This window comes from Rhizobium sp. WYCCWR 11128, from assembly GCF_013416305.1.
Lineage (GTDB): Bacteria > Pseudomonadota > Alphaproteobacteria > Rhizobiales > Rhizobiaceae > Rhizobium > Rhizobium indicum.
This window is the reverse complement of sequence record NZ_JACCEZ010000008.1, coordinates 172,229-227,668: the sequence shown is the minus strand read 5'-3', so window position 1 is coordinate 227,668 and position 55,440 is coordinate 172,229. Positions and strand designations below refer to the sequence as shown.

Below are 55,440 nucleotides of genomic sequence, written 5' to 3'. Positions count from 1 at the left end.
CTGCTCGACGATCGCCTTCACGATCTCGTCCTGCATTTCGAAGATGTCGGTGAGGTCGCGGTCGTAACGCGCCGCCCAGACATGGCCGTCGCTGGCTGCTTCGATCAATTCCGCATTGATCCTTACATGATTGCCTGCCTTGCGGACGCTGCCCTCCACGATATAGGCAACGCCGAGTTCTCCGGCGATGCGCTGCAGGTTTTCGTTCCGGCCTTTCCACGTGAAAACTGTGTTGCGGCTCAATACGAATAGGCCTGAAACATTCGATAGGTCCGTGATGAGATCTTCGGTGATGCCGTCGCTGAAAAAATCCTGCTCGGGATCGTTGCTGATGTTGGCGAATGGCAGGATTGCAACGGATGGCTTGTTGACGGGTGCCCGTGTGTGGACACCTGCGGCGGGCGGAACCTCCTCGCTGGAGGCGACATTGCCCCAATCGGCAAAATAGACATGGACCGGACGGGAAATGTTCTTGACGTTCATGGCGCCTTGATCTGCGAAATCGAGACCGAGCTTGTTTGCGACTTCGTGGCGCACTGCCGCCGAACAGGCAATGCCGCCGGGGGCTGCAAGGGCTTGCAGCCGGACCGCCACATTAATGCCGTCCCCATGAAAGTCATCCGCATCGAAGACGATATCGCCCAGATTCAAGCCTATTCGGAACGCAAAGTGCCTGTCCGCTGGAAGCCCCATGTTGCGCTCCAGCATGCCGCGCTGGATTTCGACGGCGCATCGTGCAGCACTGAGCACGCTCCCGAACTCGACCAGGAAACCGTCGCCCATCAGCTTGATTATATGTCCGCCATGGGTCGCGACAGCGGGATCGAAGAGCTCGCGGCGATGCTGACGAAGAGCGTTGAGCGTCTCCTCTTCGTTGGCTTCCAGGAGACGGCTGTAGCCTACTACATCGGCAGCCAGAATAGCCGCCAGTCGACGCTCGACAAGTTCTGCGCACATGCCCGTCTCCCCAACGTGCTGGTGGCAATACTATTCAATTCTAGAAGCCGGCCAGTAATGTTGCCGGACGATTATATTAATGACAACTAAAATATCTCTCTTGCACGCCAAACCGGCAATTAACATCCTCCAGATTCGGCCATCTGGTGACTATCGCCTTCGAAGGGCTACTGGATCGTTCTCCCGACCCTGGTGGACGTGCTGCGGCGATTGAGCTCGGACGGTCGTGGCGCAGTAGAACGATCACGGCTTGCCGGCTCCGTCAGGTCTTTGGAGGAGCGACGCTCTCCCGCAGAATAAGCTTGCTGCGGATGACGGTACGGACCTCCCCCGCTTTTTGCCGCTGGTCAATGGCGTCGAGCAGGAGATCGACCGCCGCGCGTCCCATCTCTTCCACAGGCTGCTCGATTGTCGAGAGCGGCGGGGAGGAGAATTCGCAGACGGGCGAGCCGTCGAAGGAGACGACGGACAGATCACCCGGAATGCTCAAGCCCGCACGCTGGATACGGCTGACAAATGAGATAGCCATGTCATCGCTGGTGGCGATGACTGCCGTCGGCCTTTCCGTCAATGTCGCAAAATCGTCCGCTGCCTGCACTCCGATATCGAAGCCGTGTTGATAATCGAGATGACCGCCCGAGCGACGCACCAGTTCCTCGGACAATCCCGCCGCCTCGAGCGCCTCGAGCACGCCGCCGTAACGCTCGACATCGTGATAATTGCCTTCGGGCCCGGCCAGATAGAAGAACCGCCGGTGACCCAGCCGGATGAGTTCGGCCGTGACGTCGCGCACCGCCTCGCGGTCGTTGGTCACGACGCTCTGCAGGCCGGCATCGCTCATGTCGAGCAGCATCGAAACGATCGGCAGGCCGGAACCGCCAAGTGAGCGTCCATCCACTTCAGGAAGCTTCGACGACAGGATGATGGCGCCACGCACGCTGCCGCCAAAGGCGAGGTCGAGAATATGCCGTTCGGAAATCTCGTCGCGATCGAGGTTGGCGATCATCAGGTTGTAGCCGCCCTGGATCAGCGACTTGTTGATGCTCTGCAGGACCTGCGGAATGATCTGGGAGACCCCGTAATAGAGCGATCCCGGCAGGATGATCATGACGATGTTGGATTTGCCGACCCGGAGACCGCGCGCCATGGCATTCGGCGTGTAGCCGAGCTGCCTCGCTGCAGCATTGATCTTGGTGCGCGTCTTTTCGTTGACCCGCCCGGGATTGGCAAGCGCCCGGCTGACCGTTGAGATCGCCACACCGGCGAGCCGCGCAACATCGGCCATCAAGGCACCCGATTGCTCTTCTCCTGCCACATCCTTGTTTTTATTCACTTTTATTTCTCTCTCCCGGATGCTTCGATTTGCAACTTTAGGGCAGGCGACGATTTATAGCAAACGTTTGCCAAAAATCGCTTGCTTAAAAAACCAGCTTGATTATCATTTGGTCATGGCAAACGATTGCCAATCCTTAATGCTTTGAAAATCCATGGCTTATTGGATGCGGAACACCCTTCCGCACGCGGGTAGGCCATGCCTTGGGAAATGGATAGGTTATGGCTACTGGCGAAAGGCTGCGCTTCGGCATCGATCTCGTGACATTCTTCCATCCCGGCTTCTGGGGCGTCGACAGCCATGAAGCGATTGTCGATCATGCACGCGCCGATCCGCGCGCCTTCTGGGACAAGATCCTCGACAGCGTCCAGGCCTCCGGCGTTACCGGCGTCGAGCTGACCTTTTCTCCCTTCAACTGGCAGGACGCGATCAAGACCTATGGTTCCATCGACGCCTTCGCCGCCGAACTGGCAAGACGCGGCTTGACGCTGTGCAGCGGCTTCTTCGCAGAGCTCGAGGCGGCCGGCGACTTTGCCGATCCCGAAGCCCAGAGCGCGCTGATCGACAAGGCCGAACGCTATGCCGACTTCCTGAAAGCCTGCGGCAGCGACATCATGGTGATCGGCGCGCCGTTGCGCCAGACGCTCGGCACCCAGCCGGTGCAGTTTCATGATTTCGACCGCGCCAAGGTGATCGCCGATTTCCTCAACCGGCTCGGCGCGACCCTCTATGCCAAGGGCGTGCGGCTGGCGCTGCACACCGAGGCGCACTCGATCTTTGCCGCCGCGCGCGATGTCGACCTGATGATGCTTTTGACCGACCCGGCCTATGTGCATATGTGCCCCGACACGGCGCACATCATCGTTGCCGGCTCCGATCCCGTCCAGCTTGTCGATCGCCATCACGAGCGCATGATCATCGCCCACTGGAAGGATGCGATCGGTCCGATGCCCGCCGATACCCCGATCGACAAGCACATCCATGAACGCCACCAGCCCTATTTCTGCGACTTCGGCCTCGGACGGGTCGACTGGCCGGCCTGGATCCGGCTGCTGCGCGACCGGGCCTATGAAGGCTGGGCGATCCTCGAACTCGATGCCGCGCCGGATCCCGTCCGCGACATTGCCAACGGGCTCACGCTCGTCCGGCAGGCGCTCCTGCCGATCTATCGCTGACAGTCACTCCCGAGACAACAAACGCCCCGCAAAGAGGGCATTTTCAAGAGGTGGAACTATGAAGACCATGATGAAGCTTTTTTTTGCCGGCGTGGCATTTGCCGGTCTTTTCGCCTCGGCGCATGCCGAGGACAAACCGACGATCGAGATCATGTCGTCCTGGACATCGGGCGGCGAAGCGGCAGCCCTCAATGTCATTAAAACCGAGTTCGAAAAGCGCGGCGGCGTCTGGAAGGATTCCTCGATTGCCGGCTTCGGCGCGGCCGATGCTGCCTTCCAGAACCGTATCGTCGCCGGTGACGCGCCCGGCGCCAAGCAGGGCGTCATCGGTCTCGCCGCCGCCGATTTCATCAACCAAGGCCTGTTCAATCCGATCGACGACGTGGCCGCTGCGGGCAAATGGGCCGACGCCCTGCCGAAATCGATCCACGATCTCATCTCCTATGACGGCAAGGTCTATCTTGCGCCGACCGGCGCCCATGGTGAAAGCTGGCTCTTCTATTCCAAGGAAGCCTTCGAGAAGGCCGGCATCGCGCAGGAGCCTAAGACCTGGGACGAGCTCTTTGCCGATCTCGACAAGCTGAAGGCTGCCGGCATGGTTCCGGTCGCCTGGGGTGGCCAGCCCTGGCAGCAAACCAAGGTCTTCAACATGATCCTGCTCTCGCAGGTCGGGATCGACGGCTTCCTGAAGATCTATGTCGACAAGGACAAGAGCCCGGCATCCGTCGAGGGCGTGAAGAAGACCCTGGAAATCCTCGGCAAGCTGCGCGGTTATGTCGATGCGGGTGCAGCCGGCCGCAACTGGAATGACGCGACCGCCATGCTGATCACTGCCAAAGCCGGCGTGCAGTTCATGGGCGACTGGGCCAAGGGCGAATTCACCGTTGCCGGCAAGGAGCCGGGCAAGGATTATGGCTGCATGATCGTGCCGGAGTCAAAGGGCATGGTCTATATCGCCGACTCTCTCTGGTTCCCCAAAACCGGCAATGCCGCGACCGACAAGGCGCAGAAACTGCTCGCCGAGGTCGTCATGGATCCAACCGTCCAGGTCGAATTCGCCCTCAAGAAGGGTTCGGTTCCGATGCGCGCCGACGTCGACAAGTCGAAGCTGGACGCCTGCGCCCAGAAGGGTGTCGAGTTGATGGCTGCGGGTGCAATCGTACCGGACCAGGCGATCGTGCTGACGCCCCAGCAGGTCGGCGCACTCGACGACTTCGTAGACGAATACTGGAGCGGCGGCTCGAACGATGCGGGCGCTGCGGCCGAGAATTTCTTCGCCATCTTCGAGTAGGATAGTGCCTGTGGCGTCGGTCTGACCCGACGCCACAGCTGCCGGCCGCCGCCTCGCGCGGGGGCGCGAGCCCTGCTTTCCATTCCGTCAACGAGCTGGCCGATGTCCGTCAAACGCAAGCCCAATCTTTCCGCCACCATCGCGCTGCTGCCGACATGGTTCGTTGCGGTCGTGGTCTTCATCGGCACCATGGCCTGGTCGATCCGGCTGTCCTTTACCAATTCGACGCTTTTTCCGTCCTCGACCTATGTCGGCTTGGCGCAATATTCGAAGCTCTTCTCTTCCGCCAAATGGCTGGCATCGCTGCAAAACGTGTTGATCTTCGGTGTCCTTTACGTCGCAGGCTGTTTGCTGCTCGGCTTCCTCCTGGCGGCGGCGCTGGACCGCAAGATCCGCTTCGAAAGCGCCTTCAGGACCATATTCCTCTATCCCTACGCCATGTCCTTCGTGGTGACCGGGCTGATCTGGCAGTGGATGCTCAATCCGACGCTCGGCATCCAGGCGAGCGTGCGCTCGCTCGGCTGGGAAAGCTTCGTCCTCGACTGGGTGGTCAATCGCGACATGGCGATCTATGCACTGGTGCTTGCCGGCGTATGGCAGGGCGCGGGGCTTGTCATGGTCATTGCGCTTGCCGGCATGCGTGGCATCGAAGCCGAGCAATGGAAGGCGGCGCGGATCGACGGCATTCCCGTCTGGCGGATCTATGTCTCGATCATCCTGCCGCAGCTCGGGCCGGCGCTGGCCGCCGCCGGAATGCTGCTCGCCATGGGCGTAATCAAGACCTATGACATCGTCGTCGCCATGACCAATGGCGGCCCCGGCAATGCGACGGAGGTGCCGGCGAAATTCATCATGGACAATCTGTTCGGGCGCCAGAACCTCGGCCTCGCCACAGCAGGCGCGACGGTGCTTGTCCTCGGGGTGATCGTCGCCGTCGCCCCGTTCCGCTATGCGATGCACATGCGTGACAAAGCAAAGGGGGCTGCGTGATGGCCCGTCCTCATCCGAATGGCCCGAAGCCGGCACAGATCACCGCCGGGCGCATCGGCCTCTATGCCTTCCTTTTCATCGCCGCACTTTTCTTCCTGCTGCCGCTCTATACCATGGTCGTCACCTCCCTGAAGTCCATGGACGAAATCCGGCTCGGGCAAATCTTTGCCTTGCCGACGACGTTCGATTTCTCCGCCTGGGTGACCGCCTGGTCGGGCGCCTGCATGGGAACCGTCTGCGTCGGCATTCGCAGCGGTTTCTGGAATTCGGTGGCGATCACCCTTCCCTCGGTCGCGCTCTCGGTCTTCATCGGCGCCGTCAATGGCTATGCGCTGTCGCTCTGGCGGCCGCGCGGGGCAAACCTGCTTTTCGGCCTGCTGATGGCCGGCGGCCTCATCCCCTACCAGATCTTCCTCTATCCAATGGTCCGGGCGATGGCGAATATCGATCTCTACAATTCGCTGGCCGGTATCATTCTCGTGCATGTCATCTTCGGCCTGCCGCTGGTGACGCTGCTCTTCCGCAATTATTTCGTCAGCGTGCCGGAGGAGCTCTGCAAGGCCGCGCGCGTCGACGGCGCGGGCTTCTGGCGCATCTTTTTCGAGATCATGCTGCCCATTGCCGTGCCGATGGTCGTGGTGGTCTCCATGCTGCAATTCACCGGCATCTGGAACGACTTCCTCCTCGGTCTCGTCTTTGCCGGCCGCGACAACCTGCCGATGACCGTGCAGCTCAACAATATCGTCAACACCACGATGGGCGAGCGGACCTACAACGTGAACATGGCGGCGACGATCCTCACCGCCATCGTTCCGCTTGCCATCTATTTCCTGTCCGGTCGCTGGTTCGTGCGCGGCATCGCGGCCGGCGCAGTCAAGGGGTAATGCTTCCATGCAATCTGCCGTCTCCGTCAAGGACCTGAAGATCGCCTATGGCGATCATACGGTGATCGAGAAGATGTCGATCGACATCGCGCCGCGGGAGTTCCTGGTGCTGCTCGGCCCTTCCGGCTGCGGCAAGTCCACGCTTCTGAATGCCATTGCCGGTCTCCAGGACATTACATCAGGCGAGGTCTGGATCTCGGGCAAGAACGTCAGCTGGGAGGAGCCGAAGGACCGTGGCATCGGCATGGTTTTCCAGTCCTACGCGCTCTATCCGCGTATGTCGGTCCGCAAGAACCTCTCCTTCGGACTTCGCGTCGCACGCCTGCCGAAGGCCGAGATCGAGGCCCGTGTCGCCCGCACCGCCGCCCTCCTTCAGCTCGACAAGCTACTCGACCGGCGTCCTGCCGAGCTTTCCGGCGGTCAGCGCCAGCGCGTCGCCATCGGCCGGGCGCTGGTACGCGAAGTGGATGTCTTCCTGTTCGACGAACCGCTGTCGAACCTCGATGCCAAGCTGCGCAATGAATTGCGCGTCGAAATCAAGAAACTGCACCAGCGCCTCGGCAATACCATGATCTACGTCACCCACGACCAGGTCGAGGCACTGACGCTGGCCGACCGCATCGCCATCATGCGGGACGGCGTGATCCAGCAGCTCGCCTCGCCGTCCGAGATCTACCGCCGTCCGGCCAATCTCTTCGTCGCCGGCTTCATCGGCGCTCCGGCGATGAATTTCGTCGAGGGCAGGATCGGGCGCGGCAACGGCGCGCCGGTCTTCCGGAGCAAGGAGCTCACTGTCGATCTCTCCGGTTATTCCTTTAGAGAAGACGCAGCGGAAGGACCGGCAACACTCGGCTTTCGCCCGGAACACCTTGTGCTCGATGGCGCCACGAGCGGCCTGCCCACCATTCCGGGTCGCGTTTCCGTCGTCGAGCCGATGGGTTCGGACGCGGTTGTCTGGTTCGACTGGGCGGACCAGAGCCTTTCGCTCCGGCTCATGGGCGATGTCACCCTTGAGCCCGGCGATGTTCTGGCTCCCGGGCTCGATATCGCCAAGGCGTCCCTCTTCGGCGCTGACGGATCGCGGCTGTGACGCACCATCCCTTTGTTTTCCCGCAATTCCGGGTGCATTTCGCGCCGTTTTGAGGATTGCTCCAGGACAGGATTTGAAAAAGAAATGTCTGAGATCGTCTATGATGCGCTGGTGATCGGCTCCGGCGCGGCGGGTTCCTTTGCGGTAAAGGAACTGACGGCGCAGGGATTATCGGTGCTGCTGCTCGAGGCCGGTCCCGCCGTCGGGCCGAAGGATTTCGATCCCGCGCGCAAGAAGGCGCCGGCAAGCAGCATCAACATCTGGGAGCGCGCGCGGGCCACTCTCAAGGGCCAGCCGATCCAGGCGCGCGCGGCGTTTTTCACCGAGCGCTTCAGCCATTTCTTCGTCAACGACCGCAAGAACCCCTATACGACGCCGAAGGGCGAGCCTTTCCTCTGGATCCGCGGCCGTCAGGGCGGCGGGCGGCTCCACAGTTTTGGTCGGGTGCTGCTGCGCTGGACCGACGACGACTTCAAGATCCGATCGCGCGCCGGAAAGGGCGTGGACTGGCCGGTCTCCTATGACGAACTGGCGCCTTTCTACGACGAAGTCGAGACCTATCTCGGGCTCTACGGCAATAAGGACAACGTCGCCACGCTGCCGGACGGCGTCTATGCGAAGCCGGCAAGCCTGACGCCCGCCGAACAGATCTTCAAGCAGGCGGTCGAAAGCCGCTGGCCGGAAAGGCACGTCGTCTCCTGGCGTTACATCGCGCCTGACGCCGACCGGATGCCGCGACCGCTGCGAGAAGCAAAGGCGACCGGTGAGCTGACCATCCTCTACGACGCCGTCGTTCGCCGTATCACCACGGATGAGAAGACCGGCCGCGCCACCGGCGCGGAATACATCGATCGCAACACGGGTGCGGTATCGACGGCTCGCGCCGCGACGGTGGTGCTTTCCGCCTCGCCGATAGAGAGCGTGCGGCTGCTGTTGAATTCGGCTTCGGCGAAACATCCGGATGGGCTCGGCAACAGCTCGGGCGCTCTCGGTCGCTATTTCATGGACCAGCTGCCGTGCCTCGCCTTCGGGTCTTTTTCCAAGGCGAAGGGCTGGGCGCCCGACGACTCCGCGCCGACCGACCCATTCTACAATCCGTCGGGCGGGATCTTCATTCCCCGTTTCGGCGAGGGCGACGCCGCCCGCGGCGATTTCGACTACCAGGGAAGCGTCGGCCGCGCGCCGGTCTCCGGGGACACCGATGCGCGTCTCGCCTTCTTCGGTTTCGGCCGCATGCTGCCCTATGCCGACAACCGCATCACGCTCGATCTGAGGCGCAAGGATGCCTGGAATATTCCCGTGCCGCATATCCGCTGCGTCATGCAGGAGGAGGAGCAGGCGCTGCTCAGAAGGCAGGAGGAGACGTTGATCGCCATGATCAAGGAGATTGGCGGCGACCTCGAATTCATCGGCTCGCCCACCGGCCTCAAGGAAATGGGCAAGGGCGCCTTTCCCGAAGCCGATGCCTTCAGCCGCTTCATGTTCCGCAAATGGTTCCGCAAAACCATGTGCATGGGCGCCGCAATCCATGAGACGGGCGGCGCGCGCATGGGCGAAAACCGGCAAGCTTCTGTGCTCAACCCCTACAACCAGGTCTGGGATGCCCCGAACCTCATCGTCACCGACGCCAGCGCCTTCCCCGGCAGCGGCATCGCCGGCACGACGCTCACCGTCATGGCCCTGACGATCCGCGCCTGTCGGAATCTTGTCGACCAATTCAGGACAGGACGGCTATAGCCGCGCTTGGAACGAGGGACCCGGGTAAACCGTTTCAGCCTTCGATCAGTGGTCGTCATATAAACTTCGCACTGACATGCTCCTGTCAACGAAAGCAGGAAGGGAAATCCATGTCTCAGACACATCAGGACCAACTCAGCCGCATAAAGGCCGAGATCGCCGACAGCTTCGATGAAGAGCTGGAAATGCAGATGGAGGAAGACCGGCTAGACGATCTGGTCGCCGAAGGAATGTCGGAGCCGGCGGAGCAGACGCTCGAGCGAAAGACCTACTTCCGCGAGCTCTTCCGGCTGCAGCACGAACTTGTGCGGCTGCAGGACTGGGTTCAGCATAAGAAGCTGAAGGTGGTGGTGCTGTTCGAAGGTCGAGATTCGGCCGGCAAGGGAGGCGCAATCAAGCGGGTGACCCAGCGGCTCAATCCGCGCGTCTGCCGGACGGTCGCGCTGCCCGCCCCTACCGAGCGGGAACGTCATCAATGGTATTTCCAGCGTTATGTCCCGCATCTTCCGACCGCCGGCGAAATGGTGCTCTTCGACCGAAGCTGGTACAATCGTGCCGGTGTCGAGCGCGTCATGGGGTTCTGCACCGAGGAAGAACTCGAGGAGTTCTTCCGCTCCGTGCCTGAATTCGAGCGGATGCTGGTCCGTTCCGGCATCGTGCTGATCAAATACTGGTTTTCGATCACCGATGAGGAGCAGGAGTTCCGCTTCAAGATGCGTATCCACGATCCGCTGAAGCAATGGAAGCTGTCACCGATGGATATGGAAAGCCGTGTCCATTGGGAGGAATACACCAAAGCCAAAGAAGAAATGCTGGAGCGTACGCACAGCCCCGATGCGCCTTGGTGGGTGGTTCAGGCCGTGGACAAGAAACGGGCGCGGTTGAACTGCATTGCCCATCTTCTCGAGCAGATCCCTTACGAGGATGTTCCGAAACCCGAGATCCAGTTGCCGGACCGCATCCGTCACGCCGATTACAACAGGGCGCCGGTTCCACCTGAAATGCTCGTGCCGGAGCGTTATTGAAGGCATAGTTGCAACGGGCGGCGGGCTGCCGCACAATTCCCTAAATCGGAATCGATTTAGGAACTGCTACGCTACGCCGCGCAAGAGCGTGGCGTAGCCTCGGATCGCTGGCGACCTTCAGGCGGCGACATCAGCCATGCGGTTCAATTCCGAGACGGCGTCATCCGGCAGCACGAGCTGGGCGGCGGCGAGGTTCTCCCTGAGATGGCCGACGGAAGAGGTGCCGGGGATCAGCAGGATGTTTTCCGCGCGACGCAGCAGCCAGGCGAGCGCCACCTGCATAGGCGTCGCGTTGAGGCGTGCTGCGACATCGGACAGGGTGGAGGACTGCAGCGGGCTGAACCCGCCGAGCGGGAAGAACGGCACATAGGCAATGCCGTCGCGCGCAAGATCGTCGATCAGGGCATCGTCGGCCCGATGCGTCAGATTGTACTGGTTCTGCACGCAGACGATCTCGGTGATCCCACGCCCCTCAGTGATCTGTTTGGATGTGACGTTGCTCAGCCCGATGTGACGGACCAGGCCTTGCCGCTGGAGATCGGCAAGGACCGTCAGTGGCGCTTCGATCGACCCTTCGGCCGGGCCGTGCACGTCGAACATGACCCTGAGATTGACGACATCAAGCACATCGAGGCCGAGATTGCGGAGGTTGTCATGTACCGCCTTCGTCAGCTCGTCGCGCGAGAAGGCCGGCATCCACGATCCGTCCGTGCCGCGCCGGGCGCCAATCTTGGTGACGATAGTGAGATCGTTGCGATAGGGATGCAGCGCTTCACGAATGATCTGGTTGGTGACGTGCGGGCCATAGAAGTCGCTGGTGTCGATGTGGTTTACGCCGCTCGAGACCGCCTCTCGCAGCACGGCCAGTGCCGCGCCATGATCCTTGGGCGGACCAAACACGCCAGGCCCGGCAAGCTGCATGGCGCCATAGCCAAGCCGCTTCACGCTACGGCCGCCGAGGTTGAACGTGCCGGACTGATCGATAGTTGACATGATCTAATTCCTTTCAAGAGATGACGCCAAGATAGGCCCAAGATAAGCATTGTCGGCGCGCGTGAAAATTGGCTATAATCCGCACGGGCTGTGCGGAGTGGCGAACAATGAAAGCAGATCTGGGCGATCTCAATGCCTTTGTTGCCGTGGCCCGTGCCGGGGGTTTCCGCGAGGGCGCGCGCGTCAGTGGCAGCAGCGCCTCCTTCCTCAGCGAAGCGGTGCGCCGCCTGGAGGCCCAGCTCGGCGTCAGGCTGCTCAACCGGACGACACGCAGCGTCGTCCCAACCGAAGCAGGCAAGGGCCTGCTGGAGCGGCTTGGCCCTGCTTTGAGCGAGGTGGAGTCTGCCCTCGACGTCGTCAACGGATTTCGCGACAGGCCGGCCGGTGCCTTGCGCCTCAATGTGCCGGTCAGCGCGGCGCGGCTGGTGCTGCCCGCCATCGTTCCGCCGTTCCTCGCCGCCTATCCCGATATTCGGCTGGAGGTGGTCACCGACGAGAGCTTTGTCGACGTGATCGCGGCCGGCTGCGACGCCGGCATCCGCTATGACGAGCGGTTGGAGCAGGATATGATCGCGATACCGATCGGGCCACGCGTCCAGCGCTTTGCCATCGCAGCCTCCCCCGACTACCTCGATCGCCGTGGCCGGCCGCAACATCCGAGCGAGCTGCTCGGCCATGCCTGTCTGTTGGGTCGCTTTTCGAGCGGTGCGATGACGGCGCCGTGGGAGTTCGAGCGCGATGGCGAGATCGTGCGGGTCGATCCGACGGGGCCGCTGATCGTGCGGGTCGGCGGAGCGACCGATCTGGCCGTCGATGCAGCGATATCAGGAACAGGGATCGTCTGCCTCTTCGAGGACTGGCTGCGCCCGCATATCGACAGTGGCGTGCTCGAGCCCCTCCTCGAACCGTGGTGGCAACGCTTCTCCGGGCCGTTCCTCTATTATCCCGGACGACGGCTGGTGCCTGCGCCGCTCCGGGCGTTCATCGATTTCGTCAAGGCATCGGCTACCGCATAATTCATTAAGCCGGAATGGATCGAAGGATAAAATGATGCAGCAATTCAGGGTGTTACAGCATCCTTTGCGCGTCTAAAAGATGCGGCGCTGTAAGGGGGTTAGTGGCCGACGATGCGCTAAAGCTTGACCTCGGCATTGTCGCCCATATCAGGTTTGGTGTTCGAGACCGCTGCGGCCGCCATCTTGATATAGCTGATGATCGTGCCCGGGCTGTCCCAATATTCGGCTGAAGCCGGCGTCATCTTGAGGATGCGGATGGAAGGATCGTCGGGATTGTCCCACCACGCCTTTGCCGGCGTCGCCCATAATTCCCTGATTCTCTCCCGGTCGTTTTGCACCTCGGCCGTCCCCGATACGGAAACGTATTTCTGTCCCTTGGTGTCGGCAAAGGCGAGGCAGACGTTTGGCCAGCGAGTGATTTCATCGTCCTTGTGACTGCTGACATCGGTCAGAAAATAGATCGCATTCTCGAGCTGCGCGGTATAGGCGGACATCGGGCGGGCTCGCAGTTCGTCGCCGCTGCGGGTCGTCAGCATGCAAAACCCGATCTTGTCGATCAATTCCCATACCCGTGTCGCATCGTCTTGATTGGTCATCGTCATCTCCATCTATACAAGAGACGAAGTAACCATCTGCCGCGGCCGATGTTCCCAGTCGGCGGGCCTAGTGAGCCCATTCCCAAGATGATCGAGGCACGCAGTCGATCAATGGACGCTTGGGGTTCTCATGACCGTTGCAAAGTCTTCGGCGACCAGTTCGCTGACGGCGATGAGAACTTCCTCCCGGGAAAAGCCCGATGTCAGAGCACGTTGAATCAGATCCTGCAGATCCGGCTCCACGACATCGCGGCAATCCTCGAGGCGTTCTTCCGAAACGGTGAGGCTATTGAGTTCGTCCATTGTCTGTCCTTTCAGGAATGTAACCACCAAAGCCCGGGAAGGCTGGTGAGGATAAAGCCGCTAGCGGGCGGCCACCGCCCGCTTCGGACCGGGCAGCAGGCCTTCACGCTGCATCTGCTTGCGTGCAGCCTTGCGATGTCGGCTGATCGCCTGCGCCTTTTCCCTGACGCGCCGTTCGGACGGTTTCTCATAGGCGCGCCGTTCCTTCATTTCGCGGAACAGCCCTTCGCGCTGCATTTTCTTTTTCAAGACTCTGAGCGCTTGATCGACATTGTTGTCTCTGACGAGTACCTGCATTTCGAGTTCTCCTTGTCTGGGATGGTGGCCCGATCGCCGCTCAGCCGAGCTGCTCGGCGATCAGAGCCTGCAATTCGCGGCGGGTGAGAAGGCAGGGAAACGGCTTCCAGCTCCTGGGAACATTGCGGACAGCCTCGTCATCCTCACGCGGATTCGCCGCCGCAACCGCGGTGGCTGTATGTGTGTTGTTCAAAAAGAAATCCTTTGCCGGCCTTGGCCGACGTTATCGATTGTTTGTGGGATTGCCCATCACGCAGCCTTAAGGCGCGCGCCGATGCATAAGCGTCTCAAGCAGCAGCCGGCAACGGCTTGGATTTCCGCTTGGATCGGGTACATCCAGCAACATAGGGCTCGGCGAGCAGAATTGCAACGGATAGCCCGGATGGCATGGCGCGGGCACCGCTAATCGCCTTCAGATATACTCGGTGCCATTTTATTCAAGTTAGCCGGGTATAGTTTTTGTCGAATTTTCTTCAATTTGGCGCGAGAGCGACATTATTCCGCCAGAATGGAAGCAACGCGAAGATCGCCATCGAAATTAACCTTCTGTTAAATAGGCCATTGACTTGTAGTATTAATAGGTTGTTAAAGGAGCCGCTCGCTGAGGTCGAAATTGACCCGCTAATAAACAATTTGAGGAGAGAGCAATGGCTTCGCCGATACATGCAACTGATGATAGTGCAACATTTCAAGAAACCGACGTTATTTCCGGAAATCTGCTTTCCAACGATTCCTCCGACAACGGCCACCTGTTCCTGCGCGCCTTCGACGGCGCAAGCGTAGGCGCCAAGAGCGGCAACAGCCAGGTTACCCAAATCCAGGGCGATTACGGCACCTTCTTCGTCAAGCCGGACGGCAGCTACACCTATGTCCTGAGCGACGCTGCCAAGATCGGTTTCGCCAACGGCGAATCGTTCCAGGAGAAGGTTTCCTACAAGATCTCCGACGGCAGCGGTCATACCGACGTCGGCCTGTTCACCCTGAACATCCAGGGCGTCACCCAGGTAAAGCCGATCGCTGTTGACGACCACTACAGCTTCAACGAAGGCGACGCCATCGGCGGCAACGTTCTGGACAACGACATTGCCGGCGACAATGGTCACCTCTTCCTCCGCCAGTTCGACGGCACGAATGTCAGCGCTAAGAGCGGCCCCGACGCTGTTACCGACATCGTCGGCGACTATGGCGTCTTCCACGTCAAGCCGAATGGCGAATTCACCTATGAGCTGACGGATGACCTGGCTGCTGGCCAGACCGTCACGGAAACCGTCCAGTATTACAAGATCTCCGATGGCGAAGGCCACACGGATGCTGGCGTTCTGACGCTCAACATCACGGGCACCGACGCTCTCGTTTGATCAGCAGTCATAGATCAGTGAGACATGACGCCCGCCGCGCAATCGGCGGGCGTCTTCGTATATCGGCCTGATTGACGCAAGTCCGCCGGGGGGAGCCAATCATATTCCGATGGTCTGCAAAACGGCATAATTCTTTTTAGCTAGTTCTTATAAATGCCGGCGTGGCGTAGTCTTGATATTCGGAGGACACGCCGTGACCGAACACATCGAACCCAGGCAAGTCGAAACAGACGATCTGACGAAAGTCTGGTCCGTGACGGAGTTCTGCGCTCGTCACCGCATAGATTCCGAGGAACAAGCGCTGCTGCTCAAACTCTTTGGGCCGTTCGCGACCGCCTCCGAATTGCTTCACAATGCCAAGCGCGCGCCAAGGTTCAGATGAGGCCTCCTCCATTTCTTCAACGATCTTCTCACAAATCCCGGCAAGTCATTCGGTGAACGAGACGGCGCAAGATATCGCCTGATCGGGTGACGCTCGCTATTTTGCCTCTCCTTAGACATTTAGGCAGTAATCGAAATGGTGCGATCGTTGCATTTGGCGGAACCATCATCGTGAAAACGAGCGGCGCTGATATGGATCATGTCGATATCGTTGATGCTGTCTATCAGGCGGCGGTCCGTTCAGAACTATGGCCGGATACGCTGTGCGCGATCGTTGATTACGTCGGTGCCGTCGCCGGAAATATTGTCTATCAGGCGCCCGATGGCCGCGGCAGCTTTCTGATCCCCGGCCGTATGCGCGAAGATTTGAATGCGCTCTATCTACAGCATTACACGAGCAACCCCTATGCCCGCGCATTCGAGAAGGTAAAGCCGGGCGAGATTGCAGTCGGCAATAGGTTGATCGATGCAGAGGCCGTAAGGCATTCCGCGTTTTACGCCGATATCTGCAAGCCTCAAAACATCTTCAATCAGCTCTTCCTGCCGCATGCCAGCCTGCACGAGCGGGGAGGTATCGGCGGTGTCGCTCTGTTCCTGTCTCGTCAGCAAGACGAGCACGCCGCGGAAGCGGCAGCACGGTTAGGGCGGCTGAGCCCGCACATGGCGCGGGCGATCGATCTTTCCTTTCAGGTAAACCGGATCGCCCGCGCACCCGAATTGCCGCAACGGCTGATCGATGCAATCGCGGATGCGGCTGTGCTGATCGATGGTCGGGGTGCGGTCCTTCTCTTGAATGCGGCAGCCGAAGCACTGCTCAAGCAGGCCGACGGCATTTTTCTCAGCCGATCCGAGACGCCCTCGCTTGCCGCCCATATTTCGAAGACATCCACCCGCCTAGTGAACGCCATTCGTCAGGCTTTGCTGATAGCCGATGGCGAAGACACGCCTTTCGACGGGGCATTGTCGATCTCCCGGCCATCGGGTTTGCCGCCCTATCTGGTGATGATCACGCCGCTTGCACCGACAGCGGTTTCGATATGGGATGCGGTTGATAGTGGAGCGCGCGTGCTCATTCATATCGTCGATCCGGAAGCGAAGACGCGTCGGCAAGCGCAACAACTGCAACACATCTTTGGCCTGACCGAAGCCGAAACCCGGGTCGCCGCACTGATCGGCAGCGGAATGAATCTGCCCGAGATTGCCCGGGTTCTTGGAATTTCGTCCAACACGGTAAAAACCCACACCGGCCGATGCTTTGGCAAAACGGGGGTGCGATCCCAGGCGGCTCTCGCCAGGCTGATTGCCTCGATCCCGATCGCCGGAAACAGGCCGGCGACGCCGTCCCGCACGAATGGAAAGAGCCGTCCGCGGCAATCGTAAATTCTACTAGGCTATCTTCACGCGATGATCTGGAGAGGCCTGCTGCATGACCTCATAGGTCCGGGTGATTTTCCTGAATTGCTGCTCACTCTCTGCACAAAATCTGCAATCCGGCGCGGCATTCTTCCGCCATGAGCAAGAACGACATCCCCCTCGCGCCACGCCGTCCGGCTTTGCCGGATCGCCTCCGCAATGACGGATGGTGGCTGACGGAGGCGAGCTGGCCTCGAGGGACCGCCTCCGAGGAGACCCCAGCAACCATGCTCATCGTGATCGAAAAGCGGCATCTACGAGAGGAGCACCAATGGACACAACCGACACGCTGACAGAAGCAATGCCGATCAGGCGTGGCAGTGGCCGGATTACCGCGCTGTTTGCACTGGTGGCGCTGTCTGATTTTCTGATCTTTGGTGAGATGCCCGGGATAAATCTTTTCCTGTTTGCACTCGCCGTCTGCACCGGCATTCTACTTTCGGCCGGGAAGATCCGAGCGCCGTCAATGGCTGCTCTCCTGTTTGGTTTTTCGGTTCTGGCCTCGGCACCTCTGCTGGAAGCGCCCTCATTCACCGGCATCGCCCTTTGCTTCAGCGCGCTGATAGTGGTTGCTCTCGTCGGCGGCAGGCTTATGCCTCGCAGTCTGATCGGTCTGCCGCTGGTGTTTCTCCGTTTCACTCTTGTCATTCCCTTGCGGCTTGCCGACGATATTAGGAAATATCTTAAGACGCCGGCCAAACGTTTCTCCTTCACTGTCGTTTGGCAGGGCGTCGGTCTCTGGATCATGCCTCTCGTTCTCGCCGCAATCTTCGTGTTCCTTTTTGCGGCTGCGAACCCGCTGATCGAGATCGCGCTGCGCAGTATCCGTTTTGCCGTTCTGCTGCAGTTTCTCGACCTTTGGCGGATCGGCTTCTGGATGATGATCGCTACTGTGGTCTGGGCGATGTTGCGGCCGCGCCTGAAGCGGCGCGCTGCGAGGTCGCAAGCCAGCAGGGCGTTCGTCATCGTGCCGACCAGAAATGCACCGTTCGGCCAGGCCTCGCTGCTGCGGTCGCTGCTCCTCTTCAACGCGGTCTTTGCGGTGCAGACGCTTCTCGATCTCGTCTATCTCTGGGGCGGCGCAGATCTGCCCGATCACATGAGCCACGCCGAATATGCTCATCGCGGCGCCTATCCGCTGATTGCGACGGCGCTTCTGGCCGCCGGTTTCGTTCTTCTCGCCATGCGGCGCGGCGGCCCCGGCGATCAAAGTTCGCTGATCCGCGGCCTCGTCCATGCCTGGATCGTCCAGAATGTCCTTCTCTGCCTGTCCTCGATGCTGCGGCTCGGGCTTTACGTCGAGGCCTATTCGCTGACGGAACTGCGCGTCGCCGCCGGTCTCTGGATGGGCCTCGTCGCTATCGGCCTTGTCTTGATCCTGCTGCGCATTCTGCTCGACCGATCCAACGAGTGGCTGATCGCCGCGAACCTCGCTTCCCTGATTGCGGTGCTCTACATCAGCGCCTTCATCGATTTCCCTGATGTCATCGCCCGCTTCAACGTCGCCCACAGTCAGGAGATCAGCCACGAAGGCCCGCCGCTCGATATCTATTATCTCTCCACGCTTGGCCCTTCCGCCATTCCGGCCCTCGATCTCCATATCCGCGCGCTGCCGGAATATAGGGCCGACAAGATCAGCGAAGCCCAGCTCATCCGGGGCTCGCTCCTCTGGAAATTCGAGCATCGCCCGCGCGACTGGCGGAGCTGGAGTTTTCGTTCTTCGCGACTGGAGGCCTATCTTCTGTCTCCCGCAGCCATTGCAAGATAGAACGAGAACGATAACAACAGGCACGACAAACCAACGCAGGACCGATGATGGCGCCGCGCATTCTCGTCGTCGACGACGAACCTCACATCCGCGATGTGATCTGCTTTGCCCTCGAGCGCGCCAGCCTCACATCGACGGCAGCCCGCAACGGCGTCGAGGCGATGGCCGTCTTCCGCCGTGGCAACGTCGATCTCATCATTCTCGATATCGGCATGCCCGATATGGACGGTCTGGAAGTCTGCCGCCAGATCCGCAAGACTTCGGGATTGCCGATCCTATTTCTTTCCGCGCGCGACGAGGAGATCGACAGGGTGCTGGGTCTCGAAATCGGCGGAGACGATTATGTCACAAAACCATTCAGCCCGCGCGAACTCGTGGCTAGGGTCAAGGCGATTTTGAAGCGCAGCTGCAATGAAGTGGGGCCTGGACGCCACGCCACCCTTGTCGCCGGTGAACTCAGCCTGGATCGGCGTGGTAGGACGGTCATGTTTGGCGAGAGCACCATCGCAATGACAGCGCTCGAATTCGCAATCCTGGACGCATTGTTGTCACGCCCCGATATGGTCTTCAGCCGCGAACAGCTGATGGAGGCGGCCTATGGCGCCGGAACCTATGTCGCTGACCGGACGATCGACAGCCATATCCGCAACATTAGGGCCAAATTCCTGGTGGCCGGCGGTTCCGCGATCATTGCAACCGTTCACGGGATCGGCTTCAAACTCGGCATCGAAAGCGGGAGGAAGGGCTGATGCCGGCACCGAAAGTCAGGATGAAATGGCGGCCGACGCTGGCGCTGATCGTCTATGTGGTGCTTCTCGCGGTCATGGCGCTGCCGATCCTGATCGTCATCTGGTTTCGTGCCGTGGAGGCGAGTTCGAACCGGATGGCACCGGCGGAGATCGGCGCCCTCGCGGTCGCCTTCCTGCTGACGCTCGGCGTTGCTTATGTGCTGACGCGCACCATCACCGGGCCTATCGACGCTTTGATCGCCCGGACGGAGGAGATCGCCCGCGGCGGCAAGGGAGCAATCCGGCCGCTGGAAAGCTATGGAACGTACGAGATCGCTTTGCTGTCGCAAAGCTTCCTCGATCTTGCCGGAAAACTGGTCGATCGCACCGAATATGTCCGTTCCTTTGCCGCTCATGTCTCCCACGAACTGAAATCGCCGCTGACGGCGATCCGCGGGGCGGCGGAGCTTCTGCGTGACGATGATGCCGAAAGGCCGATGACGAAGGCGCAGCGTTTGCACTTTCTCGACAACATCGTCGCCGATGCAGTCCGGCTCGACGCATTGTTGCAGCGGTTGAGAGAGCTTGCGCAGGCGGAAACGCCCGTGGCCGAGGGCAGAAGCAGCGTCACCGACATCTTATCCTCACTGCGCGGGCAGTTTCCCGCCCTCCATATTTCCGGCGCAGGCGATACGGAAATTTCGGTTGCTCTTCCCCAGGAAGCAGCCGGCATCGCCTTTGCCAACCTTGCCGAAAACGCTCTTCAGCACGGCGCCACGCTGTTGGAACTCAGAGTATCGGCCGATGGCCGAACAGCCGTCATTCTTATCCGTGACGACGGCAGCGGTATCTCCGAGGCAAATCGCCAACGCATCTTTCAGCCGTTCTTCTCAACCCGCCGCGAACAGGGCGGCACCGGCATGGGCCTCGGTATCGTCCGCGCCATGCTGAGCTCCCATGGCGGTACGATCCGCCTGCTGCAGACGACCGGCGCAGGCACCGAGTTCGAAATCACCATGCCCGTGCAAATCTTATCCGGCTGAGATCGCACAGATGCGATGTGCGGCGGAACTGGCTGAGGGGCCGCAATTTGTCTTCGAGGCCCACTCCACGATTATATACGCAGGAGGGAGAGAAATTCCCTCCCCCGACCAAGCGGCTGCGAGCCACCCTCCCCCAATCTCGTATTCGCGTCTCACCGCGTCGTATAACCGCCGTCGATAACCAGCACTTCGCCGGTGACATAACTTGCCGCCGCCGAGCAGAGGAACAGGGCAGCACCCGCCACCTCCTCCGGCTGCCCGACGCGTCCCATCGGGGTCATGCTGCGCCAGGTCGGGAACCAGTCGGGGTTGTCGATGCCGCCGCGCGACAGATCGGTTTCGATATAGCCCGGCGCGATGGCGTTGACGCGGATATTCTCGGCGGCGACCTCGCTGGCGAGGCTCTTCGTCATCATATGGACCGCCGCCTTGGAGGTGTTATAGGCGACCTGGTTCTGCGGAATATTAGAAACGATGCCCGAGATCGAGCCGATATTGAGGATGACGCCGCCGCCCTGGCGCCGCATCGGTGCGAGTGCGGCGCGGCAAGTGCGGAAGACGGTGTCGACATTGACGGTCATGATCTCCCGCCAGATGGCATCGGAGAACTCGCCGCTGTCGCCATGAATGGCGATGCCGGCATTGTTGACGAGGATGTCGAGCCGCCCCGCCCGTGAGAGGGTCTCAGTGACGAGTTCGTCGGCAGCAATTTCCTTCATCAAGTCGGCAGCGATGAAATCGCAATCGACGCCGGCTTTGGAGAGCCGGTCTTCCGCCGCTGAATTACGGGTTCGTCCGGTGATGATGATCTTGGCGCCCGCCTCGCCGAGCGCCTCGGCGATCGCAAGCCCGATGCCGCGCGTGCCGCCGGTGATCAGCGCCACCTGTCCGTTCAGGCGAAATCTGTCGAAGATCATGTCCGTTTCCTCTCGGCGGTTGTTGAAGGCGATCGCACTTGCGTCAGATGTCGGCGCTCTGCGGCAGGATAACGAGATCGCGGATCGTAATGTTGCGTGGGCGCGTCAGCATGAAAAGCACGGCTTCGGCCACTTCGTTCGCCTCCATCAGGCCGCCCGCGGCGAGCGCCTCATCCAGCTTCTCCTGCGGCCAGTCGCTGAGAAGGGCGGTGACGACTGGGCCTGGGGCGACGGCGCCGACGCGCAAGCCATGCTTGGCCACCTGCCGCCTCAGTGTATGGACGAATGCCTGGACGGCATGTTTCGAGGCCGTGTAGATCGGTTCCCAGACGACGGGGATCATGCCGGCAACGGAACTCGTTAGGATGATGTCCCCGGTCTTGCGCTCGACCATATGCGGCAGAACGGCATGCACCGAGCGGAAGGCGGCATTGACGTTCAGGTTGAGCATCCGGTCCCAGGCATCCGGGTCGCCGCCCAGCACCTCGCCGCCGATATAAGAGCCGGCATTGGCGTGGAAGATGTCCAGCTGGCCGGCTTTTTCCAGAATCTCAGGCATCATCCGTTCGACGCTTTTCGGATCGGTGAGATCGATGACCAAGGGAATGGCGTTGGCGTCGAGTTTCGAGCAGATTTCCTTCAAGGCGTCTTCATTTCGGTCGACCAGCACGACCCGAGCGCCCGCGGCAAGCATGGTCTTGGCGCATTCAAGGCCGATACCCGACGCCGCTCCGGTGACGGCCGCGACTTTTCCAGACAGATCCTGTCCCATTTTCTTCCTCTGCTTTCTGGTTGCTTTAGGCCCGGCCGTGCGAGATTCGCGATCGGCGTGCCAGCGAGTCGACGATGACGGCGACGGCAAGGACAGCGCCGGTGATCATGTATCGAAGCGATGACGACAGATCGAGAAGCGTCAGCCCGCTGGCGATCGACTGGATGACGATGATGCCGAGAAGGGCTGAATAGGCGCTGCCGCGCCCGCCGAACAGGCTCGTGCCGCCGATGACTGCTGCGGCGATGGCGTTGAGATTGACGTCGCCCGTGCCGGCCTGCTGACTTGCCGTCGCCAGCCGTGCGGCGGAGAGAACGCCGCCGGTTGCCGCAAGCAGAGCGCACATGACGAAGGCGCTCGTATAGATGCGCGAGACGTTGATGCCCGAGCGGCGCGCTGCTTCCCTGTTGCCGCCGACGGCATGCATGGAGCGTCCCCATTTGGTGCGCGTCAGCGCATAATTCATGGCGGCGGTGAGCCCGACGAAAAGGCCGAACATCCACGGAATGCCGCGCGACTGGTTGAGATAGAACGCGACAGCCTCCAGGGCGAGTGTGATGATGACGGCGCGCAGAAGCAGCCCACGGGCCGATTTCGCCGACAGGCCTGCCGCCCGCCGGCGCGCCGAGGTGCGGTAGCTGGCGAAGAAAAAGGCAATGCCGGCGAGCGCCACCAGCAGATAGGCGACCGGGTCCGGCATGACCATGATCTGGCCGAAACTCACGAGCCAGGAACCATAGGGAAGATTGATCGAACCGGTCGCTCCGAGGATATAGAGCTGCAGGCCGAGAACCGCGAGCAACCCCGACAGCGTCGACACGAAGCTCGGCATGCCGAAGCGGTTGAAGAGAAATGCGTAGAGCGAGCCGATCAGGGCGCCGGCAATCATCGCGGCGAGGATCGCGAGAACCACCGGCCAGCCCTGGTTGACCCAGAAGACGCCGACCAGCGCCGAGGCGAAGCCGCTGACGGAGCCGACGGAAAGGTCGATTTCACCCACCATCAGGATGCAGACGATACCCAGCGAGATGACGCCGACCGTCGAGCAGTCGAACAGCATGTTGACGAGGTTGCTGCTCGAGAGAAACACCGGATTGAGCGCCTGGAACACCGTCCAGATGATCGCCAGGCCGACAATGACCGGCAGTGAACCGAGATCGCCGGAGCGGATGCGATCCCCAAAGGCGCGGATCGAGCCGGCAAGGCTATCGTCATGGTGTACTCTTTCGTCACGTCGGTCGAGGAGCGCAGGTGCTGCCGGTTCATTCTGGATGGTCTTCATCATGGCCTGCCCTCCTCGTTTTGTTGGCTTTGCGCCTTGCGGCGCATCGCGCGGCGGGAGACGGAATTGTTGGATGCGCCGGTGATGGCGCTGACGAGCTGTTCGTTGGATGCGTCGGGCAGCATGGTGCCGTTGTTGCGGCCGAGCCGAAGGACGACAATACGATCGGCGACGGCCCGAACATCCTCCATATTGTGGCTGATCATGATGACCGCGAGGCCGCGTTCCCGCACGCGCTCGATGAGGTCTAGCACCTCGGCGGTCTGGGCGACGCCGAGCGCTGCTGTGGGTTCGTCGAGCATGATCAGTTTCGGCTGGAGCAGCAGCGATCGGGCGATCGCTACCGTCTGGCGCTGTCCGCCGGAGAGTGAGGCGACGGGTTCGCGCACGCTCGGAATGCGGGCCGAAAGCTCGTTCAAGAGCTTCCAGGCGGCGATCTCCATTGCAACCTCATCCAGCTGATAGGGATTGAGCTCCTTGCCGAGAAAGATATTGGCGACGACGTCAAGATTTTCGCAAAGCGCCAAATCCTGGAAGACGGTTGCGATGCCGAGGTCGAGCGCAGCACTTGGGCTCGACAAGTTGACCGGCTTGTCCTCGAAGATGATCGTGCCCGAGCTTGGCTGGTGCACGCCGGCCAGGATCTTGACCAGCGTCGATTTGCCGGCGCCGTTATCGCCCACGAGCGCCACGACCTCGCCGGCATACACATCGAGTTCGATATCGGTGAGCGCCGACACTGCTCCGAAGTTCTTCGATATTCCACGCAGACTGAGGACAGGCTGACGGGAAGGGTCAGGAGTATGAGAGGTTTCAGACATTGCCTGGCCTTTCGAAAAAGCGAAAATCGGAAGCGCGACCGGTGGCCCGGCCGCACTTTCCCTTGGCTCGATTACTTGGTGATGCCGAGCTTCTTGCAGCCGTCGGCATAGCGGCCGGTGCACAGCTCCTCGGCGGTGTTGATCTTCTTGTCGATGATCTCGGCCTTGAGGTTTTCGGCGGTAACGACAGCCGGTACGAAGAGCTGTGCGGGCGTGTCGTAGAGCGTCATTTCGGCCTTGATCGTTTCTCCGGCCAGGAGCTTCACGGCGACGTTGGCAGCGGCAGCGGCGACGATTTCGCTCGGCTTGGAGATCGTATTGTACTGATCCCCTGATATGATTAGCTGCAGCGCAGCGATCGTCGCATCATTGCCGGTCACTGGTGGCACGGGATCGACACCAGCAGCCTTGAAGGCTGCAATGGCGCCGCCGCCAGTGCCGTCATTGGCAGCGACCACGCCGACGATCTGCTTGCCGAAGCGGGTGATCTGGCCGCCCGCCCATTGCTGGGCGTTCGCGGGCTGCCAGTTCGGTGTGTCGAATTCGGCAAGCGTCTTGTATCCGCCGTTCGCCAGACCCTCGTGAATGCCGTCCTTGATCAGCCCGGCAGCCGCATCGGTCGGTGAACCGTTGATCTGCAGAATGCCGCCGCCATCGGTCGGCACCTTCTGCGCCTTCAGATGCTGGACAAGCGATTCCGCAATCGCCTTGCCGATCGCCTTGTTGTCGAAGGAGACATAGAAATCGGCCTTGCCCTTCGGGATAGGACGGTCATAGGCAATGACCTTGACACCCTGGCTCTGTGCAAGCTGGACGAGCGATGCGGCGGCCGCCGAATCCACCGGGTCCAGCACGATGACCTTGGCGCCTTGCGTGATCGCCGAATTAAACTGTTGCTGCTGTTTGGCGATATCGGCATCGGCGTTCTGATAGAGAACCTTGCACGACGCGCAAAGCTTCTTCATTTCCGCGACAAAGCCCGGATGGTCGTGCTCTTCGTAGCGGGTCGAGCCCTGGTCGGGCATGAGGAATGCCACTGTCGCATCCGCAACGGCCGTTTGCGCAAAGGCGGAAGTACCGCCCAGCAAGGACAGGACAAATACCGCGGCGCCTACCGCCTTTGTTGAGAATTTCATCATTTCCATCTCCTCCCATTGAAAAAATTGTGTAGATTCGTGATTGCACTGTTCTGCTGTGGCCGTTCGGCTGAAGGAACGGTCGCGCTTGTCCCGACGGTTTGGCGTTTTTGAGGACAAGCATCTCCGATCGCGAGCCGCTCATCGCGTGCCCGCGTTCAAGTCAGTGTCAGTTTTTGTTCCTCCTCCTTGTCCTCCCTCGTCCCTTGGATCGTGCTCGTTCGGCTCCTCTAGGCCGCCTTTGCCACGTTGATATTGTCACCCAACAACCGTCGGAAACGGGAAGGCGTCATGCCTTTTTCCGCGAGAAACTGCCGGTTGAAGTTGGACAGATTGTTGAAGCCGACCTCGAAGCAGATATCGATGATCGATGCGTGCTCATCGCTCATCAGGATCTGGCAGGCGAGATTGATGCGCAGGCGTTTCACATACTGTACCAGCGACATGCCGGTATGACGGCGGAATGCGCGCGAAAAGGCGCCGGTCGACTGTTCGGCGATCGCCGCGAGATCGGCTTCGTCGAAGGATTTTGTCAGGTTCTCTCTGATATAGGCGAGCGCCTTGTTGATGCCGGCCGACATGTAGCCCGACGGATCGGGCAGATAGCTCGGACTGGCAAGGAGCTGGGCATCGTGCGCCCGACTGAGCAGGCCGATGATCATCATGAAGAGCTCGATGCGGCGCACACCGTGGGCCTGCTGCACCTCATTCATCAAAGGAGCAACCTGCCGGCTGGTATCGGCGCCGAAGAGCACACCGCGGCGGGAGGCTTCGAGAACAGGTTCGAAGGGGCCGAGTTCGGCCAGCACCTTCATCGTATCGCTGATGAAGCCCTCGCTGAACTGGATGAGCTGGCATCGAAGCGGAATGCTTGAGCCCTTCGGGACATCGCTGATCCAGTTGTGGGGAAGATTGGGACCAGCAAGAACGAGATTACCAGGCTCGAATTCGCCGATGAAGTCGCCGACGAAATACCGTCCTGTCGTCGCCACGACGAGATGAAGTTCGTATTCCGGGTGAAAATGCCAGCGAACCGTATGGTATGGATAACCGTGCGCCTTCGTCGCGAAAGATTCGCCCGGCCTGATCTGAATGACTTCCAAGTCAGGTTCCATTGTCTCCTCCTCCGAGGACGGTTCCAGGCCCGCCAGCCAAATTCCCTTTTTGGCTTTATTGTTGAAGGGAGTGTAGTGGGCTCTTGTCACGCCCGCCACCACGATTCCCGGCTAAAACCGATACTTTTTTGACAATTGACGCTGCGCAGCCGGCGTAAAGACGACAGCAATCCGCATTGCACATCGTTCAAGAGCGTTCCTCAGGCGGCCAAGGCGGCAATGACGTTTCTAACCAGCGCAGAGGAGGACAGCCGGCTCGTGGCGCAGCTCGGGGAGCCGATCGCACCGACACGGACGGAAACGCCGCCGCGGGCATTGGCGACCGCAAACATCGACTCGTCGGTCAGATCATCGCCGATGGTAATCGGGGAGCGGTTCTTGAACGGGTCGGACTGGAAAAACCGCTCCAGCGCATCGCCCTTGCTCGACCGCGCCGGACGCAGTTCGAATACCATCTTGCCAAGCTGCAATGCCCAGTTCGGCCCGGCGAGCTCCGCATAGTAGTGCATGCGGTCTTCGAGCACCTTTTCATACTCGGGCGCGAGCCGGTAATGGGCGGCAACGGCCGCACCTTTATCCTCGATCAAGACTCCAGGATAGTGCTCGGCTTCCGCGGTTAGCGCATGCTTCAGCGCCTGAAATTCAGGTGTCGCCTCGATCGTCTGCATTCCAGCGGCGTTCCTGATTTCCGCGCCGTGCAGGCCTGCTGTCGGAAATGCAAAGGGCTTGAACAGCTCGTCTGCATAGGCAAGTGATCGTCCTGTGACCAGCGCCAGGGCACCGCCGAGCTTGTTCGACAGGCGATGAAGTTGTCCGGGAAGCGCCTCTGGGACCTCGATCGCATCCGGCGTGGGCGCAAGATTGAGCAGCGTCCCGTCGATATCGAGAAACATCGCCCAGTGATCCGGCTCTTCCAAGACCAGTGAAAGCATTTCCTGAGTAGCGTCGTCGTCCTGCACGGCATTCTCCAAACTCTGCAACCATGGAACCTAGGTCGCCGGCCGACAAGGACAAGGTGGCTTTTCAGACTCCGGAACATCCAGAGGCTAGTCCGCGTTGTATCTCGCCGCCCGTTCGAGCACTCGCGCCGTAGAAGGTACATTGATGGCCAAAAGCAGTTCCGATCCCCGTGATGAGGTCAATGCCCCGCTGGCACATGGCGCTCTAAACCTGCCATTGGTGACGATCGACGACTACAACAACGAACTGCGTGACAAGGATGGTTTCGTTGGCGACAACGCAAACAAAAAGACGTTCCAACAGAAGCTCGACGATTGGAGAAAACGCATCCGCAAGGTCGGAGACGACCCAATCGGCAAGACCGCGACGGAGAAACTCTCCAAGAAAAAAATCGATGCTATTTTGAAGGGCGATGATTTGGAGGCGGCGGCGTTGGTCATGGGGGCAGTCGAGGATTTTGCGCAAGACTTTGCCGATGTGATCGGAAAGTTTCTGAAGGACAAACGCTGGGGAAAGACAGAACGTATCGTCGTTGGCGGCGGCTTCCGTCGGAGCCACTTTGGCGAATTGGCGATCGCCAGGACCATGGTCATTCTCAAAGCGGCCGGCGTCGACGTCGAAGTCGTGCCGATCGTTCACCACCCCGATGAGGCCGGGCTGATCGGCGCGGTCCACCTGATGCCGCGCTGGATGTTCAAAGGTCACGAGGCGATCCTGGCCGTCGATATCGGCGGCACGAACGTTCGCGCCGGCGTCGTTCAATTCGGAAAGGACGATGTGCCGAATTTTGCGGATGCAAGCGTCTGGGAATCCGCCATTTGGCGTCATGCCGACGATGAGCCAAGCCGGACTGCGACCATCGAGAAGTTGGCCGCGATGTTGCGGGATCTGATCGGCAAGGCCGAGAAGGCCAATCTCAAGCCGGCACCCATCATCGGGATCGCATGCCCCGGCATCATCAAAGCCGATGGCTCCATCGAACGCGGCGGACAGAACCTGCCGGGCGGAAACTGGGAGAGCGACAGCTTCAACCTTCCCGCCGCACTGATGAAGGCCATTCCGGAGATCGGTGACGACAGCACATTCGTGATGATGCACAACGACGCCGTCGTGCAGGGATTGTCGCAGATCCCTTTTATGAACGACGTGTCGAGATGGGCAGTGCTGACCATCGGCACGGGGTTGGGCAATGCGCATTTTACGAATCGCGAGGCAACGAAGGCTAGATAGAATCCTGCCCCGCGCGGTGCCGGCTGACATGGCGCTATCGACCACGATGCGGGCTCGGCCAGCGCCGAGGAGCATTATGGTAAATAGCAGGTAAACAAGAAGGAATTCCGTAGACGGAAGCGAACTCCCCAATAAGTTCCGCTAGGAGGGTTTGCCGCTCTGCGGAACATGGAGTGAGATCTGGCCGATCGGGCTAGCGGCAACACGTCTGCGATACCAACGCACGATCCTGACCAGCACGTCGATCATACCCGCGGAGACCTGATTCGCCTAGCATGCCCTGTTGTGATCTCCTCGGTTGATGACGCCCCGGGATGTCGGCAATCCTATTCGCGCTCAACCGCCGGGATGCGATTTGACTGGTGTCATAGGCCTGGCCTAGCCATTAATCGGATCTCCGGACAAACGAACCCCCAACCCCTTAACGTCAGCTGCCCCCGCATTCAGCCGACTTAGATCGGCGTGAGAATTCAGGTTAGACGTCCCCTCCCCCGATAACGCGCAGCAGCCTCGCCTGTCGTAGGACCCGCAGCCGGCATTTCGCAATTCTGGCGATGACGCATGATCCGAGACAGCGCCAGTTCGCCGGTGTCGGCGGGGATGCGGCCTTTCGCGTGTCGGGCTGGTCTCTGCGAGGCCCTCTTTGATCTCTGCGCGCAGAAGCGAACCGGGATGTCTGGCGTCGCTGCCGCATTTGGAGGCAGCGCTTGGAAGACGGAGGCCTCCCCTCCCCTATCCCGCCTCACGTTGGAAAAGATGGTGATAACGCCGCCGGGCCGTTCTCTGCGGGTTCAAATTGCGCTTATCTCTGCGCTTCACGCAAGCCATGCGCAGACGAAAGATGGATCATGAACTTCAAGGGAATAAGCGCTCCGCTCAATGCTGGTCGTCTCGAACAAGTGCTCGGCCTTGCTCCGTCACGCCGCGATCCTGAAGCCCAGGACGCAAATGACAAGCCTTCCGGCAATGAACCCGTCCGTGGGCTGGAAACCGAAAACTTGTACCGTTCGTCCGCTTATAAATGATGAGCGGCAACGACGCTGAGTCGCCTCGAAAATGTGCCGCGATACTTTAAGACTGGCCTTGATGGATTCGGACACGACCGCCATTGTCAGCTGACAATTGAGCTAAGATTCCGGAATTCCACGTGATTTTTTCATCGAATCCAGTTTGTTATCCATTGGCTAACCAAGAAATCGCTTGACGGAATCGGCAGACTCACGATCATTTGCGCAAAATGACCCGATTTATCAGGATTTGCGTGAATGCCGACCAAGGCCGCGATTGTTGAGAAAGCCAAGAGAGCGAGTCGAGTCTCGATCGACGAGACGATCGCGCAGGACTCGACGATGCTCAGCAGCCAATTGCAGGTGCTGTTCGAGCGGTTGTTTTCGCCCGACGCCCGCAAATCGCTACGGCGGTTCAGCAGCACCGAGACTGCCAAGCTGCTCGGCGTTACCGACAGCTATGTTCGCCACCTCGCCGCCCAGGTGGAAAGCATCAATCCGGAAAAGACGGCCGCCGGTCGGCGGGTGTTCTCGCTTGAGGAAATTCATGCGATGCGCCACCATCTCGGGCGCACCAAACCCTCTTATTTGCCGATGCGCCGGCCGGGCGACCATCTCCAGGTGATCGCCGTCACCAATTTCAAGGGTGGCTCCGGCAAGACGACGACATCAATCCACCTAGCGCAGTTCCTGGCTCTTCGCGGCTACCGCGTGCTTGCCGTCGATCTCGATCCGCAGGCGTCGATGTCGGCGATGCTCGGATATCAGCCCGAATTCGACGTCGGCGAAAACGAGACGCTTTACGGCGCCATCAAATATGACGAAACGCGACGCGACGTAGCCGACATCGTCCGCCAGACCTATTTTCCCGGGCTCGATCTCATTCCCGGCAATCTCGAACTGCACGAGTTCGAGCACGATACTCCAAAGGCGCTCGCCGACACCAACCGCGACGACAAGGACATGTTCTTCATGCGGGTCGGCAATGCGCTGCATTCGCTAGAGCAGAGCTACGACGTCGTCATCATCGATTGCCCGCCGACTCTCGGCTTCCTGACATTGTCTGCTCTCTGCGCCGCTACTTCCGTCCTCATTACCGTCCATCCGCAGATGCTCGATGTGGCGTCGATGAACCAGTTCCTGACGATGACCTCCGACCTTCTGGCCGTCGTCAAGCAGGCAGGCGGCAATCTCGATTACGACTGGATGCGCTATCTGATCACCCGCTATGAGTCCAATGATGGACCGCAGGCGCAGATCGTCGCGTTCCTGCGCAGTCTGTTCGGCGAGCGCGTGCTGACCTCGATGATGGTCAAGTCGACAGCGGTCTCGGATGCTGGCCTGTCGAAGCAGACAATCTACGAGGCGGGACGCGAGACGATGCATCGCCAGACCTATGACCGGGGGGTGGAATCCGTCGACAGCGTCAATGCCGAAGTCGAGCAACTCATTCGCAGTGCATGGAGCAGGACATGAGCCCAAAAGGACGCGACATCCTGAAGAGCATGGTCGGTGCCGTCGAGCCAACACGGCCGGAAGTGCCGAGCGTGCAACAGCCGCATCGGCCATCGGGAGCGGTCAAGGCGATGAACCTGTCGCTTGGACGGCTGGGAGAGGAAGCAGCCGCCGCCAAGGCGCTGCGCGAATCACTGGCCTCCGGCGACAAGGTGCTGGAGATCGATCCGGCTGTCGTCGAAATGTCCTTCATCCGCGACCGTATCCCGGTCGACAAGGATGCCGAGTTCGAGCGATTGAAGCAGTCTATCCAGGAAAGCGGACAGCAGGTTCCGATCCTGGTGCGACCGGACCCGGCAAGGGCCGGGCACTACCAGGCCGCCTATGGCCACAGGCGCCTGCGGGCGGCAGCAGAGATCGGGGTTCCTGTTAAGGCCGTCGTTCGAAAGCTCACGGATGAAGAGCTGATCCTCGCACAGGGTCAGGAAAATGGCCCCCGTGTCGACTTGAGTTTTATCGAGCGGGCACTGTTTGCACGCCGCATGGATGAACATGGCTTCAGCCGCGACATGATTGCCAAGGCGCTGGCGACAGACAAGCCGGAAACGTCAAGGCTCCTGCAGGTGGCTCAGACGATCGACCCCGAGATCATTCTCGCCATCGGGCCGGCCCCCAAGGTCGGTCGTCCACGCTGGTTGGCGTTTGCCGAGAAGTTCAGAGAGACGGGCGGACAGAAGAAGGCGCGGGCCGCAATCAGTGCCGCCGGTTTCGAGACGTTGGAGACCAACAGCCGCTTCGATGCCATCTGGAAGGCACTGGAGGAGAAGAGCGCACCGCAGCGGGCCGAGCAGACGCTCCGGACCCAAGGGGGGGCGCCGCTTGCTTTGGTGGCCCGCTCCGGCAAAACCTTTCGCATCACCGTCAAATCGGCGGCGTTTTCGGAATTCCTGGCTCAGCGGTTGATAGGCCTCGCCGCCGAGTTCGAAGGGGAAAATGAGGGAAAATGAGGCAGTTAGACCGGTTGTCACCTGACAATCCGGATAGGAGATAACGCGCAAAAGAAAAAAGCCCCCGAACGTCACCGTCACGGAAGCTTTCCTCGTAGTCTTGAACACCTCCGAGAATCGCACTTCCGAGAATCGCTGTCAAGAGTTTTTGGCGCCGTTTTGGTGAGCGGATTTCTTTTGCCTCGTTGAGGTGGAAGATATGGAAACCGGAAGTGTGACGACGCCCTTCGGGCGGCGGTCGATGACGCTTGGGATGCTCGCAAACCAGGTCATGGCAGGGGAGATCAAACCGGATCAGTCGGTCGATAAGTGGAAATTGTTTCGCGCGCTGTGCGAAGCAAAGCCGCTGCTTGGCATCGGCGATCGGGCGCTTGCCGTGCTCAACGCGCTTTTGAGCTTTTATCCGAAGAATGAGCTGGCCCAGGAAAACGGCTTGATCGTATTCCCGTCTAATATCCAGCTTTCGCTCAGAACGCATGGCATGGCCGAACAGACCGTCCGGCGCCATCTTGCCGCGCTCGTCGAGGCAGGTCTTCTGGTGCGCAAGGATAGCCCCAACGGCAAGCGTTACGTCCGCAGGGACAGGGCAGGGGAGGTCGACGAGGCTTTCGGCTTCTCGCTGGCGCCGCTGCTTGCCCGCGCCGAGGAGATCGAACAGCTCGCGGCCGAGGTGATGGCTGAGCGGCTGCATGTCCAGCGTCTGCGTGAACGCATCACCCTTTGCCGCCGTGACATTGCAAAACTGATCGAAGCGGCCGTCGAAGAAGAGATCTCTGGGGATTGGCAAGGCCTATACCGCGAATTCCGGGACCTGATCGAAGGCCTGCCGCGATCGCCGACGACAGCGCAGCTTGAACTGTTGCTGGATGAATTGACGGCCCTGCGCACGGATATTCTTAACCGGCTGGAAATTCGGGTTAAATCAGCAGAACAGCGCGGCAATGCCGATTATATCGAGCGTCACATACAGAATTCAAATCCCGAATCCATCTCTGAACTTGAACCAAGCTTCGACACGAAGCAGGGCGCGATAGCTGAGCAAGACGATGACCGAGGGGCCGTGACGCCAGAGAAGGGGAGGGGTGAGGAAGAGCAAACTCGACGGCCGGAGGTCCGCAATGATGGTGGCGGACTGAAATCCTTCCCACTCGGCCTGGTTCTGCAGGCCTGCCCGGAAATCCTTGCCTATGGGCCAGGTGGCGTGATCCGCAACTGGCGCGATCTGATGGCCGCAGCCGTCATCGTTCGATCGATGCTGGGCGTCAGTCCGTCGGCCTATGAGGAGGCGGCCAATGTGATGGGTCCGGAAAACGCCGCGACCGTGATGGCATGCATCCTGGAGCGCGGCGGCCACATTAATTCGGCCGGTGGCTATCTTCGTGGCCTGACGCGGCGAAGCGAAAAGGGCGAATTCGCGATCGGCCCGATGCTGATGGCGCTTCTGCGGGCAAACGCCCCGGCCGGGCGGAAGGTTGGATAGTGTTCAACCTCCGTGTGGGCAGCGTATGGCTAAGCGCGGATAAGCCTTCGCTCCAGAAAACTCTGCATGTCGCGACGTCCGTCTACCACGCAGTAGACGACGACATCCGTGCCCAGGATCCGATAGATCATGCGCCACGGCTTATGGTGCAGTTCCCGATATTCAGAAATTCCGATACCCGCCAACTCCTTCGGAATATTTCCGCGGGCGGGGAATTCTTCAAGCTCGGCGCAGGCACTCTCGATTTCCGTGAGGATGCGCTCTGCCGTCTCGGCGCCGTCGCGGCTAGCGATGAAGCGATACAGATCCTCAATGTCGCGTTCCGCGTCCTCAGCGAAAAGTACACGATATGGCATCAGGATCGGCTGTCCGCGAGACGTTTGCGGATGCGTGCGAAGGATTCCGCAGCGGGGCGCAGTTTGCCCTCCTCGACTTGCCGGTTGGTGAGCGCCAGCACCTTCAGGAGCGCCAGTGTCTCCTGTGTTTCTTCATATTGGCCGACGTCCTGAAGGATGGCTTTCGCCTCTCCGTGAAGCGTAATGACGACCGGCTGCGGGTTATCCTTCAGCGTCCGGATGATCTCCGGCGCATGCGCCTTGAGGTAGCTGATCGGCTTGACCTGTTCTGACAGCTTCATGCGGTTACTCCCTTTCGACCAGAATATAGACCATCAAGTGGTCGATTGAAAGAAGCCTTTCAATGCCGGCGGCGCACATTCCCGGCATCCGATTTTCCATCTTGGGTGCGGCCGGTTTTTTTCACTCAGCGTGTTCGAAAGAGAATGTCATTTCTTATAATGCAGTTTGTCTACTGATTTTATAGACTAAACTTTGCAACCAAGGATCGGATCGTGGTGCCATGACCTACCTCCTCAGTCTTCTCGACAAAAGCCCGATCGAACAGGGTCTAACGGCCGCGGATGCATTGCGGGCGACGGTAAAGATTGCCGCCCGGGCCGAGGAACTTGGTTATCACCGTTTCTGGGTCGCCGAGCATCATAATATGTCCAATCTGGCGAGCTCCGCGCCGGAGGCGCTGATAGCCTATCTTCTCGCCAGGACCTCGAGGATCCGCATCGGCTCCGGCGGCGTCATGCTGCAGCACTACAGCGCCTATAAAGTTGCCGAGACCTTCAATCTTCTGGCATCGCTTGCGCCCGGCCGCGTCGATCTCGGTGTCGGCAAGGCGCCAGGCGGATTTCCGCTCTCGACGCGCGCCCTGCAGCTTGCCGTCGATCCGGCCAGGAAGCCGGATTTCGCGAGCCAGCTTTCCGATCTCAACATCTATCTCGCCGCCGACCCGAATTACGACGGGGCGCAGGCGACGCCTTTCCCGCCGACTGCGCCTGAGCGTTTCCTGCTCGGCGCCAGCGTCGAAAGCGCCGAGCTCGCTGCAGAGAAGGGCTGGGAACTTGTTTTCGCCGGTCATTTGAACGGCGATCCGGACAATCTGCGCAGGACCTTCGAGGCCTATGAGCGGGCGTCCGGGGGCAAGCGTCCGATCCTGGCGCTCGCAGCCTTCGCCGCCGAAAGCGAGGACTATGCCCGCGAGCGCGTCGGCAAGCTGCGCATCGTCAAGGTGTTCCTGCCGAACGGCCAAACCGTCAATGTCGGCAGCGAGGAGCAGGCGGCCGAATTCGCCCGCCAGGCCGGCGTCACCGATTACCGCATCGAGGAAAAGGTTCCGAGCGTGCTGCATGGCACGGCGGAACAGATCCGCAAGGAGCTGGACGAACTTCACCGCCGCTATGGGGTCAAGGAGTTCGTGCTCGACACGCCGGCGCTTTCGGTTGCCGAGCGCCTGGCCTCCATCGAGCTGCTCGCCAAGGAGCGGCTTTCCCTCGTCGCCTGACCGTTTTCAAGGAGGATTGATCCCATGGCTCAAAAACACGTCACGTTCGGCATCATGTTGCAGGGTCCCGGGGGTCACATGAATGCGTGGAAGCATCCAAGCGGACCGGCCGATGCCAGCGTCAATTTCGAGTTCTTCGTCAATACCGCGCGCAAGGCGGAGGCGGCCGGCATCGCTTTCGCCTTCGTTGCCGACGGGCTCTACATCAACGAGCAGTCCATTCCGCATTTCCTCAATCGGTTCGAGCCGATCGCCATTCTCTCGGCGCTCGCCGCCTCGACCTCGAAAATCGGCCTCGTCGGCACGGTTTCGACCTCTTATAGCGATCCCTTCACCATCGCCCGCCAGTTCGCCTCGATCGATCTCATCAGCGGCGGCAGGGCAGGGTGGAATGCGGTGACCTCGCCGCTCGAGGGTTCCGGCCGCAATTACAGCCGCGAACATCCCGAGCACGAACTGCGCTACGAGATCGCCGAGGACTATATCGATGCGATCAAGGGCCTGTGGGATTCCTGGGACGACGACGCCTTCGTCCGCAATCGCGAGACCGGCGTCTTTGTCGACAAGACGAAGATGCATCGCCTCAACCACAAGGGCCGCTTCTTCCGCGTCGAGGGACCGCTCAATATCGGCCGTTCCAAGCAGGGCCAACCAGTCGTTTTCCAGGCTGGCGCCTCGGATTCCGGCATCAGGCTCGCCGGCAAGCATGCCGACGCCGTCTTCACCAATGGCGGGCCGTTCGAGGAGGCGCAGGCCTTCTACCGACAGCTCAAGGACAGCGTGATCGCCCATGGCCGCAGTGCCGCGGAAGTCGGTATTTATCCCGGTATCGGACCGATCGTCGGTGCGACGCAGGAAGAGGCGGAAGCCAAGTACCAGGCGATCCGCAACCTCGTCACGACAGAGGAGGCACTGCTCTATCTCGGCCGCTTCTTCGATCATCATGATTTCAGCGTCTATCCGCTCGACGAGCCGTTCCCCGAACTCGGCGAGATCGGCAGGAACAATTTCCGCGCCACCACCGACCGCATCAAGAAGACGGCGCGGCAGAAGGGCCTGACGCTCCGCCAGGTCGCGCTTGATTCCGCAACGCCGCGTACGGCCTTCATCGGCACGGCCGATCATATCGCCGACGAGATCATTCGCTGGGTGGACCATGGGGCCGCCGACGGCTTCATCCTCGGTTTCCCTGTCATCGCCGAGGGCTTTGACGATTTCTCCAGATACGTTCTGCCGATCCTGACGGAGCGCGGCTATTTCGATCCGGTCCTGAAGGGCGAGACGCTGCGCGACCATCTGGGTCTGCCCTTCCGCGAAAGCCGGTATGCGGCGGGCGCCGATCAGGTCGAACGCGGAAAGGCTGTCGGCGCCTGAAGCGCCGACGAACCGTCATGAACATCATCGCTCACAACTCGCGCAGCAACGATCCGGTTGAGAAGGGTATCGCCGCCTATCTCGACGAGATCATCGCGCTTCGCCACGACCTGCACCAATATCCGGAGCTCGCGTTTCAGGAGCTCAGGACCAGCAAGCTTGTGGCATCCCACCTTTCCTCCTGGGGCTATGAGGTGGCGACGGGCATTGCCGGAACCGGCATCGTCGCCACCCTCAGGCGTGGCAAGGGCAAAAAGCGGATCGGCATCCGCGCCGACATGGATGCCCTGCCGATTGAGGAGGCGACCGGTCTTGCCTATGCCAGCAGCAATCCCGGCGTCATGCATGCCTGCGGCCATGATGGGCATACGTCGATCCTGCTCGCCGCCGCGCGTTATCTCGCCGAAAGTGGCAATTTCAGCGGCACGCTGCGGCTGATTTTCCAGCCCGCCGAGGAGATCGGCGCTGGCGCCCGCAAGATGATATCGGAAGGCCTGTTCGAACGTTTTCCTGTGGATGCGGTCTTCGGGCTGCACAATTGGCCGGGTGTGCCGACGGGCCAATTCGGTTTCGTCGCCGGCCCGGCCATGGCTTCGGTCGACAAGGCAATCATCAAGATCATCGGCAAGGGCGGCCATGGTGCCGAACCCCACCGGACCGTCGATCCGGTACTCGCTTCGGCCTCCTTCATCACCGCGCTGCAGAGCGTCGTCTCGCGCAATGTCGATCCGCAGGACATGGCGGTCGCGACCGTCGGCTCGATCCATGCCGGCTCCGCCTCGAACGTCATCCCTGAGAGCGTCGAGATGAAGCTCACCATGCGGGCCTTCAGCGAGACGGTCCGCCAGCTGTTGCGAGAGCGCATTCCCGCCCTTGCCCGCGCCCAGGCGGAAAGCTTCGGCGCCGAGGCGGATGTGAATTACCGCCTCGGCTTTCCGGCACTGATCAACCATGCGGCGGAGACCGCCTTTGCCCGTGACGTCGCCTATGACGCACTCGGCGCCGCGGCGATCGAGAAGGATTTCCGGCCGAGAACCGCGAGCGAGGATTTTGCCTTCATGCTGCAGGCAAATCCCGGCAGTTATCTCTTCGTCGGGAATGGCGACAGCGCGCCTCTCCACAGTGCCCATTACAATTTCAACGACGCGATCATCGCGCCGGCCGCCCGCTACTGGGTGCGGCTCGCCGAAACCTTCCTCACTGATGACAACGGGTGATGAACGATATGAGCGATACGTTTCTCTATACCAGCCCTCTCGACCCGCGTGCCAAGCCGCTGATCGATGAATTGATCTACGAATATGACAGCCGCTACGGCAACTATTTTAATGCCGAAGGGGCTGCGGCCGAGTTGAACCGTTATCCTCCTGAAGCCTTTGCGCCGCCTGACGGCAATTTTCTCCTGTTGATCCGTGATGGCGAAACCATCGGCGGCGGCGCCTTCAAGCACTATGACGAACGCACGGCCGAGTTCAAACGCATCTGGACGCGCTCCGATCTGCGCCGTCAGGGCCTTGCCCGCAAGGTGCTGGTGGAACTGGAGGCCCAGGCCGCCCGCCAAGGCTATTCCCGCATCTACCTGACGACCGGCTTTCGCCAGCCCGAAGCCGTCGGCCTCTATCTGAACTACGGCTACACCGCTCTCTTCGACACCTCCGCCGATCCCGAGATCTACAAGAGCCTGCCCTTCGAGAAGGACATCACCCATCTCGCTGAGCCTGCTCACGAAGATGCGGAACCGCACCTCCGCGTGGCCGGCGCAAATTTCTGAAAACGGCAAAGACCGACAATCATAAAAGGGAAGCACAATGGCACTGACGACGGATTTCGCCGGCATCGACCCCGGCAGCAGGACGGCAGGATCGAAGGATTATTCCCGCTATCGCATCGTGCCTGCCCGCCATCCGGGCCGCTTGGCGGGTACGATCTTTGCCGCCGTCGTCATCATCGCCGTGCTCTATTCCATCTTCACCAATCCGCGCTGGGGTTGGGGCGTCTTTGCCGAATGGTTCTTTGCCGAACCCGTGCTCGTCGGTCTCGGCAGGACGCTGCTTTTGACCGTGCTTGCCGCCATATCCGGCTCCATCCTCGGAACGGCTCTGGCGCTTGCCCGCGTTTCCAAGTCGCCGCTGCTCTCCGGCCTCTCCTGGGGCTATATCTGGCTGCTGCGCTCGATCCCCGTCATCGTGCTGCTGCTGATCTTGAACAATCTCGGCTACCTCTATGAGACGATCAAGATCGGCATTCCCTTCACCGATACTATCTTCCTCGACTATCCCACAGTGCAGTTGCTGACGCCCTTTGCTGCCGCTCTTCTCGGCCTGACGCTCAACCAGTCGGCCTTCTTCGCCGAGATCGTGCGCGGCGGCATCCTCGCTGTGGATCACGGACAGTTGGAGGCCGCCGCAGCACTCGGTCTGCCGCGCCGCCGCCAGGCCTTCCGCATCGTGCTGCCGCAGGCCATGCGCTCGATCCTGCCGACCGGCTTCAACGAACTCATCGGACTGGCGAAGAGCACCTCCATGGTCTACGTGCTGGCGCTGCCGGAGCTCTTCTATACGGTCCAGGTGATTTATCGGCGCAATCTCGAAGTCATTCCGCTGCTGATGGTCGCGACCGTCTGGTATCTGATCATCATGACGGTGCTGTCGATCGCTCAGCGCTATATCGAACGCTACTTCTCCAAAGGCGCCGTGCGCAACCCGACGCCGTTGCCCTTCCAGGCATTTTTCGAGCGTTTCCGCCGTCCGCTGCCTGTCCTCGATACGGCGACCGACACCGTGCGCAAGATCGGTTTCCAGGATGCTGCGACGCTGCGGGCCGCAGGCGGCGCGGTGCGCATCCACGGTATCTCCAAAAGCTTCGGCTCGCTGAAAGTGCTCGATGATGTCGAGCTCAGCCTTCCCGCAGGCAGCGTGACCGCCATCCTCGGTCCGTCCGGCTCCGGCAAGTCGACGCTTCTGCGCGCCATCAACCATCTGGAGCGTGTCGATGAGGGTTTCATCTCGGTCGACGGCGATTTCGTCGGCTACAGCAGGAAGGGCGACACGCTCTACGAGCTCAAGGAGAAGGATATCCTCAAGCGCCGCGCCGATATCGGCATGGTCTTCCAGAGCTTCAATCTCTTCCCGCATCTGACCGTGCTCGAAAACCTCATCGAGGCACCGATCCAGGTTCGCGGCATCGGCCGCGAGGAAGCGGTGCAGCTGGCGCAGGAGCTGCTGGCACGCATCGGCCTCAGCGACAAGATCAACGCCTATCCGCGCCAGCTTTCCGGCGGCCAGCAGCAGCGTGTGGCGATCGCCCGCGCACTGGCGCTCCGCCCGAAGGTGCTGCTCTTCGACGAGCCGACCTCGGCGCTCGATCCCGAGCTCGTCGGCGAAGTGCTCGACGTCATCAAGGAACTTGCCCGCACCGGCACGACGCTCGTCATCGTCACCCATGAGGTCGGTTTTGCCCGCGAAGTCGCCGACACGGTCGTCTTCATGGACAGCGGCCGCATCCTGGAGGCTGGCCCGCCGGCCCGCATCTTCGCACAAGCGGAACATCCCCGTACGCGGGAATTCCTCGCCAAGGTTCTCTAGCGCCTGATAGCGCTGGCGAAATGCCGGGCCGCGACGGGTTGCTCCGGCCGAATAACAATAACCACAACCTAAAGATGAAATGGAGAAGGGGCATGACATTTAAAGATAGGGCAAGGCTTCTGATAGCGGGAGCCGTCACCATTGCCGCGATCGGTTTCGGTTCCGCTCAGGCGCAGCAGAAGTTCGATCTCAGCCCCGAGCAGCCGAACCGGCTGCGGGTGGAAAAGAACGAGAAACGCATCGCCGAAGTCAAGGACTTCAAGTTCGTCGAAAGCGGCGTCTTCACTGTCGGTATCAGCTCGAGCGGCAATCTGCCGCTGCATGATTATGCCTCCGATTCCAAGACGGTCATCGGTTACGATGTCGATCTGGCGCAGGCCATTGCCGATAGCCTGGGCCTGAAGCTCGAATTGGTTTCTGTTGCCTGGGCCGATTGGCCGTTGGGGCTGACCTCCGGAAAGTTCGACGCGGTGATCTCCAACGTGACGGTCACGGAAGAGCGCAAGGAGAAATTCGATTTCTCGACCTATCGCAAGGACGAGCTTGGCTTCTACGTCAAGGCCGACAGCCCGATCACCTCGATCAAGCAGCCGAAGGATATTGCTGGCCTGAAGGTCATCACCGATGCCGGCACCAACCAGGAGAAGATCCTGCTGGAATGGGACCGACAGAACGTAGCCGCCGGCCTGAAGCCGATCGAGGTGCAATATTATGACGACGACGCGGTCAAGGATCTCGCCGTTCAGTCCGGCAGAGCCGACACCGTCTTCAGCGTGAACGCGACGCAGGCCTATTCGGCAGGGATCAACGGCAAGACCAAGCTCGTCGGCACCGTCAGCGGCGGTTGGCCGATCACGGCAGAAATTGCCGTCACCACACGCAAGGGCAGCGGCCTGGCTGCTCCCTTGACCGATGTGGTCAACGACCTGATCGCCAGCGGCGCCTATCGGAAGATCCTCGATACATGGAACCTCGGTCCGGAGGCGATCGACAAAGCCCAGACCAACCCGCCGGGCCTGCCGAAGAGCGGCTCCTGATTAGTTCCTATAGGGCCGGCGGCATTGCTGCCGGCCATCCTGTCTGACAGTTTGGAGATTAAAGACGATGATTGCCTTTCCGGCATTCCGGACCCTGCTGATCGCCGCCATGGCGGCGGCCCTTTCCTTCGGCGCAGCCCATGCGGCCGAGGATTTCGACCTCAGCCCAGAGCAGCCGGGCCGGCTTCATGCCGCCAGGAACGATGCGGCGATTGCCGCAATCCCCAAGGATTTCAAGTTCGTCACACCAGGCAAGTTCACCATCGCCGTCAGCCCCGGCGGCCCGCCGCTTGCCACGTACGCGACAGACGCCAAGACGGTGGTCGGAGCAGATCCCGACTATGCCTATGCCATCGCCGACAGCCTCGGGCTGACGCTGGAGATCGTGCCGGTCGCCTGGATCGACTGGCCGCTCGGCCTCACCTCGGGCAAATATGATGCCGTCATCTCCAATGTCGGCGTCACCGAGCAGCGCAAGGAGAAGTTCGATTTCTCCACCTACCGCCAGGGTCTGCACGGTTTCTTCGTGAAATCCGACAGTCCTGTCACCTCGATCAAGGAACCCAAGGATGCGGCCGGCCTCAGGATCATCGTCGGGGCAGGCACCAATCAGGAGCGCATCCTGGTGAAATGGAGCGACGAGGATGTCGCCGTGGGCCTGAAGCCGATCGAGCTACAATATTACGACGACGAGGCGGCAAGCCTTCTCGCGCTGCGTTCCGGCCGGGCCGATGTCATCGTCCAGCCGCATGCACAGCTCGTCTTCATCGCCGCGCGCGACAAGAACATCAAACGCGTCGGCACGCTGAGCGCCGGCTGGCCGGATCGCTCGGATGTCGCGATTACCACCCGCAAGGGAAGTGGGTTGGCCGATGCGCTGACTGCCGCCACCAACGGCCTGATCAAAGACGACACCTACGCAAAAATCCTCGATCACTGGCATCTCTCCGAGGAAGCCTTGCCGGTATCCGAGACCAACCCGCCCGGCCTGCCGAAATACTGATCATCGGATGGCACGAGTGTTCAACATATCCATCAGCCATATCGGCTTCCTCACCCCCGGCAATTATCCCGACGAAGATCCGTTGTCGGGATTGGAGCAGACGCTTGAGCAGCTGCAATATGGCGAAAATCTGGGCTTCGACAGCGCCTGGGTCCGGCAGCGGCACCTGGAGCCTGGAATCTCTTCGGCGAGCGCCTTCCTGGCGGCGGCGACGCAGCGAACCAGTCGGATCGAGCTTGGAACCGCGGTCATCCCGATCGGTTATGAAAGCCCTTATCGGCTGGCCGAAGACCTCGCCACCGTCGATGTTCTGTCACGTGGGCGGCTGAATATCGGCGTCAGCGCCGGACGACCGTTGCACGCAGACCTGATCGCCCCGCTCGTCTTCGACGGCGATTGGACGGGTTACGATTTCTCGCATGACCGCGTGCTGCGCTTTGCCGACAATCTGCGTGGCAGCTATCTCGGCGACGAGCAGACCTTGATCAAGACGCCCTTCGGCCCGCAGCGGCCACGGCTGCAGCCTTATGCCAAGGGCCTGATCGACCGGATCTGGTATGGCGGCGGGTCACAGCGCTCGGCCGAATGGGCCGGCCGCAATGGCTTCAACCTGTTGACCGGCAATGTGATAACGGGCGAGGGGACCGATGATTTCTTCACCGCGCAATCGCGGCTGATCGAAACCTATCGCGGCGCCGGTACGCAGCGCCGGGTCGCGCTGGGCCGCGTCATCGTGCCTTTCGATAGCGCAGATGCGGCAACGCGGCGCCGGTATCGAGACTATGCCGATGGCCGTCATGAGCGAACCCTTTCACCGCAGGGCGAGCGGCGCACTCTGTTCGCCCGTGATGTCGTCGGTACATCGGACGAGATATTGGCGCAGCTTTTTGCCGATCCGATCCTGCCCGAGGTCAGCGAGTTGAGGCTGGAGCTCCCTTACGAGTTCGAGCACGAGGAATATCGCCAGATTCTCCACGACTTCGTGACGCTGATCGCACCGGAGCTCGGATGGAAAGCGCCATCCGAAGTTAGATCCGCTTCCTGAAAATGCCGTCGACCATTCGACGCCAGAACAATCACCTCGCAGGGAATATGCATCAGTGACCAAATCAGTAGAGTACTTCTTTTCGATCGGCTCGCCCTGGTCCTACATCGGCTTCGACGCCTTCGCCGAACTTGCGGCGAAGAACGACGTCGTCATCACGCCCTATCTGACGACGGTGGTCGAGGAAAATGGTGGTATCTTTTCGCGCAACCGCCCGGAGATCCGGCGCGCCTACTGGACGCGGGACCTCAAGCGCTGGGCGCGCGTACGTGGCAAGGAACTGCGGCTCGAACATCGCCCTGATTTGAGCGATCCGACGCCGGCGTCCCTCTTCGTGATTGCGGCCTATCTCGACGGGCAGGATTGGATCGGCGTTGCCCGCGCCCTGCAGCATGCCTTCTGGAGCGAGGCGAGGGATATCGGCAAGCCCGACGTGCGCGAGGCGATCGTGACATCAGCAGGTCTCGATGGCGCAGCACTCCTCAGGCGACAAGCCGATGACGATGTCCAGAACAAGTGGTCGGCGGACCGCGTGCATGCCCGCGACAGCGGCGTCTTCGGCTTTCCCACCTATGTCTTTGACGGCGAGATCTATTGGGGGCAGGACAATTTGCCCTTCCTCGAACGTCATCTTCGCGGCGACAAGCCTTAGGCTTGGAATTGCAGCGTCCCGAGGTCGCAGATGTCGATGGCGGTCGACTTGCAGCTTATGCGTGCCGGAACGGCGGCGAACGGTTTTTTCAACCAGGCGAAGAAGGAGAGATGCACGTTCCTTTAATCTATCAATTTTGTAGATAATAGTTGAGGCAACGCAAAGAGAGGAAAAACCATGTCAGGTTTCAAACTCGTCGGCATCGCTGGCAGCTTCAACCGTCCATCGAAGACTTTGGCACTCGTGCGGCACATCGCCGAACGTGCGAGCATTCGCTACGGATTTACCAGCAAGACCTATGATCTGCATGATGTCGGTCCGTCGCTGGGCAGCGCCTTGTGGCGCAAGGATCTCGACGCGCAGGCCAGGCGTGTCGTCGACGAGATCGTGCAGGCCGATGCCCTGATCATCGGCTCGCCGACCTACAAGGGCTCTTATCCCGGCCATTTCAAGCACCTCATCGACCTGATCGACCCCCACGAACTTCGGGGCAAGCCGATCATCATCACGGCGACCGGCGGCGGTGACCGGCATGCGTTGATGGTCGAGCATCAGCTCCGGCCGCTGTTTGGCTTTTTCATGGCTCATACCTTGCCGACAGCCGTCTATGCGTCCGATCGCGATTTCACAGACTATGCGGTTTCATCCGACGCGCTTTTGGCCCGCATCAACGAAGTGATCGGCGAATTGGCGGCTTTCTTTCCGGGCGCAAACCCGGCCCTGGCGGCGGCCGAGTAAGGATCGTCACCATGGCTCGATCTCAGGAAGCAGCGATCACCGATACGGAAAGGCCGGGGCCAGGCGATCAATTGTGGAGCGTCTTCGAATTCGCCCGACGATATCGTCTGGCCAAACGCGAGGAGAACCGCCTGCTGATGCTCTACGGACCGACGGCATCGCTTCACGTTCTTCTCGCCAGTGCACAACGTCATTCGCTGATTTCCTAGCTGAAGAACAGCAGTCCCTGACAGGAGGTTCGCATGAAGCTTGATTTTCACTTCTGGCTGAAGCGCGCAATCGGCCGGTTCCTCGGCCTGAAGTCGCCCGCTGAACGGGAGCCTGTAAACGGATTGTTCGCGCGGGACGACGAGCGCGACCGGTCCGCCCGCGAATACGAACTCCATTATTGGGGCACCATGCCCGGCCTTTGGTATTGAGGAGGACGGCGTGATGGCGATTGTCGTTGAGACCGACCTGCGTCGGCACGGTGCGAGAAGAGCGGAAGGCAGCGTCATGTCGTATTTCAGGCATGCGGCCGGTATCTGCACGATCGTCAGCTCCTTCACATTCCTGTTTGCCCTGGTGATCGGGTGGATCTGATGAGGGGTGTCCGATGTTTGCCCCGATCGGGAAAAAGACCGGCGCGCAGCTTCAGAGAGGATGCCGTCAGATGATCGATGTACTTATTCTTCCCGGGCTTTTCGGCTCGGGAGAAGGGCATTGGCAACAGCACTGGCTGCAGGATCAGCCAGGCAGTCGTTGCGTCGTTCAGGACGACTGGGATCATCCGAACCTTGACAACTGGCTGCTGCGATTGGAAGGCGCGCTTGAAGAGGCCGGCGAGGCCTATCTGGTTGCCCATAGTCTCGGATGCCTGCTTGCCGCCCGCTTGGCCGGGCGAAGTGCCGCACGTTGCGTCAAAGGGGCATTGCTCGTTGCTCCATGCGATCTGCCGGTCACGGAAAACCTGCATCCGGGGCATATCTCGTTTGGCGCCATGCCGACGGCGCCTTTGCCTTTTCCAAGTATCGTCGTCGGCAGCATGAACGATGCCTACATGACGGTCGATCGGTTGACCTTGTTTGGCCGCTTGTGGAACGCCGAGACCAGGAATATCGGCCTTGCCGGGCACATCAATGTCGCCAGCGGCTTTGGTCGCTGGCGCAGCGGTTACCGATTGCTGGAGGGCTTGAAGACGCAAACGCGCGGTCGAAGGCATGTCGTTTCGATGCCGCCGGCTTTTGCTATGTGAGACAGAGTGGAATGTCCGATATTGTCGCCGACCTGTTGCGCCTTAGCGAAGATCCGAATGCTGACCCGAGGACCAGGCGCCGGCAAATCATGGAGCGGCTGGTACAGACGCTGCTTGCCATGGCCGATGCCGAAATCGGACCGGGAGATGCGCAGCATCGCCATTCGATCCTCCATCTGACGACGATCATCCGCGAGATGACGGAAAGGATTGCAGAGGCCGATGATGTGACGTTTTCGGCAATCGTCAGGGAGGCCGCGATGCTGATACGCAGCCTGCAGCGGCGCCAAGCCGATGCGGCCAGATTTACGGTGCATTGACACATGACGGATATCCGGGAGCATAAGCTGGTGACGGTCCGGGGAAGCAAACTTTTGATGACCGGATCAAGAATGGCGCTGACGGACGAGCTCGTATCGCTGAGCCTTCGCCCCGCGATCGATGTCGGCCCCGAGCCACATCGAAAGCCGCTGACCGAAGCGGAGGTGGAGATGCTCGCCAACCGGCTTCTCCACGAGTCTACCGGTGCTCCGCTTTGGATCTTCGCCTATGGGTCATTGATATGGAAGCCGGACTTCGATGCCGTCGAATCGCAACATGGCGCAACAAGAGGGTGGCATCGCTCCTTCTGCCTGCAGATGACTCGCTGGCGGGGGACGCGGGCCCAGCCGGGTCTGATGATGGCACTTGACCGCGGTGGACGTTGTAACGGCGTCGTCTTCAGGCTTGCCGATGATGATCTCCTTGGCCAGATTCGGCGGTTGATCCGTCGTGAAGTCGGCACGATCGACGATGCTGCGTCGGTTCGCTGGATCCCGGTCGCGACCGCGCATGGGCTGGTGCGCGCGCTGGTCTTTTGGGCTGGTCCCAAGGGCGAGCGTGTTTCGCGCAAATTGCCGCTGGAGACGGTGGCGCAGGTGCTCGCAAGAGCCTGCGGACATATGGGCTCCTGCGCCGAATATCTGTATCTGACGGTGAAACATCTGGAGGAACGCGGCATCCGGGACCGCAATTTATGGCGGCTTCAGAAACTGGTCGCAGCCGAGCTTGTTGCCATACACGGGCTGAACGCGGCGGCAGGAGGCCATTGAAACAGGCGTCGCTGCCGCCGTTTGGTCAGAGCTTGCCCTTCCAGGGCACGAAGAACGCCTCCAGAAAACGAATGGCGGCCGAGAAGGTGAACGCGCAGATCGCGATGATGCCGATGCCGACGAAGACGACGTCGGTTGCCAGGAACTGTGAAGCCGACATGATCATGAAACCGATCCCGCGCGTGGACGCGATCAATTCAGCCGCAACCAGCGTACCCCAGCCGACACCGAGCGCAATCCGAATGCCGGTAAGGATCTCGGGCAGGGCGGATGGCAGGACGATATCAAGAAAGAGCTGCAGCCGGCTCGCGCCCAGCGAACGGGCGGCATTGACGCGCTCGATCGGCAGCGAACGAACGCCGGCCTGGGCTGAAAGGCAGATCGGTGCGAACATCGCAAGCACCAGCAGCGTGACTTTCGATGTCTCGCCGATGCCGAGCCAGATGATCATCAGCGGCAGGTAGGAGAGCGGTGGAAGCGGCCAGTAGAACTCGATCGGCGCGTCGAGCACGCCTTTCGCCCAGCGGTTCAGCCCCATGAGCAAGCCGAGCGGAATGCCGGCGGAGACGGCGATGAGGGCTGCGACCACGATGCGGAACAGGCTCGCAAAAACATGCTCGGAGAGCGACGCGCCGGCGTAACCGTCGCGATAGATGGCGCCGATTTGTGTCAGCACCTCGTCCGGGCGCGGCAGGAACAGGTGTGGAACGACACCGAGCGCGGATACGAGCCACCACAGCAGCAGTATGGCCAGCGCCGTGGCAATGCTGATGGCCACCGTCGATTTCTCACCGGCTCCGAAGCTTGCCATTTTTACCAGCTTGACCTGGCGGTCCTCTCTACCCGCTGCAATCGGCGGGGCCTGCACTATATCGCTCATGCGGCGCTCTTGAGGTCTTCGGTGCTGTGCAGAATGGCGCGGATCTCCTCGCGCAGCTCGGCAAATTGCGGCGACGCCTTGATCGATCGGGCGTCGCCGGTTTCGGCGAAGCGGCGAACGAAATCCAGATCGAAGCGTGCCACGACGCGTCCCGGTCGAGGTGACATGACCAGGACCTGTGTGCCCAGGAACAAGGCCTCTTCGATCGAGTGCGTGATGAAGAAAACCTTCTTTGCCGTTTTATCCCAGATGGAAACCAGCAGTTCCTGCATCTGCTCGCGCGTCAGGCTGTCGAGCGCGCCGAACGGCTCGTCCATCAGCAGGATGTCGGGATTTGTCGCCAGAGCACGCGCGATGCCGACACGCTGGCGCATGCCGCCAGACAGCTCGTAGGGAAAAGCGCCGGCGAATTCGTCGAGGCCGACGAGCCGGAGCAGCTCCAGCGCGCGCGCTTCGCGCTCCTTGCGCTTGACCCCGGCGAATTTCAAACCGAGCGCGACATTGTCGACAACGGATTTCCAGGGCAGCAGCGAGTCTTTCTGAAAAACGACGCCGCGATCTGCGCCGGGTTGTTCGACCGCGCGGCCATCGAGCGTGATGCGGCCATCCGAAAGCGGAAGGAAACCGGCAATCGCGTTGAGAAGGGTTGATTTGCCGCATCCCGACGCGCCGAGTGCGACGACGAAGCCCCGTTCGGGAATATCGAAGGAAACGCGATCGAGCGCGTGAACGGTCCGCCCGTCGCGGGCTGCGAAGAAAACGCTGGCGTGATCGACTTTAAGCATATTGCCGCTCGCAAGTTTGACGCCGGCGCAACGACTGCGCCGGCGCCAGGGAGGATCAGTTGCTGACGCCGGTGAGGGCATCTGCGGTGACGAAGGCGCCATAATTCGCCAGCACATCGGAAACCTTGCCCTGTTCCTTCAGAAACGATGCCGTGTCCTTGAGGATCTTGCCGGCACCCGCCTTTTCGCCGCCGCCGAGCCATGCATCCGATGCCTGGACCTCAGGTGTCAGAAGCGTGAGGTTCTTCAGGGCCGAGGCCTGCTGTTCAGCTGTTCCGCCGAGAAGCTTGGCAAGCGACTTGGCGTTGTCGCTGTCGGGACCCCAGGCGGATTTGTCCGATGCGAAGGATGCGTAGTATTTGTTGATGACCGAGGCGAAACCCTTCAGAAATTCCGGGTTGTCGGCGGCAAACGTCGAGGTCGCGACCCAGGCGGAGAATGTCGGCGCACCCTTGTCTGCCACCTCTTTGGAGGTCACCAGGACCTTCCCGTTTTTCTTCAGTTCGGTGAGTGCCGGATCCCAGACGAAGCCGCCGTCGATGTCGCCGCGATTATAGCTTGCGACGATCTCAGGCTGAGGGATTGCGAAGACCTGAACGTCCTTTTCGGTCAGGCCCAGCGATTTGATCAGCGCCAGCAGCTGATAGTGGTCCGTGGACACCGGCGCAGCGGCAAGCTTCTTGCCCTTCAGATCATTCAGGCTTTCGATGCCGGAGCCGTTACGGACGACGAGAGCCTCGTCGATGCCCGAGATGGAGGCGAGGTAAAAGGCCTTGACCTCGAGCCCGCGTGATACTGCAGCCGCAAACGGGCTGGAGCCGACATAGCCCACCTGGACATCGCCGGATGCAATCGCCGCAAAGATTTCGGCGCCCGAATTGAACCTGCGGAAGTCGACGTCATATCCCGTCTCCTTGGCGAATTCGCCATTGGCGATCGCCACGGAAGACGGCAAAGCATCGGTTTGATAGGCGACGACGACTTTCTTGTCCGCCGCTTCAGCGACAACCGCCGCTGTTAGAGTGCCGACGCCGACGGCGATTGCGGTAACCAAATTCTTGAAATTCATCTTGAGCCCCTTTGTTCAGGGCCGCACGGCCCTTGATCTCACCCTCAAAAGCGTAATCGTTGGGGAGGGGCTAGCGGGAGAAATAACAAACTATATTTATAGACTATAGAGATAATTGTTTTCGTGATTCTGCCGCTCGTGCGATCCGCAAGGACCGGCGAGCGACACGAGGCTTGAATGGCGAAATGTCTCGATGACGTTCTGAGCTTCAGGGAGAATGCATTTGACATATGATGTTATCGTGGTCGGTTCCGGTTTTTCAGCGATAGCGGTTACCTGCAATCTCATCGAGCAGCTTCCCGCTTCGGCGAAGGTCGCCGTCGTCGGCGACGATCCTGGTTTCGGCCGCGGGACGGCGTACCGGACGGAGCTCTATCTCCATCGCCTCAATGTTCCTGCCGGCCGCATGAGCCTGCTGCCGCATCAACCCGACGACTTTGTCGACTGGCTGAAAGGCCATGGTCGCCGGTTGCAGGCAGGCGATTTCGCCTCGCGCAGCGATTACGGTCTTTATGTCCGCGATACGCTTGCGCGGCTGCTTCGAAAGCGGGAGGGCCGTTGCAGGGTCGATTTCATCAAGGCCAAGGCGGCGGGATGCGTTGAACGTTATAGCAGCACGCTGGCCTTCCATCTCGGCAATGGTGACGAGATTGCCGGGAAGAACGTCGTGCTCTGCCTCGGCGTCGGGAACGCGACCCTGCCGGTCGCTCCGGATGGCGTCCCACCATCGCTGCGATCGCGGATCATCGAGAACCCGTGGCGGCTTTCTTGGCTGAGGCGCGTCGCACCGTCCGATGCGGTGTGCATCCTCGGATCCGGCCTGACGATGATTGATCAGGTCCTCGCGCTTCGCGCCCATGGCCACAGCGGCAAGATCGATGTGCTTTCGCGGCGCGGGCTCGCACCGCTCGGACACGCGTGGAAGCCGCCGGCGCCTCTGCCGATCGACGTCGAGAGGCTTCCCGAGACGATCAGCGGCATATTGAAGACCCTGCGGGCGAAGAGCAGGACGGCTGCCGACTGGCGAGCCGTGATGGACGGTCTGAGGCCTGCAACGCAGGCTCTCTGGCAACGGCTTTCGAGCGAGGGGCGCGCACGCTTCCTCAGGCATGCGCTTCCCTGGTGGAACATCCATCGTCACCGGGTCGCGCCTGACGTGTTCGACAGGTTTGAGAAGCTGGTTTTAGACGGAACCGTTCGTTTCCACGCGGGCTTCCTGAAATCGCTTGGGGCCGAGGAGGGGCGGCTCGCTGCCGGCTACAGGGTCAGAGCGACGCGCGAGATCGCCGAGATCAGGGCGGACTGGCTCGTCAACTGCACAGGAATGGAGCGGGCCGGGATCAGCCATTCACCGCTTTTGAAGGAGATGAGCCGCTTTGAGTTGATCGCCCCCGATCCTCTCGGCCTCGGGATCCAGGTGGATGCCGCTTCCAAGGTGATAGCCCCGTCCTCGCCTGCCCGACTGTTTGCGGTCGGCGCCCTGACGGCGGGGCAGTTCTGGGAGATCACCGCCGTTCCGGATATCCGGGTGCAGGCCAAGGCCGTGGCCGAGGAGATCGTTTCAAGAGGCTAGCTCGCGACATGTAGGCAGCAGAGCCTCTTTTGCGCGTCTGAAAAGACGCCCGCTGCTATAGCTCGGCACAGCGCTTGTTGAATTGCCGGGCGCCGCCAGCTACAGTATCTGGTACGCCATAATACGATTCTTGCATTCGGCTGCCGCGGCGGAAGTTGAGCGTGCAAAGTCCAACACTGAGGTACAGAATGAGCGGTGCTCTGAAGGACGCCATTAGAGTCGAGCGTCCTGCAAAGACCTTGCGGGAATTGGCGCTCGACAAGGTCCGCGAAGCCATCGTCAACGGATATTTCCGTCCCGGAGATCGCCTTGTCGAGCGTGACCTCTGCGCCCAGCTCGGCGTCAGCCGAACAGTCGTGCGCGAGGTTCTGAGACATCTTGAATCGGAAGGGCTTGTCGCCAATCTGCCGAACAAGGGGCCGATCGTCGCGCAGCTCGACATCGACGAAGCCAAACAGATCTATGAGATCCGCGGCGCGCTGGAAGGCATGGCGGCGCGGCTGTGCGCGGAGCGCCGCAGCCCCGAGATCGTCGCCGCGCTGGAGGAATCGCTGGCTGGGATCCGCAACAGTTACCGCGACAACGACATGTCAGCTGTGCTGACGAACACCTCTTCCTTCTATCATACGCTGTTTACGATGGTTGACAGGAACGTTGCCTGGGGTGTCGTCAATCTCCTCACCGTGCGCATAAACCACCTGCGCTCGATGACAATCAAGACGGAGAGGCGCGGCATCGAAGGGCCTCTGCAGATGTCGAAGATCGTCGACGCCATCCGCCTTGGTGACGGCGAGGGGGCTTACCGGGCCGCGATGGATCACGTCGCCGCGGCAAGCGCGATTGCCGAAGCGGTGCTGTCCGCCAAGAAGCCTGCCGACTAGGCACGAGCAGGCCCCTGCCGCTTCTCCGCAGGCCCTGGCAATGCGCTCACCTCGGCTGTCGAAGTCACTCCATTTGCGATGATGTTCCGCGCAATTCAGCGCAATCCATACTCCGCGCTTGACACCTAACTTTGTCCAATGTGATGGTATGCCATATTAAATAATATATAAGGCGGTACCATGAACTGGGACGACCGTGACTTCTGGACTCGGCCTGCCTCCGCGGGGCGCCGCCATGTCGTTTGTCAGCTGACAACGCGCTGACCAGAAGCGCTTTCCGAAGGGTCGAGAGCGCACGCCCAAACTGAAGATCTCCGCCTCGGCCTGAACCGCGTTCTCCCAGGAACCAACTTGACACTCATATATTATGGTATACCATAATACGATATTGAGAAATGAGGTGCTTGATGGCCATTCAAATTCGCAAGACGGGACTGCAGATCGAAACGACGCTGATCGAAGGCGGCAAGGCCGCGGCGGTTCCGCTGAAGCTGTTTACCGCCTTCGCGGTCGTGAAGAATCCCTGGGCGGGCCGCGGCTTTGTCGACGACCTCAAGCCCGAAATTCACGCAGGCGCTCCGGTGCTCGGCGAGTTGCTGACCAAGATGATCATCGATGCGGTCGGGTCCGGCGATGCTGTCGAAGGATATGGAAAATCCGCTGTCGTCGGCCTGGACGGCGAGATCGAACACGGGTCCGCGCTCATCCACACGCTGCGCTTCGGCAATTTTTATCGCCAGGCCGTCGGCGCCAAGTCCTATCTCGCCTTCTGTAACACACGCGGTCCTGCCAACGCGCCGATCATGATCCCGCTGATGGACAAGAACGATGAAGGCCGCCGTTCGCACTACCTGACCATCCAGACGTCGATCCCCGACGCGCCTGCTGCCGACGAGATCGTCGTGGCTCTCGGTGCTTCGATAGGCGGGCGCCCGCATCACCGCATCGGCGACCGCTACCAGGATCTGAAAGACTTGGGGCAGGACGTTGCCAATCCTGCGGGCGTTTGAGGGAGCGGCTCTGAGATGCTGACAGCCGGATCGACCACACGCACCGCTGCAGCAACAAACGCCGCTGGTGCCTTGCCCCGAAAGAAGACGACAAGTGGAACGGCCTATCACGAGGCCGGCAGCGGTGAGCCGCTGGTTCTTATTCACGGCGTCGGCATGCGGCTCGAAGCCTGGGCTCCGCAGATCGCATTCCTGTCTGCAGGCCATCGCGTCATCGCTGTCGATATGCCGGGACATGGCGAGAGCGCAAAGCTGCCGGCGGGCAGTCGGCTCGAGGAGTTCGTCACCTGGTTCGGACGCTTTCTCGACGAGATGGCAATCGACACGGCAAATGTTGCCGGGCACTCGATGGGCGCACTGGTTTCAGGAGGGGCGGCCGCGACCTTTGGCGAGCGTATCAGCCGTGTCGCCTACCTCAACGGTGTCTACAAGCGTGACCCTGAAGCAAAGGCCGCCGTGCTTTCGCGCGCCGCGGCCATTCCGGTATCGGGCGTCGACAAGGAAGGTCCTCTGGCCCGCTGGTTCGGCGATGACGCGGACAGCATCACTGCGCGTGAATTGACGCGAAAATGGTTGAACCTCGTCGATCCCCAGGGATATGCCGTCGCTTACGCCGCCTTCGCGGGAGGAGACGAGACCTACGCTGACGGCTGGAAAGACGTGGCTGGTCCGGCCCTGTTTCTGACGGGGTCCGATGATCCGAACTCGACGCCCTTGATGGCAACGCAAATGGCAGAGCTTGCGCCGCGGGGCTACGCTCGCATCGTCGAAGGTCATCGTCATATGGTGAACCTGACCGCGCCTGATATCGTCAATTCGCTGCTCGCTGAGTGGCTGTCGTTCGGGGAGGATGAACGATGACAATCCAGACTGTCGACCCAAGAGCACTGCGAGATGCATTCGGGGCCTTTCCGACCGGGGTGACTGTCGTCACCGCCTGTGACGGGGATGGAAATCCGATCGGCTTCACGGCGAACTCCTTCACCTCGGTCTCGCTCAATCCACCGCTTCTCCTCGTCTGCCTTGCCAAGACATCGCGCAATTTCGCCATCATGACCGGAGCGCAGCATTTTGCAATCAACGTGCTTTCGGAAACGCAGAAAGACGTGTCGAACACCTTTGCGCGACCGGTCGAGGATAGATTCGCGGCGGTCGAGTGGGCGAGGGGATCGGCAGGCTGCCCGATATTCTCAAGCGTGGCGGCCTGGTTCGAATGTGCCATGGAAGAGGTCATCGAGGCTGGCGACCACGTCATCTTGATGGGGCGCATCGAAGCTTTCGACAATAGCGGCCGCAACGGTCTCGGCTATGCGCGTGGCGGTTATTTCACGCCGACGCTCGCAAGCAAGGCAGTGTCCGCGGCAAGCGAAGGCAATATGGAACTTGCGGCCGTTGTCGAGCGCCGCGGGGAGGTTCTGCTGCTCGGCGAGGATGTGCTCTCCCTGCCAAGTGTCGACGCCCATGACGGCAGCCCGACCGAGGCACTGCAAAAATACCTGGAGACATCAACCGGGCTGAAGGTCAGCATCGGCTTTCTCTATTCGGTTTATGAGGGCAAGAGCGACGGCAAGCAGCACATCGTCTATCACGCCGTTGCCGGAGATGGCGAGCCTGCCGTCGGCAGGTTCCTGAAGCCTGACGCATTGGTTGCGGCAAAGTTCAAGACCAGTTCGACAGCCGATATCGTCAACCGTTTTGCGATGGAAAGCTCGATCGGCAATTTCGGCGTCTATTTCGGCGACGAGACCGGCGGCACTGTTCACCCCATTCCAGCCAAGGACGCAAAAGCATGAAGTTCTCCCTCTTCGTCCATATGGAACGGCTCGACGCCAATCAAAGCCATAAGAGTCTCTACGAGGAATTCGTCGCGCTCTGTGAGATCGCCGACAAGGGCGGCATGCACGCGATCTGGACGGGCGAACACCATGGCATGGATTTCACCATTGCGCCTAACCCGTTTGTGACCATTGCCGATCTGGCGCGCCGCACATCGCGGGCACGGCTTGGGACGGGGACGGTGATTGCCCCCTTCTGGCATCCGATCAAACTCGCCGGCGAGGCGGCCATGGCCGA

Annotated in this window: 60 protein-coding genes (2 of these 60 only partly in view); 41 read left to right on the top strand and 19 right to left on the bottom strand. The window is 60.6% G+C overall.

The window, feature by feature from the left end; translation table 11 throughout:
• Window positions 1-957, bottom strand: partial view of an adenylate/guanylate cyclase domain-containing protein gene (locus HX898_RS23765; protein WP_138334533.1) — the 5' portion only. Its footprint begins 918 nt before the window's first position; 957 of the gene's 1,875 nt are visible here — the first part of the coding sequence; it begins with the start codon at window positions 955-957; the stop codon falls past the left edge of the window.
• 262 nt (window positions 958-1,219) lie between these two features.
• Window positions 1,220-2,290: a LacI family DNA-binding transcriptional regulator gene (locus tag HX898_RS23760; RefSeq protein ID WP_138334534.1), complete on the bottom strand. Its 1,071-nt coding sequence runs from the start codon at window positions 2,288-2,290 to the stop codon at window positions 1,220-1,222.
• A gap of 221 nt (window positions 2,291-2,511) precedes the next feature.
• On the opposite strand from HX898_RS23760, the gene HX898_RS23755 reads away from it, so the two are divergent.
• The 7 genes from HX898_RS23755 (at window position 2,512) to ppk2 (ending at window position 10,482) form a co-directional block, all read left to right on the top strand.
• Window positions 2,512-3,465, top strand: coding sequence for a sugar phosphate isomerase/epimerase (locus HX898_RS23755; RefSeq protein ID WP_180195928.1), 954 nt, complete (start codon window positions 2,512-2,514; stop codon window positions 3,463-3,465).
• Window positions 3,466-3,523: 58 nt separating this feature from the next.
• Window positions 3,524-4,756: an ABC transporter substrate-binding protein gene (locus HX898_RS23750; protein WP_180195927.1), complete on the top strand. Its 1,233-nt coding sequence runs from the start codon at window positions 3,524-3,526 to the stop codon at window positions 4,754-4,756.
• Between the two features lie 102 nt (window positions 4,757-4,858).
• Window positions 4,859-5,746 carry a sugar ABC transporter permease gene (locus HX898_RS23745; RefSeq protein WP_180195926.1) on the top strand — a complete coding sequence of 296 codons (888 nt, stop codon included), beginning with the start codon at window positions 4,859-4,861 and terminating at the stop codon, window positions 5,744-5,746.
• Entirely contained in the window at window positions 5,746-6,630 is an 885-nt protein-coding gene (locus HX898_RS23740) for a carbohydrate ABC transporter permease (RefSeq protein ID WP_180195925.1), read from the top strand. The genes HX898_RS23745 and HX898_RS23740 overlap by 1 nt, the downstream gene beginning before the upstream one ends.
• A 7-nt stretch (window positions 6,631-6,637) precedes the next feature.
• A complete protein-coding gene (locus tag HX898_RS23735; RefSeq protein ID WP_180195924.1) occupies window positions 6,638-7,720 on the top strand; it encodes an ATP-binding cassette domain-containing protein in 1,083 nt (360 codons plus the stop codon).
• Between the two features lie 84 nt (window positions 7,721-7,804).
• Window positions 7,805-9,457 carry a GMC family oxidoreductase gene (locus tag HX898_RS23730; protein WP_180195923.1) on the top strand — a complete coding sequence of 551 codons (1,653 nt, stop codon included), beginning with the start codon at window positions 7,805-7,807 and terminating at the stop codon, window positions 9,455-9,457.
• Window positions 9,458-9,567: 110 nt separating this feature from the next.
• Window positions 9,568-10,482, top strand: coding sequence for a polyphosphate kinase 2 (gene ppk2, locus HX898_RS23725; RefSeq protein WP_180195922.1), 915 nt, complete (start codon window positions 9,568-9,570; stop codon window positions 10,480-10,482).
• A 117-nt stretch (window positions 10,483-10,599) separates the two neighbouring features.
• Here ppk2 and HX898_RS23720 read toward each other — a convergent pair whose 3' ends face one another.
• Window positions 10,600-11,475: an aldo/keto reductase family oxidoreductase gene (locus HX898_RS23720; RefSeq protein WP_180195921.1), complete on the bottom strand. Its 876-nt coding sequence runs from the start codon at window positions 11,473-11,475 to the stop codon at window positions 10,600-10,602.
• Window positions 11,476-11,582: 107 nt separating this feature from the next.
• Between HX898_RS23720 and HX898_RS23715 the strand changes: the two genes are divergently transcribed.
• Complete coding sequence (locus tag HX898_RS23715) at window positions 11,583-12,491, top strand: LysR family transcriptional regulator (protein WP_138334542.1); 909 nt, start codon at window positions 11,583-11,585, stop codon at window positions 12,489-12,491.
• Between the two features lie 116 nt (window positions 12,492-12,607).
• Here the strand turns inward: HX898_RS23715 and HX898_RS23710 are convergent, their stop codons facing one another.
• From HX898_RS23710 to HX898_RS23695, 4 genes are all read right to left on the bottom strand, one after another.
• Window positions 12,608-13,087: a pyridoxamine 5'-phosphate oxidase family protein gene (locus HX898_RS23710; RefSeq protein WP_180195920.1), complete on the bottom strand. Its 480-nt coding sequence runs from the start codon at window positions 13,085-13,087 to the stop codon at window positions 12,608-12,610.
• Between the two features lie 108 nt (window positions 13,088-13,195).
• Entirely contained in the window at window positions 13,196-13,390 is a 195-nt protein-coding gene (locus HX898_RS23705) for a hypothetical protein (protein WP_062940459.1), read from the bottom strand.
• Window positions 13,391-13,450: 60 nt separating this feature from the next.
• Window positions 13,451-13,687: a 30S ribosomal protein S21 gene (gene rpsU / locus HX898_RS23700; protein WP_003538346.1), complete on the bottom strand. Its 237-nt coding sequence runs from the start codon at window positions 13,685-13,687 to the stop codon at window positions 13,451-13,453.
• Between the two features lie 40 nt (window positions 13,688-13,727).
• A complete protein-coding gene (locus HX898_RS23695; RefSeq protein WP_171600006.1) occupies window positions 13,728-13,880 on the bottom strand; it encodes a hypothetical protein in 153 nt (50 codons plus the stop codon).
• Window positions 13,881-14,334: 454 nt separating this feature from the next.
• Here HX898_RS23695 and rapA2 point away from each other — a divergent pair, with 454 nt between their 5' ends.
• From rapA2 to HX898_RS23665, 6 genes are all read left to right on the top strand, one after another.
• Window positions 14,335-15,045, top strand: a complete 711-nt coding sequence (gene rapA2, locus HX898_RS23690) for a calcium-binding lectin RapA2 (RefSeq protein WP_138334544.1) — start codon at window positions 14,335-14,337, stop codon at window positions 15,043-15,045.
• A gap of 193 nt (window positions 15,046-15,238) precedes the next feature.
• Window positions 15,239-15,427 (top strand): hypothetical protein, encoded by a 189-nt coding sequence (locus HX898_RS23685; protein WP_138334545.1) that lies wholly within the window; start codon window positions 15,239-15,241, stop codon window positions 15,425-15,427.
• 86 nt (window positions 15,428-15,513) lie between these two features.
• Complete coding sequence (locus tag HX898_RS23680) at window positions 15,514-16,806, top strand: helix-turn-helix transcriptional regulator (RefSeq protein ID WP_138390177.1); 1,293 nt, start codon at window positions 15,514-15,516, stop codon at window positions 16,804-16,806.
• Window positions 16,807-17,110: 304 nt separating this feature from the next.
• Window positions 17,111-18,607 (top strand): DUF4173 domain-containing protein, encoded by a 1,497-nt coding sequence (locus HX898_RS23675; protein ID WP_180195919.1) that lies wholly within the window; start codon window positions 17,111-17,113, stop codon window positions 18,605-18,607.
• Window positions 18,608-18,654: 47 nt separating this feature from the next.
• Complete coding sequence (locus HX898_RS23670; protein ID WP_180195961.1) at window positions 18,655-19,356, top strand: response regulator transcription factor; 702 nt, start codon at window positions 18,655-18,657, stop codon at window positions 19,354-19,356.
• Window positions 19,356-20,378 carry a HAMP domain-containing sensor histidine kinase gene (locus tag HX898_RS23665; RefSeq protein ID WP_180195918.1) on the top strand — a complete coding sequence of 341 codons (1,023 nt, stop codon included), beginning with the start codon at window positions 19,356-19,358 and terminating at the stop codon, window positions 20,376-20,378. Before HX898_RS23670 ends, HX898_RS23665 begins: the two co-directional genes overlap by 1 nt.
• A 152-nt stretch (window positions 20,379-20,530) precedes the next feature.
• Here HX898_RS23665 and HX898_RS23660 read toward each other — a convergent pair whose 3' ends face one another.
• The 7 genes from HX898_RS23660 to otsB form a co-directional block, all read right to left on the bottom strand.
• Window positions 20,531-21,295 (bottom strand): SDR family NAD(P)-dependent oxidoreductase, encoded by a 765-nt coding sequence (locus HX898_RS23660; RefSeq protein WP_180195917.1) that lies wholly within the window; start codon window positions 21,293-21,295, stop codon window positions 20,531-20,533.
• A gap of 43 nt (window positions 21,296-21,338) precedes the next feature.
• On the bottom strand, window positions 21,339-22,067 hold the full coding sequence (locus HX898_RS23655) for an SDR family oxidoreductase (RefSeq protein WP_173883714.1): 729 nt from the start codon (window positions 22,065-22,067) through the stop codon (window positions 21,339-21,341).
• Window positions 22,068-22,092: 25 nt separating this feature from the next.
• Window positions 22,093-23,352, bottom strand: coding sequence for a sugar ABC transporter permease (locus HX898_RS23650; RefSeq protein WP_180195916.1), 1,260 nt, complete (start codon window positions 23,350-23,352; stop codon window positions 22,093-22,095).
• The gene (locus tag HX898_RS23645; RefSeq protein ID WP_164048978.1) at window positions 23,349-24,170 is read right to left on the bottom strand and encodes an ATP-binding cassette domain-containing protein; all 822 of its coding nucleotides are present in this window, start codon (window positions 24,168-24,170) and stop codon (window positions 23,349-23,351) included. Before HX898_RS23645 ends, HX898_RS23650 begins: the two co-directional genes overlap by 4 nt.
• A gap of 71 nt (window positions 24,171-24,241) precedes the next feature.
• Window positions 24,242-25,315, bottom strand: coding sequence for a sugar ABC transporter substrate-binding protein (locus tag HX898_RS23640; protein WP_180195915.1), 1,074 nt, complete (start codon window positions 25,313-25,315; stop codon window positions 24,242-24,244).
• 221 nt (window positions 25,316-25,536) lie between these two features.
• Complete coding sequence (locus HX898_RS23635; RefSeq protein WP_138334554.1) at window positions 25,537-26,421, bottom strand: AraC family transcriptional regulator; 885 nt, start codon at window positions 26,419-26,421, stop codon at window positions 25,537-25,539.
• A 200-nt stretch (window positions 26,422-26,621) separates the two neighbouring features.
• Window positions 26,622-27,401, bottom strand: coding sequence for a trehalose-phosphatase (gene otsB, locus HX898_RS23630; protein WP_171600003.1), 780 nt, complete (start codon window positions 27,399-27,401; stop codon window positions 26,622-26,624).
• 124 nt (window positions 27,402-27,525) lie between these two features.
• On the opposite strand from otsB, the gene HX898_RS23625 reads away from it, so the two are divergent.
• From HX898_RS23625 to repC, 5 genes are all read left to right on the top strand, one after another.
• Window positions 27,526-28,611, top strand: a complete 1,086-nt coding sequence (locus HX898_RS23625; RefSeq protein ID WP_138334733.1) for an ROK family protein — start codon at window positions 27,526-27,528, stop codon at window positions 28,609-28,611.
• 848 nt (window positions 28,612-29,459) lie between these two features.
• Entirely contained in the window at window positions 29,460-29,636 is a 177-nt protein-coding gene (locus HX898_RS23620) for a hypothetical protein (protein WP_180195914.1), read from the top strand.
• 240 nt (window positions 29,637-29,876) lie between these two features.
• The gene (gene repA / locus HX898_RS23615; protein ID WP_064250087.1) at window positions 29,877-31,094 is read left to right on the top strand and encodes a plasmid partitioning protein RepA; all 1,218 of its coding nucleotides are present in this window, start codon (window positions 29,877-29,879) and stop codon (window positions 31,092-31,094) included.
• Window positions 31,091-32,080: a plasmid partitioning protein RepB gene (gene repB / locus HX898_RS23610; protein ID WP_180195913.1), complete on the top strand. Its 990-nt coding sequence runs from the start codon at window positions 31,091-31,093 to the stop codon at window positions 32,078-32,080. The genes repA and repB overlap by 4 nt, the downstream gene beginning before the upstream one ends.
• Window positions 32,081-32,279: 199 nt before the next feature.
• Window positions 32,280-33,560, top strand: coding sequence for a plasmid replication protein RepC (gene repC / locus HX898_RS23605; protein ID WP_180195912.1), 1,281 nt, complete (start codon window positions 32,280-32,282; stop codon window positions 33,558-33,560).
• A 29-nt stretch (window positions 33,561-33,589) separates the two neighbouring features.
• On the opposite strand, the gene HX898_RS23600 is transcribed toward repC, so the two are convergent.
• A complete protein-coding gene (locus HX898_RS23600) occupies window positions 33,590-33,916 on the bottom strand; it encodes a type II toxin-antitoxin system RelE/ParE family toxin (RefSeq protein WP_027682968.1) in 327 nt (108 codons plus the stop codon).
• Window positions 33,916-34,197, bottom strand: a complete 282-nt coding sequence (locus HX898_RS23595) for a type II toxin-antitoxin system Phd/YefM family antitoxin (protein ID WP_027667297.1) — start codon at window positions 34,195-34,197, stop codon at window positions 33,916-33,918. Before HX898_RS23595 ends, HX898_RS23600 begins: the two co-directional genes overlap by 1 nt.
• Window positions 34,198-34,418: 221 nt before the next feature.
• Between HX898_RS23595 and HX898_RS23590 the strand changes: the two genes are divergently transcribed.
• From HX898_RS23590 to HX898_RS23515, 16 genes are all read left to right on the top strand, one after another.
• Entirely contained in the window at window positions 34,419-35,411 is a 993-nt protein-coding gene (locus tag HX898_RS23590; protein WP_180195911.1) for an LLM class flavin-dependent oxidoreductase, read from the top strand.
• A 24-nt stretch (window positions 35,412-35,435) separates the two neighbouring features.
• Complete coding sequence (locus HX898_RS23585; RefSeq protein WP_180195910.1) at window positions 35,436-36,785, top strand: LLM class flavin-dependent oxidoreductase; 1,350 nt, start codon at window positions 35,436-35,438, stop codon at window positions 36,783-36,785.
• Window positions 36,786-36,802: 17 nt separating this feature from the next.
• Complete coding sequence (locus HX898_RS23580; RefSeq protein ID WP_180195909.1) at window positions 36,803-38,002, top strand: M20 aminoacylase family protein; 1,200 nt, start codon at window positions 36,803-36,805, stop codon at window positions 38,000-38,002.
• The gene (locus HX898_RS23575) at window positions 37,999-38,556 is read left to right on the top strand and encodes a GNAT family N-acetyltransferase (RefSeq protein WP_180195908.1); all 558 of its coding nucleotides are present in this window, start codon (window positions 37,999-38,001) and stop codon (window positions 38,554-38,556) included. Before HX898_RS23580 ends, HX898_RS23575 begins: the two co-directional genes overlap by 4 nt.
• 37 nt (window positions 38,557-38,593) lie before the next feature.
• On the top strand, window positions 38,594-40,369 hold the full coding sequence (locus tag HX898_RS33465; RefSeq protein WP_180195907.1) for an amino acid ABC transporter permease/ATP-binding protein: 1,776 nt from the start codon (window positions 38,594-38,596) through the stop codon (window positions 40,367-40,369).
• 92 nt (window positions 40,370-40,461) lie between these two features.
• Window positions 40,462-41,406 (top strand): ABC transporter substrate-binding protein, encoded by a 945-nt coding sequence (locus tag HX898_RS23565; RefSeq protein WP_180195906.1) that lies wholly within the window; start codon window positions 40,462-40,464, stop codon window positions 41,404-41,406.
• A gap of 67 nt (window positions 41,407-41,473) precedes the next feature.
• A complete protein-coding gene (locus tag HX898_RS23560) occupies window positions 41,474-42,409 on the top strand; it encodes an ABC transporter substrate-binding protein (protein WP_180195905.1) in 936 nt (311 codons plus the stop codon).
• 7 nt (window positions 42,410-42,416) lie between these two features.
• Window positions 42,417-43,454 carry an LLM class flavin-dependent oxidoreductase gene (locus tag HX898_RS23555; RefSeq protein WP_180195904.1) on the top strand — a complete coding sequence of 346 codons (1,038 nt, stop codon included), beginning with the start codon at window positions 42,417-42,419 and terminating at the stop codon, window positions 43,452-43,454.
• Window positions 43,455-43,509: 55 nt separating this feature from the next.
• On the top strand, window positions 43,510-44,106 hold the full coding sequence (locus HX898_RS23550; RefSeq protein ID WP_180195903.1) for a DsbA family protein: 597 nt from the start codon (window positions 43,510-43,512) through the stop codon (window positions 44,104-44,106).
• A 177-nt stretch (window positions 44,107-44,283) separates the two neighbouring features.
• Window positions 44,284-44,844, top strand: a complete 561-nt coding sequence (msuE, locus tag HX898_RS23545) for an FMN reductase (protein ID WP_180195902.1) — start codon at window positions 44,284-44,286, stop codon at window positions 44,842-44,844.
• A gap of 11 nt (window positions 44,845-44,855) precedes the next feature.
• Window positions 44,856-45,053 carry a hypothetical protein gene (locus HX898_RS23540; RefSeq protein ID WP_180195901.1) on the top strand — a complete coding sequence of 66 codons (198 nt, stop codon included), beginning with the start codon at window positions 44,856-44,858 and terminating at the stop codon, window positions 45,051-45,053.
• Between the two features lie 33 nt (window positions 45,054-45,086).
• Complete coding sequence (locus HX898_RS23535) at window positions 45,087-45,263, top strand: hypothetical protein (protein ID WP_180195900.1); 177 nt, start codon at window positions 45,087-45,089, stop codon at window positions 45,261-45,263.
• A 13-nt stretch (window positions 45,264-45,276) separates the two neighbouring features.
• On the top strand, window positions 45,277-45,426 hold the full coding sequence (locus HX898_RS23530) for a hypothetical protein (RefSeq protein ID WP_165422306.1): 150 nt from the start codon (window positions 45,277-45,279) through the stop codon (window positions 45,424-45,426).
• Window positions 45,427-45,496: 70 nt separating this feature from the next.
• Complete coding sequence (locus tag HX898_RS23525; RefSeq protein ID WP_180195899.1) at window positions 45,497-46,078, top strand: alpha/beta fold hydrolase; 582 nt, start codon at window positions 45,497-45,499, stop codon at window positions 46,076-46,078.
• 11 nt (window positions 46,079-46,089) lie between these two features.
• Complete coding sequence (locus tag HX898_RS23520; RefSeq protein ID WP_138390196.1) at window positions 46,090-46,398, top strand: hypothetical protein; 309 nt, start codon at window positions 46,090-46,092, stop codon at window positions 46,396-46,398.
• Between the two features lie 3 nt (window positions 46,399-46,401).
• On the top strand, window positions 46,402-47,169 hold the full coding sequence (locus tag HX898_RS23515) for a gamma-glutamylcyclotransferase (RefSeq protein WP_180195898.1): 768 nt from the start codon (window positions 46,402-46,404) through the stop codon (window positions 47,167-47,169).
• A 25-nt stretch (window positions 47,170-47,194) separates the two neighbouring features.
• Here the strand turns inward: HX898_RS23515 and HX898_RS23510 are convergent, their stop codons facing one another.
• From HX898_RS23510 to tauA, 3 genes are read right to left on the bottom strand one after another with little or no spacing between them, the layout of a single operon-like run.
• Window positions 47,195-48,049 (bottom strand): ABC transporter permease subunit, encoded by an 855-nt coding sequence (locus HX898_RS23510; RefSeq protein ID WP_180195897.1) that lies wholly within the window; start codon window positions 48,047-48,049, stop codon window positions 47,195-47,197.
• Window positions 48,046-48,834, bottom strand: a complete 789-nt coding sequence (locus HX898_RS23505) for an ABC transporter ATP-binding protein (RefSeq protein ID WP_180195896.1) — start codon at window positions 48,832-48,834, stop codon at window positions 48,046-48,048. The genes HX898_RS23510 and HX898_RS23505 overlap by 4 nt, the downstream gene beginning before the upstream one ends.
• Window positions 48,835-48,889: 55 nt before the next feature.
• On the bottom strand, window positions 48,890-49,903 hold the full coding sequence (tauA, locus tag HX898_RS23500; protein ID WP_180195895.1) for a taurine ABC transporter substrate-binding protein: 1,014 nt from the start codon (window positions 49,901-49,903) through the stop codon (window positions 48,890-48,892).
• Window positions 49,904-50,120: 217 nt separating this feature from the next.
• On the opposite strand from tauA, the gene HX898_RS23495 reads away from it, so the two are divergent.
• The 6 genes from HX898_RS23495 to HX898_RS23470 form a co-directional block, all read left to right on the top strand.
• Window positions 50,121-51,476: an FAD/NAD(P)-binding protein gene (locus tag HX898_RS23495; RefSeq protein ID WP_138390199.1), complete on the top strand. Its 1,356-nt coding sequence runs from the start codon at window positions 50,121-50,123 to the stop codon at window positions 51,474-51,476.
• 188 nt (window positions 51,477-51,664) lie between these two features.
• A complete protein-coding gene (locus tag HX898_RS23490; protein WP_138334577.1) occupies window positions 51,665-52,357 on the top strand; it encodes a GntR family transcriptional regulator in 693 nt (230 codons plus the stop codon).
• A 407-nt stretch (window positions 52,358-52,764) separates the two neighbouring features.
• The gene (locus HX898_RS23485) at window positions 52,765-53,367 is read left to right on the top strand and encodes an amino acid synthesis family protein (protein ID WP_011654276.1); all 603 of its coding nucleotides are present in this window, start codon (window positions 52,765-52,767) and stop codon (window positions 53,365-53,367) included.
• A gap of 15 nt (window positions 53,368-53,382) precedes the next feature.
• Window positions 53,383-54,228 carry an alpha/beta fold hydrolase gene (locus HX898_RS23480; RefSeq protein WP_138334578.1) on the top strand — a complete coding sequence of 282 codons (846 nt, stop codon included), beginning with the start codon at window positions 53,383-53,385 and terminating at the stop codon, window positions 54,226-54,228.
• On the top strand, window positions 54,225-55,160 hold the full coding sequence (locus HX898_RS23475) for a flavin reductase family protein (RefSeq protein ID WP_138334579.1): 936 nt from the start codon (window positions 54,225-54,227) through the stop codon (window positions 55,158-55,160). The genes HX898_RS23480 and HX898_RS23475 overlap by 4 nt, the downstream gene beginning before the upstream one ends.
• Window positions 55,157-55,440, top strand: partial view of an LLM class flavin-dependent oxidoreductase gene (locus tag HX898_RS23470; RefSeq protein WP_138390202.1) — the beginning only. The gene runs 757 nt beyond the window's last position; only the first 284 of its 1,041 coding nucleotides appear in the window; the start codon lies at window positions 55,157-55,159; the stop codon falls past the right edge of the window. Before HX898_RS23475 ends, HX898_RS23470 begins: the two co-directional genes overlap by 4 nt.

What these genes read in the sequence shown, in the direction of transcription:
- HX898_RS23755 (WP_180195928.1), top strand. Translation starts at nt 2,512, where the DNA reads ATGGCTACTGGCGAAAGGCTGCGCTTCGGCATCGATCTCGTGACATTC.
- HX898_RS23750 (WP_180195927.1), top strand. Translation starts at nt 3,524, where the DNA reads ATGAAGACCATGATGAAGCTTTTTTTTGCCGGCGTGGCATTTGCCGGT.
- HX898_RS23745 (WP_180195926.1), top strand. Translation starts at nt 4,859, where the DNA reads ATGTCCGTCAAACGCAAGCCCAATCTTTCCGCCACCATCGCGCTGCTG.
- HX898_RS23740 (WP_180195925.1), top strand. Translation starts at nt 5,746, where the DNA reads ATGGCCCGTCCTCATCCGAATGGCCCGAAGCCGGCACAGATCACCGCC.
- HX898_RS23735 (WP_180195924.1), top strand. Translation starts at nt 6,638, where the DNA reads ATGCAATCTGCCGTCTCCGTCAAGGACCTGAAGATCGCCTATGGCGAT.
- HX898_RS23730 (WP_180195923.1), top strand. Translation starts at nt 7,805, where the DNA reads ATGTCTGAGATCGTCTATGATGCGCTGGTGATCGGCTCCGGCGCGGCG.
- ppk2 (WP_180195922.1), top strand. Translation starts at nt 9,568, where the DNA reads ATGTCTCAGACACATCAGGACCAACTCAGCCGCATAAAGGCCGAGATC.
- HX898_RS23720 (WP_180195921.1), bottom strand. Translation starts at nt 11,475, where the DNA reads ATGTCAACTATCGATCAGTCCGGCACGTTCAACCTCGGCGGCCGTAGC.
- HX898_RS23715 (WP_138334542.1), top strand. Translation starts at nt 11,583, where the DNA reads ATGAAAGCAGATCTGGGCGATCTCAATGCCTTTGTTGCCGTGGCCCGT.
- HX898_RS23710 (WP_180195920.1), bottom strand. Translation starts at nt 13,087, where the DNA reads ATGACCAATCAAGACGATGCGACACGGGTATGGGAATTGATCGACAAG.
- HX898_RS23705 (WP_062940459.1), bottom strand. Translation starts at nt 13,390, where the DNA reads ATGGACGAACTCAATAGCCTCACCGTTTCGGAAGAACGCCTCGAGGAT.
- rpsU (WP_003538346.1), bottom strand. Translation starts at nt 13,687, where the DNA reads ATGCAGGTACTCGTCAGAGACAACAATGTCGATCAAGCGCTCAGAGTC.
- rapA2 (WP_138334544.1), top strand. Translation starts at nt 14,335, where the DNA reads ATGGCTTCGCCGATACATGCAACTGATGATAGTGCAACATTTCAAGAA.
- HX898_RS23675 (WP_180195919.1), top strand. Translation starts at nt 17,111, where the DNA reads ATGGACACAACCGACACGCTGACAGAAGCAATGCCGATCAGGCGTGGC.
- HX898_RS23670 (WP_180195961.1), top strand. Translation starts at nt 18,655, where the DNA reads ATGGCGCCGCGCATTCTCGTCGTCGACGACGAACCTCACATCCGCGAT.
- HX898_RS23665 (WP_180195918.1), top strand. Translation starts at nt 19,356, where the DNA reads ATGCCGGCACCGAAAGTCAGGATGAAATGGCGGCCGACGCTGGCGCTG.
- HX898_RS23660 (WP_180195917.1), bottom strand. Translation starts at nt 21,295, where the DNA reads ATGATCTTCGACAGATTTCGCCTGAACGGACAGGTGGCGCTGATCACC.
- HX898_RS23655 (WP_173883714.1), bottom strand. Translation starts at nt 22,067, where the DNA reads ATGGGACAGGATCTGTCTGGAAAAGTCGCGGCCGTCACCGGAGCGGCG.
- HX898_RS23650 (WP_180195916.1), bottom strand. Translation starts at nt 23,352, where the DNA reads ATGATGAAGACCATCCAGAATGAACCGGCAGCACCTGCGCTCCTCGAC.
- HX898_RS23645 (WP_164048978.1), bottom strand. Translation starts at nt 24,170, where the DNA reads ATGTCTGAAACCTCTCATACTCCTGACCCTTCCCGTCAGCCTGTCCTC.
- HX898_RS23640 (WP_180195915.1), bottom strand. Translation starts at nt 25,315, where the DNA reads ATGGAAATGATGAAATTCTCAACAAAGGCGGTAGGCGCCGCGGTATTT.
- HX898_RS23635 (WP_138334554.1), bottom strand. Translation starts at nt 26,421, where the DNA reads ATGGAACCTGACTTGGAAGTCATTCAGATCAGGCCGGGCGAATCTTTC.
- HX898_RS23625 (WP_138334733.1), top strand. Translation starts at nt 27,526, where the DNA reads ATGGCCAAAAGCAGTTCCGATCCCCGTGATGAGGTCAATGCCCCGCTG.
- HX898_RS23620 (WP_180195914.1), top strand. Translation starts at nt 29,460, where the DNA reads ATGAACTTCAAGGGAATAAGCGCTCCGCTCAATGCTGGTCGTCTCGAA.
- repA (WP_064250087.1), top strand. Translation starts at nt 29,877, where the DNA reads ATGCCGACCAAGGCCGCGATTGTTGAGAAAGCCAAGAGAGCGAGTCGA.
- repB (WP_180195913.1), top strand. Translation starts at nt 31,091, where the DNA reads ATGAGCCCAAAAGGACGCGACATCCTGAAGAGCATGGTCGGTGCCGTC.
- repC (WP_180195912.1), top strand. Translation starts at nt 32,280, where the DNA reads ATGGAAACCGGAAGTGTGACGACGCCCTTCGGGCGGCGGTCGATGACG.
- HX898_RS23600 (WP_027682968.1), bottom strand. Translation starts at nt 33,916, where the DNA reads ATGCCATATCGTGTACTTTTCGCTGAGGACGCGGAACGCGACATTGAG.
- HX898_RS23595 (WP_027667297.1), bottom strand. Translation starts at nt 34,197, where the DNA reads ATGAAGCTGTCAGAACAGGTCAAGCCGATCAGCTACCTCAAGGCGCAT.
- HX898_RS23590 (WP_180195911.1), top strand. Translation starts at nt 34,419, where the DNA reads ATGACCTACCTCCTCAGTCTTCTCGACAAAAGCCCGATCGAACAGGGT.
- HX898_RS23585 (WP_180195910.1), top strand. Translation starts at nt 35,436, where the DNA reads ATGGCTCAAAAACACGTCACGTTCGGCATCATGTTGCAGGGTCCCGGG.
- HX898_RS23580 (WP_180195909.1), top strand. Translation starts at nt 36,803, where the DNA reads ATGAACATCATCGCTCACAACTCGCGCAGCAACGATCCGGTTGAGAAG.
- HX898_RS33465 (WP_180195907.1), top strand. Translation starts at nt 38,594, where the DNA reads ATGGCACTGACGACGGATTTCGCCGGCATCGACCCCGGCAGCAGGACG.
- HX898_RS23565 (WP_180195906.1), top strand. Translation starts at nt 40,462, where the DNA reads ATGACATTTAAAGATAGGGCAAGGCTTCTGATAGCGGGAGCCGTCACC.
- HX898_RS23560 (WP_180195905.1), top strand. Translation starts at nt 41,474, where the DNA reads ATGATTGCCTTTCCGGCATTCCGGACCCTGCTGATCGCCGCCATGGCG.
- HX898_RS23555 (WP_180195904.1), top strand. Translation starts at nt 42,417, where the DNA reads ATGGCACGAGTGTTCAACATATCCATCAGCCATATCGGCTTCCTCACC.
- msuE (WP_180195902.1), top strand. Translation starts at nt 44,284, where the DNA reads ATGTCAGGTTTCAAACTCGTCGGCATCGCTGGCAGCTTCAACCGTCCA.
- HX898_RS23540 (WP_180195901.1), top strand. Translation starts at nt 44,856, where the DNA reads ATGGCTCGATCTCAGGAAGCAGCGATCACCGATACGGAAAGGCCGGGG.
- HX898_RS23535 (WP_180195900.1), top strand. Translation starts at nt 45,087, where the DNA reads ATGAAGCTTGATTTTCACTTCTGGCTGAAGCGCGCAATCGGCCGGTTC.
- HX898_RS23530 (WP_165422306.1), top strand. Translation starts at nt 45,277, where the DNA reads ATGGCGATTGTCGTTGAGACCGACCTGCGTCGGCACGGTGCGAGAAGA.
- HX898_RS23525 (WP_180195899.1), top strand. Translation starts at nt 45,497, where the DNA reads ATGATCGATGTACTTATTCTTCCCGGGCTTTTCGGCTCGGGAGAAGGG.
- HX898_RS23520 (WP_138390196.1), top strand. Translation starts at nt 46,090, where the DNA reads ATGTCCGATATTGTCGCCGACCTGTTGCGCCTTAGCGAAGATCCGAAT.
- HX898_RS23515 (WP_180195898.1), top strand. Translation starts at nt 46,402, where the DNA reads ATGACGGATATCCGGGAGCATAAGCTGGTGACGGTCCGGGGAAGCAAA.
- HX898_RS23510 (WP_180195897.1), bottom strand. Translation starts at nt 48,049, where the DNA reads ATGAGCGATATAGTGCAGGCCCCGCCGATTGCAGCGGGTAGAGAGGAC.
- HX898_RS23505 (WP_180195896.1), bottom strand. Translation starts at nt 48,834, where the DNA reads ATGCTTAAAGTCGATCACGCCAGCGTTTTCTTCGCAGCCCGCGACGGG.
- tauA (WP_180195895.1), bottom strand. Translation starts at nt 49,903, where the DNA reads ATGAATTTCAAGAATTTGGTTACCGCAATCGCCGTCGGCGTCGGCACT.
- HX898_RS23495 (WP_138390199.1), top strand. Translation starts at nt 50,121, where the DNA reads ATGCATTTGACATATGATGTTATCGTGGTCGGTTCCGGTTTTTCAGCG.
- HX898_RS23490 (WP_138334577.1), top strand. Translation starts at nt 51,665, where the DNA reads ATGAGCGGTGCTCTGAAGGACGCCATTAGAGTCGAGCGTCCTGCAAAG.
- HX898_RS23485 (WP_011654276.1), top strand. Translation starts at nt 52,765, where the DNA reads ATGGCCATTCAAATTCGCAAGACGGGACTGCAGATCGAAACGACGCTG.
- HX898_RS23480 (WP_138334578.1), top strand. Translation starts at nt 53,383, where the DNA reads ATGCTGACAGCCGGATCGACCACACGCACCGCTGCAGCAACAAACGCC.
- HX898_RS23475 (WP_138334579.1), top strand. Translation starts at nt 54,225, where the DNA reads ATGACAATCCAGACTGTCGACCCAAGAGCACTGCGAGATGCATTCGGG.